The sequence below is a fragment of the Streptomyces sp. NPDC007346 genome, from assembly GCF_040703535.1.
Classification (GTDB): domain Bacteria; phylum Actinomycetota; class Actinomycetes; order Streptomycetales; family Streptomycetaceae; genus Streptomyces.
Window position 1 is genome coordinate 1 of sequence record NZ_JBEYKR010000017.1, and the last position, 55,148, is coordinate 55,148.

General features: G+C 72.1%; 55 protein-coding genes and 1 pseudogene (1 of these 56 running past the window's edge). 40 read left to right on the top strand and 16 right to left on the bottom strand.

Annotated features, from left to right (window positions below):
• Nucleotides 1-90: 90 nt before the first annotated feature.
• From map to truA, 8 genes are all read left to right on the top strand, one after another.
• A complete protein-coding gene (gene map / locus AB0917_RS07850; protein ID WP_366818616.1) occupies nucleotides 91-927 on the top strand; it encodes a type I methionyl aminopeptidase in 837 nt (278 codons plus the stop codon).
• 172 nt (nucleotides 928-1,099) lie between these two features.
• Nucleotides 1,100-1,321: a translation initiation factor IF-1 gene (infA, locus tag AB0917_RS07855; protein WP_003956442.1), complete on the top strand. Its 222-nt coding sequence runs from the start codon at nucleotides 1,100-1,102 to the stop codon at nucleotides 1,319-1,321.
• Nucleotides 1,322-1,381: 60 nt separating this feature from the next.
• Nucleotides 1,382-1,495, top strand: coding sequence for a 50S ribosomal protein L36 (gene rpmJ / locus AB0917_RS07860; protein ID WP_003956441.1), 114 nt, complete (start codon nucleotides 1,382-1,384; stop codon nucleotides 1,493-1,495).
• 195 nt (nucleotides 1,496-1,690) lie between these two features.
• Nucleotides 1,691-2,071 (top strand): 30S ribosomal protein S13, encoded by a 381-nt coding sequence (gene rpsM, locus AB0917_RS07865; RefSeq protein WP_018490826.1) that lies wholly within the window; start codon nucleotides 1,691-1,693, stop codon nucleotides 2,069-2,071.
• Between the two features lie 105 nt (nucleotides 2,072-2,176).
• Nucleotides 2,177-2,581 (top strand): 30S ribosomal protein S11, encoded by a 405-nt coding sequence (rpsK, locus tag AB0917_RS07870; RefSeq protein ID WP_003956432.1) that lies wholly within the window; start codon nucleotides 2,177-2,179, stop codon nucleotides 2,579-2,581.
• A 139-nt stretch (nucleotides 2,582-2,720) separates the two neighbouring features.
• Nucleotides 2,721-3,743, top strand: coding sequence for a DNA-directed RNA polymerase subunit alpha (locus tag AB0917_RS07875; protein ID WP_003966937.1), 1,023 nt, complete (start codon nucleotides 2,721-2,723; stop codon nucleotides 3,741-3,743).
• A 92-nt stretch (nucleotides 3,744-3,835) separates the two neighbouring features.
• Entirely contained in the window at nucleotides 3,836-4,351 is a 516-nt protein-coding gene (rplQ, locus tag AB0917_RS07880) for a 50S ribosomal protein L17 (protein ID WP_219611744.1), read from the top strand.
• A 92-nt stretch (nucleotides 4,352-4,443) separates the two neighbouring features.
• Entirely contained in the window at nucleotides 4,444-5,298 is an 855-nt protein-coding gene (gene truA, locus AB0917_RS07885; RefSeq protein ID WP_366818617.1) for a tRNA pseudouridine(38-40) synthase TruA, read from the top strand.
• A gap of 12 nt (nucleotides 5,299-5,310) precedes the next feature.
• Here truA and AB0917_RS07890 read toward each other — a convergent pair whose 3' ends face one another.
• Nucleotides 5,311-5,655: a hypothetical protein gene (locus tag AB0917_RS07890; RefSeq protein WP_366818618.1), complete on the bottom strand. Its 345-nt coding sequence runs from the start codon at nucleotides 5,653-5,655 to the stop codon at nucleotides 5,311-5,313.
• Nucleotides 5,656-5,789: 134 nt separating this feature from the next.
• The gene (locus AB0917_RS07895) at nucleotides 5,790-6,638 is read right to left on the bottom strand and encodes a hypothetical protein (protein WP_366818619.1); all 849 of its coding nucleotides are present in this window, start codon (nucleotides 6,636-6,638) and stop codon (nucleotides 5,790-5,792) included.
• Nucleotides 6,639-6,728: 90 nt separating this feature from the next.
• Between AB0917_RS07895 and AB0917_RS07900 the strand changes: the two genes are divergently transcribed.
• The 4 genes from AB0917_RS07900 (at nucleotide 6,729) to glmM (ending at nucleotide 11,233) form a co-directional block, all read left to right on the top strand.
• Nucleotides 6,729-8,348, top strand: coding sequence for an ATP-binding cassette domain-containing protein (locus tag AB0917_RS07900; RefSeq protein WP_366818620.1), 1,620 nt, complete (start codon nucleotides 6,729-6,731; stop codon nucleotides 8,346-8,348).
• A gap of 270 nt (nucleotides 8,349-8,618) precedes the next feature.
• The gene (rplM, locus tag AB0917_RS07905; protein WP_037688030.1) at nucleotides 8,619-9,062 is read left to right on the top strand and encodes a 50S ribosomal protein L13; all 444 of its coding nucleotides are present in this window, start codon (nucleotides 8,619-8,621) and stop codon (nucleotides 9,060-9,062) included.
• Nucleotides 9,063-9,106: 44 nt separating this feature from the next.
• A complete protein-coding gene (rpsI, locus tag AB0917_RS07910; RefSeq protein WP_109164095.1) occupies nucleotides 9,107-9,634 on the top strand; it encodes a 30S ribosomal protein S9 in 528 nt (175 codons plus the stop codon).
• Between the two features lie 240 nt (nucleotides 9,635-9,874).
• Nucleotides 9,875-11,233, top strand: a complete 1,359-nt coding sequence (gene glmM, locus AB0917_RS07915) for a phosphoglucosamine mutase (protein ID WP_366818621.1) — start codon at nucleotides 9,875-9,877, stop codon at nucleotides 11,231-11,233.
• A gap of 9 nt (nucleotides 11,234-11,242) precedes the next feature.
• Here glmM and AB0917_RS07920 read toward each other — a convergent pair whose 3' ends face one another.
• Together AB0917_RS07920 and coaA are read right to left on the bottom strand one after the other, a co-directional pair.
• The gene (locus AB0917_RS07920; protein WP_366818622.1) at nucleotides 11,243-12,208 is read right to left on the bottom strand and encodes a DUF389 domain-containing protein; all 966 of its coding nucleotides are present in this window, start codon (nucleotides 12,206-12,208) and stop codon (nucleotides 11,243-11,245) included.
• A gap of 27 nt (nucleotides 12,209-12,235) precedes the next feature.
• A complete protein-coding gene (coaA, locus tag AB0917_RS07925; protein WP_366818623.1) occupies nucleotides 12,236-13,231 on the bottom strand; it encodes a type I pantothenate kinase in 996 nt (331 codons plus the stop codon).
• A 1,141-nt stretch (nucleotides 13,232-14,372) separates the two neighbouring features.
• On the opposite strand from coaA, the gene AB0917_RS07930 reads away from it, so the two are divergent.
• Nucleotides 14,373-17,294 carry a LuxR C-terminal-related transcriptional regulator gene (locus AB0917_RS07930; RefSeq protein ID WP_366818668.1) on the top strand — a complete coding sequence of 974 codons (2,922 nt, stop codon included), beginning with the start codon at nucleotides 14,373-14,375 and terminating at the stop codon, nucleotides 17,292-17,294.
• Here the strand turns inward: AB0917_RS07930 and AB0917_RS07935 are convergent.
• Nucleotides 17,270-17,584 carry a hypothetical protein gene (locus AB0917_RS07935; RefSeq protein WP_366818624.1) on the bottom strand — a complete coding sequence of 105 codons (315 nt, stop codon included), beginning with the start codon at nucleotides 17,582-17,584 and terminating at the stop codon, nucleotides 17,270-17,272. The genes AB0917_RS07930 and AB0917_RS07935 overlap by 25 nt on opposite strands.
• Nucleotides 17,585-17,917: 333 nt before the next feature.
• Here AB0917_RS07935 and AB0917_RS07940 point away from each other — a divergent pair, with 333 nt between their 5' ends.
• The 3 genes from AB0917_RS07940 (at nucleotide 17,918) to AB0917_RS07950 (ending at nucleotide 21,238) form a co-directional block, all read left to right on the top strand.
• On the top strand, nucleotides 17,918-19,477 hold the full coding sequence (locus AB0917_RS07940; RefSeq protein ID WP_366818625.1) for an ABC transporter substrate-binding protein: 1,560 nt from the start codon (nucleotides 17,918-17,920) through the stop codon (nucleotides 19,475-19,477).
• A gap of 109 nt (nucleotides 19,478-19,586) precedes the next feature.
• Complete coding sequence (locus AB0917_RS07945) at nucleotides 19,587-19,937, top strand: YciI family protein (protein ID WP_366818626.1); 351 nt, start codon at nucleotides 19,587-19,589, stop codon at nucleotides 19,935-19,937.
• Between the two features lie 5 nt (nucleotides 19,938-19,942).
• Nucleotides 19,943-21,238 (top strand): DUF6596 domain-containing protein, encoded by a 1,296-nt coding sequence (locus AB0917_RS07950; protein ID WP_366818627.1) that lies wholly within the window; start codon nucleotides 19,943-19,945, stop codon nucleotides 21,236-21,238.
• A gap of 184 nt (nucleotides 21,239-21,422) precedes the next feature.
• Here the strand turns inward: AB0917_RS07950 and AB0917_RS07955 are convergent, their stop codons facing one another.
• Complete coding sequence (locus AB0917_RS07955; RefSeq protein ID WP_366818628.1) at nucleotides 21,423-21,884, bottom strand: DUF5707 domain-containing protein; 462 nt, start codon at nucleotides 21,882-21,884, stop codon at nucleotides 21,423-21,425.
• A gap of 202 nt (nucleotides 21,885-22,086) precedes the next feature.
• Nucleotides 22,087-22,473: a hypothetical protein gene (locus AB0917_RS07960; RefSeq protein WP_366818629.1), complete on the bottom strand. Its 387-nt coding sequence runs from the start codon at nucleotides 22,471-22,473 to the stop codon at nucleotides 22,087-22,089.
• Nucleotides 22,474-22,852: 379 nt separating this feature from the next.
• On the opposite strand from AB0917_RS07960, the gene AB0917_RS07965 reads away from it, so the two are divergent.
• The 4 genes from AB0917_RS07965 (at nucleotide 22,853) to AB0917_RS07980 (ending at nucleotide 27,746) form a co-directional block, all read left to right on the top strand.
• Nucleotides 22,853-23,722 carry a helix-turn-helix transcriptional regulator gene (locus AB0917_RS07965; RefSeq protein WP_366818630.1) on the top strand — a complete coding sequence of 290 codons (870 nt, stop codon included), beginning with the start codon at nucleotides 22,853-22,855 and terminating at the stop codon, nucleotides 23,720-23,722.
• Nucleotides 23,697-24,503: an SAM-dependent methyltransferase gene (locus tag AB0917_RS07970; protein WP_366818631.1), complete on the top strand. Its 807-nt coding sequence runs from the start codon at nucleotides 23,697-23,699 to the stop codon at nucleotides 24,501-24,503. Before AB0917_RS07965 ends, AB0917_RS07970 begins: the two co-directional genes overlap by 26 nt.
• A 74-nt stretch (nucleotides 24,504-24,577) precedes the next feature.
• Nucleotides 24,578-26,164, top strand: coding sequence for a helix-turn-helix domain-containing protein (locus tag AB0917_RS07975; protein WP_366818632.1), 1,587 nt, complete (start codon nucleotides 24,578-24,580; stop codon nucleotides 26,162-26,164).
• Between the two features lie 178 nt (nucleotides 26,165-26,342).
• On the top strand, nucleotides 26,343-27,746 hold the full coding sequence (locus AB0917_RS07980; protein ID WP_366818633.1) for a M14 family metallopeptidase: 1,404 nt from the start codon (nucleotides 26,343-26,345) through the stop codon (nucleotides 27,744-27,746).
• Between the two features lie 57 nt (nucleotides 27,747-27,803).
• Here AB0917_RS07980 and AB0917_RS07985 read toward each other — a convergent pair whose 3' ends face one another.
• Nucleotides 27,804-28,214 carry a PIN domain-containing protein gene (locus AB0917_RS07985; RefSeq protein ID WP_366818634.1) on the bottom strand — a complete coding sequence of 137 codons (411 nt, stop codon included), beginning with the start codon at nucleotides 28,212-28,214 and terminating at the stop codon, nucleotides 27,804-27,806.
• Nucleotides 28,211-28,432, bottom strand: a complete 222-nt coding sequence (locus AB0917_RS07990) for a type II toxin-antitoxin system VapB family antitoxin (protein ID WP_176725502.1) — start codon at nucleotides 28,430-28,432, stop codon at nucleotides 28,211-28,213. The genes AB0917_RS07985 and AB0917_RS07990 overlap by 4 nt, the downstream gene beginning before the upstream one ends.
• Nucleotides 28,433-28,531: 99 nt before the next feature.
• Here AB0917_RS07990 and glmS point away from each other — a divergent pair, with 99 nt between their 5' ends.
• From glmS to AB0917_RS08030, 8 genes are all read left to right on the top strand, one after another.
• Nucleotides 28,532-30,379: a glutamine--fructose-6-phosphate transaminase (isomerizing) gene (gene glmS / locus AB0917_RS07995; RefSeq protein ID WP_366818635.1), complete on the top strand. Its 1,848-nt coding sequence runs from the start codon at nucleotides 28,532-28,534 to the stop codon at nucleotides 30,377-30,379.
• A 45-nt stretch (nucleotides 30,380-30,424) separates the two neighbouring features.
• Nucleotides 30,425-30,793 (top strand): holo-ACP synthase, encoded by a 369-nt coding sequence (locus tag AB0917_RS08000; RefSeq protein WP_366818636.1) that lies wholly within the window; start codon nucleotides 30,425-30,427, stop codon nucleotides 30,791-30,793.
• Between the two features lie 125 nt (nucleotides 30,794-30,918).
• Nucleotides 30,919-32,373: an NAD(P)H-hydrate dehydratase gene (locus AB0917_RS08005; protein ID WP_366818637.1), complete on the top strand. Its 1,455-nt coding sequence runs from the start codon at nucleotides 30,919-30,921 to the stop codon at nucleotides 32,371-32,373.
• 51 nt (nucleotides 32,374-32,424) lie between these two features.
• Entirely contained in the window at nucleotides 32,425-32,805 is a 381-nt protein-coding gene (locus AB0917_RS08010; protein ID WP_366818638.1) for a DUF488 family protein, read from the top strand.
• Nucleotides 32,806-32,865: 60 nt separating this feature from the next.
• Nucleotides 32,866-34,179: an alanine racemase gene (gene alr, locus AB0917_RS08015; protein WP_366818639.1), complete on the top strand. Its 1,314-nt coding sequence runs from the start codon at nucleotides 32,866-32,868 to the stop codon at nucleotides 34,177-34,179.
• Nucleotides 34,176-35,534, top strand: a complete 1,359-nt coding sequence (locus tag AB0917_RS08020; protein WP_366818640.1) for an alpha/beta hydrolase — start codon at nucleotides 34,176-34,178, stop codon at nucleotides 35,532-35,534. The genes alr and AB0917_RS08020 overlap by 4 nt, the downstream gene beginning before the upstream one ends.
• The gene (gene tsaE / locus AB0917_RS08025) at nucleotides 35,503-36,102 is read left to right on the top strand and encodes a tRNA (adenosine(37)-N6)-threonylcarbamoyltransferase complex ATPase subunit type 1 TsaE (RefSeq protein ID WP_366818641.1); all 600 of its coding nucleotides are present in this window, start codon (nucleotides 35,503-35,505) and stop codon (nucleotides 36,100-36,102) included. The genes AB0917_RS08020 and tsaE overlap by 32 nt, the downstream gene beginning before the upstream one ends.
• 246 nt (nucleotides 36,103-36,348) lie before the next feature.
• Nucleotides 36,349-36,534, top strand: a complete 186-nt coding sequence (locus AB0917_RS08030) for a hypothetical protein (protein WP_366818642.1) — start codon at nucleotides 36,349-36,351, stop codon at nucleotides 36,532-36,534.
• A 24-nt stretch (nucleotides 36,535-36,558) separates the two neighbouring features.
• Here AB0917_RS08030 and AB0917_RS08035 read toward each other — a convergent pair whose 3' ends face one another.
• Nucleotides 36,559-37,113 (bottom strand): hypothetical protein, encoded by a 555-nt coding sequence (locus tag AB0917_RS08035; RefSeq protein WP_366818643.1) that lies wholly within the window; start codon nucleotides 37,111-37,113, stop codon nucleotides 36,559-36,561.
• Between the two features lie 189 nt (nucleotides 37,114-37,302).
• Here AB0917_RS08035 and tsaB point away from each other — a divergent pair, with 189 nt between their 5' ends.
• From tsaB to AB0917_RS08055, 4 genes are read left to right on the top strand one after another with little or no spacing between them, the layout of a single operon-like run.
• Nucleotides 37,303-37,950: a tRNA (adenosine(37)-N6)-threonylcarbamoyltransferase complex dimerization subunit type 1 TsaB gene (tsaB, locus tag AB0917_RS08040; protein WP_366818669.1), complete on the top strand. Its 648-nt coding sequence runs from the start codon at nucleotides 37,303-37,305 to the stop codon at nucleotides 37,948-37,950.
• A 47-nt stretch (nucleotides 37,951-37,997) separates the two neighbouring features.
• Nucleotides 37,998-38,483, top strand: coding sequence for a ribosomal protein S18-alanine N-acetyltransferase (gene rimI, locus AB0917_RS08045; RefSeq protein ID WP_366818670.1), 486 nt, complete (start codon nucleotides 37,998-38,000; stop codon nucleotides 38,481-38,483).
• Nucleotides 38,483-39,619 carry a tRNA (adenosine(37)-N6)-threonylcarbamoyltransferase complex transferase subunit TsaD gene (gene tsaD, locus AB0917_RS08050; protein WP_366818644.1) on the top strand — a complete coding sequence of 379 codons (1,137 nt, stop codon included), beginning with the start codon at nucleotides 38,483-38,485 and terminating at the stop codon, nucleotides 39,617-39,619. Before rimI ends, tsaD begins: the two co-directional genes overlap by 1 nt.
• A complete protein-coding gene (locus tag AB0917_RS08055) occupies nucleotides 39,616-39,885 on the top strand; it encodes a hypothetical protein (RefSeq protein WP_366818645.1) in 270 nt (89 codons plus the stop codon). Before tsaD ends, AB0917_RS08055 begins: the two co-directional genes overlap by 4 nt.
• A gap of 106 nt (nucleotides 39,886-39,991) precedes the next feature.
• On the opposite strand, the gene AB0917_RS08060 is transcribed toward AB0917_RS08055, so the two are convergent.
• Nucleotides 39,992-40,714, bottom strand: a complete 723-nt coding sequence (locus tag AB0917_RS08060; protein ID WP_366818646.1) for a TetR/AcrR family transcriptional regulator — start codon at nucleotides 40,712-40,714, stop codon at nucleotides 39,992-39,994.
• A gap of 108 nt (nucleotides 40,715-40,822) precedes the next feature.
• Here AB0917_RS08060 and AB0917_RS08065 point away from each other — a divergent pair, with 108 nt between their 5' ends.
• Nucleotides 40,823-42,400, top strand: a complete 1,578-nt coding sequence (locus AB0917_RS08065; RefSeq protein WP_366818647.1) for an MFS transporter — start codon at nucleotides 40,823-40,825, stop codon at nucleotides 42,398-42,400.
• Nucleotides 42,401-42,448: 48 nt separating this feature from the next.
• Here the strand turns inward: AB0917_RS08065 and AB0917_RS08070 are convergent, their stop codons facing one another.
• Both AB0917_RS08070 and AB0917_RS08075 read right to left on the bottom strand, forming a co-directional pair.
• A complete protein-coding gene (locus tag AB0917_RS08070) occupies nucleotides 42,449-44,446 on the bottom strand; it encodes a serine/threonine-protein kinase (protein WP_366818648.1) in 1,998 nt (665 codons plus the stop codon).
• Between the two features lie 262 nt (nucleotides 44,447-44,708).
• The gene (locus AB0917_RS08075) at nucleotides 44,709-45,932 is read right to left on the bottom strand and encodes a methyltransferase domain-containing protein (RefSeq protein WP_366818650.1); all 1,224 of its coding nucleotides are present in this window, start codon (nucleotides 45,930-45,932) and stop codon (nucleotides 44,709-44,711) included.
• A gap of 277 nt (nucleotides 45,933-46,209) precedes the next feature.
• Here AB0917_RS08075 and AB0917_RS08080 point away from each other — a divergent pair, with 277 nt between their 5' ends.
• From AB0917_RS08080 to groL, 3 genes are all read left to right on the top strand, one after another.
• The gene (locus AB0917_RS08080) at nucleotides 46,210-47,133 is read left to right on the top strand and encodes a polysaccharide deacetylase family protein (protein WP_366818651.1); all 924 of its coding nucleotides are present in this window, start codon (nucleotides 46,210-46,212) and stop codon (nucleotides 47,131-47,133) included.
• Between the two features lie 325 nt (nucleotides 47,134-47,458).
• Nucleotides 47,459-47,767: a co-chaperone GroES gene (gene groES, locus AB0917_RS08085; protein WP_030084405.1), complete on the top strand. Its 309-nt coding sequence runs from the start codon at nucleotides 47,459-47,461 to the stop codon at nucleotides 47,765-47,767.
• Between the two features lie 98 nt (nucleotides 47,768-47,865).
• Entirely contained in the window at nucleotides 47,866-49,491 is a 1,626-nt protein-coding gene (gene groL, locus AB0917_RS08090) for a chaperonin GroEL (protein ID WP_366818652.1), read from the top strand.
• A gap of 92 nt (nucleotides 49,492-49,583) precedes the next feature.
• Here the strand turns inward: groL and AB0917_RS08095 are convergent, their stop codons facing one another.
• On the bottom strand, nucleotides 49,584-50,156 hold the full coding sequence (locus tag AB0917_RS08095) for a dihydrofolate reductase family protein (RefSeq protein ID WP_366818653.1): 573 nt from the start codon (nucleotides 50,154-50,156) through the stop codon (nucleotides 49,584-49,586).
• A 205-nt stretch (nucleotides 50,157-50,361) separates the two neighbouring features.
• Here AB0917_RS08095 and AB0917_RS08100 point away from each other — a divergent pair, with 205 nt between their 5' ends.
• Nucleotides 50,362-50,832, top strand: coding sequence for a hypothetical protein (locus tag AB0917_RS08100; protein WP_366818671.1), 471 nt, complete (start codon nucleotides 50,362-50,364; stop codon nucleotides 50,830-50,832).
• A 101-nt stretch (nucleotides 50,833-50,933) separates the two neighbouring features.
• On the opposite strand, the pseudogene AB0917_RS08105 reads toward AB0917_RS08100, so the two are convergent.
• A pseudogene (locus tag AB0917_RS08105) lies at nucleotides 50,934-51,927 on the bottom strand (hypothetical protein).
• 381 nt (nucleotides 51,928-52,308) lie between these two features.
• Between AB0917_RS08105 and AB0917_RS08110 the strand changes: the two are divergent.
• From AB0917_RS08110 to AB0917_RS08120, 3 genes are all read left to right on the top strand, one after another.
• Nucleotides 52,309-53,220 (top strand): helix-turn-helix transcriptional regulator, encoded by a 912-nt coding sequence (locus tag AB0917_RS08110; protein WP_366818654.1) that lies wholly within the window; start codon nucleotides 52,309-52,311, stop codon nucleotides 53,218-53,220.
• Complete coding sequence (locus AB0917_RS08115) at nucleotides 53,217-53,423, top strand: DUF397 domain-containing protein (RefSeq protein ID WP_366818655.1); 207 nt, start codon at nucleotides 53,217-53,219, stop codon at nucleotides 53,421-53,423. The genes AB0917_RS08110 and AB0917_RS08115 overlap by 4 nt, the downstream gene beginning before the upstream one ends.
• A gap of 150 nt (nucleotides 53,424-53,573) precedes the next feature.
• Nucleotides 53,574-54,620, top strand: a complete 1,047-nt coding sequence (locus tag AB0917_RS08120) for a DUF5954 family protein (RefSeq protein ID WP_366818656.1) — start codon at nucleotides 53,574-53,576, stop codon at nucleotides 54,618-54,620.
• Between the two features lie 40 nt (nucleotides 54,621-54,660).
• Here AB0917_RS08120 and AB0917_RS08125 read toward each other — a convergent pair whose 3' ends face one another.
• Nucleotides 54,661-55,148, bottom strand: partial view of an LCP family protein gene (locus tag AB0917_RS08125; RefSeq protein ID WP_366818657.1) — the 3' end only. Its footprint extends 823 nt past the window's final position; only the last 488 of its 1,311 coding nucleotides appear in the window; the start codon falls outside the window, past its right edge — the gene reads right to left on this strand; the stop codon is at nucleotides 54,661-54,663.

The window sequence follows — 55,148 nt, forward strand, 5'->3', positions numbered from 1 at the left end:
GCCGCGGCCGACTGCTTGCGCCCGTATCGTTGGATGCGGGGGCCGGCGGACCCGTCACCCGTCACCGACGATGCAGAGAGGCGCCGAGCAATGGTGCAGATCAAGACCCCCGAGCAGATCGCGAAGATGCGCGAGGCGGGGCTGGTGGTCGCTGCCATTCACGCGGCCACCCGTGAGGCGGCCGTGCCCGGCGCCACCACGAAGGACCTGGACCAGGTCGCCCGCAAGGTGATCGCCGACCACGGCGCCACGTCGAACTTCCTCGGGTACGGCGGGTTCCCCGCGACCATCTGCACCTCGGTCAACGAGGTCGTGGTCCACGGCATCCCGGACGAGAAGACGGTCCTCAAGGACGGCGACATCATCTCGATCGACGCCGGCGCGATCGTGGACGGCTGGCACGGCGACGCCGCGTACACCGCCTTCGTGGGCACCGGTCACGCCCCGGAGCTGATCGAGCTCTCCCGGGTGACCGAGGAGTCCATGTGGGCCGGGATCGCCGCGATGAAGGTGAACAACCGCCTCGTCGACATCTCCCGGGCGATCGAGTCCTACATCCGCCGCCAGCCGCGCCCGGCCACCGGGAAGTACGGGATCATCGAGGACTTCGGCGGCCACGGCATCGGCTCCGAGATGCACATGGACCCGCACCTGCTGAACTACGTCTCCCGCAAGCGCGGCAAGGGCATCAAGCTGGTCCCGGGCGTCTGCCTGGCGATCGAGCCCATGGTCTCGCTCGGCACGGCGCGGACGGAGACCCTGGGCGACGACTGGACGGTCATCACGACGGACGGCACCTGGTCCTCGCACTGGGAGCACTCCATCGCCCTGACGGAGCAGGGACCGCTGGTCCTGACCGCCCCGGACTGCGGCAGGGCGAAGCTCGCGGAGTACGGGATCACGGCGGCCCCCGACCCCCTGGCCTGACACGACCCCTCCGGGAGGTCTAAGGATCACCGGCAGTGGGCAAACTTGACGGATTCGTCTTTTGGGGTCCGCTGACGTAGACTGACTCGTCGGCTCTGGTGCATCCGTGTGCCCGCAGGTAAGGCATGGGATCGCGAGAGCCGATCAAGGTAGCCGATTCGAAAGGCGAAGCGTGGCCAAGAAGCAAGGTGCCATCGAGATTGAGGGCACCGTGATCGAGTCCCTCCCGAACGCAATGTTCAAGGTGGAGCTCCAGAACGGTCACAAGGTCCTGGCGCACATCAGCGGCAAGATGCGGATGCACTACATCCGTATCCTCCCGGATGACCGGGTCGTGGTGGAGCTCTCTCCGTACGACCTGACGCGTGGCCGGATCGTCTACCGCTACAAGTAGATCTTGCCCGCACCCCGTTTCGGCGCGGTGATGGCACTGACCCGGAGAACCTGACATCCCATGAAGGTCAAGCCGAGCGTCAAGAAGATCTGCGACAAGTGCAAGGTGATCCGCCGTCACGGTCGGGTCATGGTCATCTGCGACAACCTGCGCCACAAGCAGCGCCAGGGCTGACGCACGACCGCCTGCATCTCGCAGTTCTTCGCGCGACGCACGTAATCACGTACATACGCAGAGCCCGTCCAAGCCACGGCTGACGACACCTCCGGCGGGGGCCGGGGACCCGGACGTACCACCACTCCCAGCGGGTGGTCGGCGGTCGGGAGCGGCACTGCGGAAGACCCCCGATCTAACAACTGGAGCCATTGAATGGCACGCGTTTCAGGTGTTGACATCCCGCGCGAAAAGCGCGTGGAGGTTGCCCTCACCTACGTCTTCGGTATCGGGCGCACCCGGTCCAAGGAGATCCTCGCCACCACCGGCGTGAACCCGAACACCCGCGTTCGTGACCTGGCCGAAGAGGACCTGGTCAAGATCCGCGAGTACGTGGACGCCAACCTCCGCACCGAGGGTGACCTCCGTCGCGAGATCCAGGCCGACATCCGCCGCAAGGTCGAGATCGGCTGCTACCAGGGCATCCGGCACCGTCGTGGTCTGCCGGTCCACGGTCAGCGCACCAGCACGAACGCGCGTACCCGCAAGGGCCCGCGTCGCGCCATCGCCGGTAAGAAGAAGCCGGGCAAGAAGTAGTCCTCAGCGGACGCACTGCGCGGTTCCGGTTCTCCGGAGCGGCGCAGCAACCAGCGGTCTTCGCTGTAGGACCGATCACCTCCCCTCTCCATCTGGAGTCAAGACATGCCCCCCAAGGGTCGTCAGGGCGCAGCCAAGAAGGTGCGTCGCAAGGAAAAGAAGAACGTCGCTCACGGCCACGCGCACATCAAGAGCACGTTCAACAACACCATCGTCTCGATCACGGACCCCTCGGGCAACGTGATCTCCTGGGCCTCCGCCGGCCACGTCGGCTTCAAGGGCTCGCGCAAGTCCACCCCCTTCGCCGCGCAGATGGCCGCCGAGTCGGCCGCCCGCCGCGCGCAGGAGCACGGCATGCGCAAGGTCGACGTCTTCGTCAAGGGTCCCGGCTCCGGCCGTGAGACCGCGATCCGCTCCCTCCAGGCCACGGGCCTCGAGGTCGGTTCGATCCAGGACGTCACCCCGACGCCGCACAACGGCTGCCGTCCGCCGAAGCGTCGCCGCGTCTGATCCGCCGCGGCCGGTGACGGCCGTGCGTCAGTAGCGTTCGGGTCCGGGCGGTACGCCTCATACGGGGCGTACCGCCCGTACCCTTGTCACACCTGTCGGGCATCAAATAGTGGGTGCCCACGACTGAAGGACTCTCCCCATGCTTATCGCTCAGCGTCCGTCGCTGACCGAAGAGGTCGTCGACGAATTCCGTTCCCGGTTCGTGATCGAGCCGCTGGAGCCGGGCTTCGGTTACACCCTCGGCAACTCCCTGCGCCGTACCCTCCTCTCTTCGATCCCCGGTGCCGCTGTCACCAGCATCCGGATCGACGGCGTCCTGCACGAGTTCACCACCGTGCCGGGTGTCAAGGAGGACGTCACCGACCTCATCCTCAACATCAAGCAGCTGGTCGTCTCCTCGGAGCACGACGAGCCCGTCGTGATGTACCTGCGCAAGCAGGGCCCGGGTCTGGTCACCGCCGCCGACATCGCGCCCCCGGCCGGTGTCGAGGTGCACAACCCCGACCTCGTCCTCGCCACGCTCAACGGCAAGGGCAAGCTGGAGATGGAGCTGACCGTCGAGCGCGGTCGCGGCTACGTCTCCGCCGTCCAGAACAAGCAGGTGGGCCAGGAGATCGGCCGGATCCCGGTCGACTCCATCTACTCGCCGGTGCTCAAGGTCACGTACAAGGTCGAGGCGACCCGTGTCGAGCAGCGCACCGACTTCGACAAGCTGATCGTCGACGTCGAGACCAAGCAGGCCATGCGTCCGCGTGACGCCATGGCGTCGGCCGGTAAGACCCTGGTCGAGCTGTTCGGTCTGGCGCGCGAGCTCAACATCGACGCCGAGGGCATCGACATGGGCCCGTCCCCGACGGACGCCGCGCTCGCCGCCGATCTGGCGCTGCCGATCGAGGAGCTGGAGCTCACGGTCCGTTCGTACAACTGCCTCAAGCGCGAGGGCATCCACTCCGTGGGTGAGCTCGTGGCCCGTTCCGAGGCGGACCTGCTCGACATCCGTAACTTCGGTGCCAAGTCGATCGACGAGGTCAAGGCGAAGCTGGCCGGTATGGGCCTCGCGCTGAAGGACTCGCCTCCCGGCTTCGACCCGACCGCCGCCGCCGACGCCTTCGGCGCCGACGACGACGCGGACGCCGGTTTCGTGGAGACCGAGCAGTACTGAGCACCACCCGCACGACTTCCGTGAGGCGTCCGCTTCACGGGAACTGACACCGGTACCTGATACGGCCGGTGCAGCACACAAGGAGAATCACCATGCCGCGTCCCGCAAAGGGTGCCCGTCTGGGCGGCAGCGCCGCGCACGAGCGTCTGCTCCTCGCCAACCTGGCGAAGTCGCTGTTCGAGCACGGCCGCATCACGACGACCGAGGCCAAGGCCCGCCGCCTGCGTCCGGTCGCCGAGCGCCTCGTCACCAAGGCGAAGAAGGGCGACATCCACAACCGTCGCCTGGTGCTGCAGACGATCACGGACAAGAGCATCGTGCACACGCTCTTCACCGAGATCGCCCCCCGTTACGAGAACCGCCCCGGTGGTTACACGCGTATCACCAAGATCGGCAACCGTCGTGGCGACAACGCCCCGATGGCGGTCATCGAGCTGGTCGAGGCGCTGACCGTGGCCCAGCAGGCCACCGGTGAGGCCGAGGCCGCCACGAAGCGCGCGGTCAAGGAGGACGCCCTCAAGAAGGACGAGGCCCCCGCGGCCGAGTCCGAGGCCGTCGAGGACGCCAAGCCGGTCGAGAAGGCCGACGAGGAGTCCAAGGACGCCTGAGCGTATCCAGGACCACGGACGGGCCCGCATCACCCTTCGGGGCGGTGCGGGCCCGTTTCGCTGACCAGGGGTGGAACGAGGGAGATGTACGGGTGAGTGACGAGGCGGAGCCCGGTTTCGTACGGGTGCGGCTGGACCTGTCCTACGACGGCAAGGACTTCTCCGGCTGGGCGAAGCAGACCAGCCGGCGCACGGTGCAGGGGGAGATCGAGGACGCGCTGCGGACCGTGACCCGGTCGGCCGTGACGTACGACCTGACGGTGGCGGGCCGCACGGACGCGGGGGTGCACGCGCGCGGCCAGGTCGCGCACGTGGACCTGCCCGAGGCGGTGTGGGCCGAGCACGAGGAGAAGCTGCTGCGACGGCTGGCGGGGCGGCTCCCGCCGGACGTACGGATCTGGCGCGCGGCTGCCGCCCCGCCCGGGTTCAACGCCCGCTTCTCCGCGCTCTGGAGGCGTTACGCCTACCGGGTCGGCGACCGGCCCGGCGGGGTGGACCCGCTGACGCGCGGTCATGTGCTGTGGCACGACCGGCCGTTGGACGTGGACGCGATGAACGAGGCGGCCGCGCTGATGGTGGGGGAGCACGACTTCGCCGCGTACTGCAAGAAGCGTGAGGGCGCGACGACCATCCGTACGCTCCAGAAGCTGCGTTGGGTACGGGATCCGGCCTCGGGTGTCCTCACCGCGACCGTGCAGGCGGACGCGTTCTGCCACAACATGGTGCGCGCGTTGATCGGCGCCGCCCTGTTCGTGGGCGACGGGCGCCGCCCGGCCGGCTGGCCCGCCGAGGTGCTGGCGGCGAAGGTGCGCGACCCCGCGGTGCACGTGGTGCGGCCGCACGGGCTGACGCTGGAGGAAGTGGCGTACCCCGCCGACGCGTTGCTGGCCGCGCGTGCCGAAGAGGCCCGGAACGTGCGGACGTTGCCGGGGGCCGGGTGCTGCTGAGGCCGGGGGCGGTCAACGGCCCCGGCTACGGACGCACTCGGCCTTGAAGTGGCGTACGAAGGTGATGACGCCCCACGCGATCAGCACGTTGACCAGCGCTCCGGCGCCGTGGAGCAGCGGGCCGAGGAGGCTGGGCCCGGCCTCCTCGGTGGCCGGGGCGGCGCCGGCCAGCAGGGCCAGTGGGTAGAGCACGAGGACCAGCAGCAGGGTGTCGCCCGGCCAGGCGGCCAGGAGCATCGCCGCCTCGCCGGACTCCGGCCGTCCGGCGATCTCGTGGGCCAGGGCGGCGAGGGTGACCAGGGCGACGTAACCGGCGGCGACGAGGCGGGACTTGCTCCGGGGGCCGGGGGTGCTCATGGGGGACGTCCTTCGCGCCGGCCCCTTCGAGGTGCGGAAGGACCGCGCCGGGGCAGGGCGGGGTCGAGCCCGCCCGTACGCCTATTTGAACATGTTCAGTTCTGTGGGGTGAGCCCTGCCCCCGGGCCGGCCGCCTACTGGGCCGGCTCCGCCGCCGCCTGCGAGGCCTGGACCTGGCCGCGCTGGCGGATCTGGCGGAAGACGAAGTTCGTCAGATCGTCGCCGACCGCGAAGACGGCCTTGTCCTGGGCGGTGACACGGGTGCCGTCGGTGAAGCCGCCGACGGTGAAGTAGGCGTAGCGGCCGTAGGAGTTGCTGGTGCGGCGGCAGACCGTACCGCCGCGGCAGAACGTGGACACGCCCGCCCCGCTGAGGGAGGCGAGGCCGCCCGAGGCCTGGTCGACCGCCTTCTGCGCCTGCGCCTCGGCGTCGAAGACCGCGATGCCGACGGTGACGGCCACCCCTTCCTTGCGGTACGTCGCGCGGATGAGCTGCTTGCAGCCGTTGTCCGTGAGGACCGGGCCGAGGGCCCCCTGTGTGCCGGTCGCGCAGTCGGTGGTGCTGCTCGTGGCGCCCTTGACGTGGATGCGGTCGCCCATGGCGAGCTTCTCGCCGGGGAAGAAGCCGTCGACGGTGATCGGCGCCTTGTCCTTGTCGGCGCTGGATATGTAGTCCTTCGGGTCCGGCGGAGGCGGCGGCGCCACCGACGAGAAGGACGGCTCCGGCACCGAGGTGTCCTCGGGCAGCTCGGCCGGTGCGGGCAGTTCGCTCGCGCTGCTGACCGGATCGCCCTTGCCGCCGCCCGTGGTGACCACGGCGGTGGCCACGATCGCGCCGACCACGGCGGTGGCCAGCACCCCGCCGCCGATCATCAGCCACCGCTTGCGGCGGGCGCGCGCGGCGGATTCCTCGGCGAGCGCGGCCCAGTCCGGAGTCCCGTTGTCCCCTGGCCCCCAGGAGGGCCCCCCTTGCCATGAACTCATGCGCGAATCCTAGAGCCTGCCGTTCGACCGCAGACCCCGCCTCCGTAAACCGGTTGGGCCATTGCTTCGCGGCCCGTGACAATGCTCCGTATGGGACATCTTGAAGCAGGCCACCTGGAGTACTACCTACCGGACGGGCGGGTGCTGCTCGGCGACGCCTCGTTCCGGGTGGCCGACGGAGCCGTCGTCGCCCTCGTCGGGGCCAACGGGGCGGGCAAGACGACCTTGCTGCGCCTCCTCGCCGGGGAGCTCCAGCCGCACGGCGGCACGGTCTCGGTGAGCGGCGGGCTCGGGGTGATGCCGCAGTTCGTGGGCTCGGTGCGGGACGAGCGGACCGTACGGGACCTGCTGGTCTCCGTCTCCCAGCCGCGCGTCCGGGACGCGGCGAAGGCGGTCGACGCCGCCGAGGAGAAGATCCTCACCGTCGACGACGAGGCCGCGCAGATGGCGTACGCGCAGGCGCTGAGCGACTGGGCCGAGGCGCGCGGGTACGAGGCCGAGACGGTCTGGGACATGTGCACGATGGCCGCGCTGGGCGTCCCGTACGAGAAGGCGCAGTGGCGCGAGGTGCGCACGCTCAGCGGCGGTGAGCAGAAGCGGCTGGTGCTGGAGGCGCTGCTGCGCGGCCCCGACGAGGTGCTGCTGCTGGACGAGCCGGACAACTATCTGGACGTGCCGGGCAAGCGGTGGCTGGAGGAGAGGCTCAAGGAGACCCGTAAGACGGTCCTGTTCGTCTCCCACGACCGGGAGCTGCTCTCCCGCGCCGCCGAGAAGATCGTCAGCGTCGAGCCGAGCGCGGCGGGCAGCGACGTGTGGGTGCACGGCGGCGGCTTCGCCACGTACCACCAGGCGCGCAAGGAGCGGTTCGCGCGGTTCGAGGAGCTGCTGCGGCGCTGGCAGGAGGAGCACGCCCGGCTGAAGGCGCTCGTCCTGCGGATGCGGCAGCAGGCGGCGAACAGCCCCGACATGGCCAACCGCTACCACGCGATGCAGACTCGCTTCAAGAAGTTCGAGGAGGCGGGCCCGCCCCCGGAGCCGCCGCGCGAGCAGGACATCCGGATGCGGCTGCGCGGCGGGCGGACCGGGGTGCGGGCGGTCACCTGCGAGGGGCTGGAGCTGACCGGGCTGATGAAACCGTTCGACCTGGAGATCTACTACGGGGAACGCGTCGCCGTCCTCGGCTCCAACGGGTCGGGCAAGTCGCACTTCCTGCGGCTGCTGGCCGGCGAGCCGGTGGCGCACACCGGGGAGTGGAAGCTCGGGGCGCGGGTCGTGCCGGGCCACTTCGCCCAGACGCACGCGCACCCGGAGCTGCTGGGGAAGACGCTGGTGGAGATCCTCTGGTCCGAGCACGCCAAGGACCGGGGCGGGGCGATGTCGGTGCTGCGGCGGTACGAGCTGGAGCGCCAGGGCGACCAGGCGTTCGAGCGGCTGTCGGGCGGGCAGCAGGCGCGGTTCCAGATCCTGCTGCTGGAGCTGGCGGGCACCACCGCGCTGCTCCTGGACGAGCCGACGGACAACCTGGACCTGGAGTCGGCGGAGGCGTTGCAGGACGGCCTGGAGGTGTACGACGGCACGGTGCTGGCCGTCACGCACGACCGGTGGTTCGCGAAGTCCTTCGACCGGTACCTGGTCTTCGGCTCGGACGGGGTCGTACGGGAGACGGCGGAGCCGGTGTGGGACGAGCGGAGGGTCCAGCGGGCGCGGTAGGGGCGGCGCGGAGGTGCGGCGGGGCGGCGCGGCGGTGCGGTGGGGCGGCGCGTTTTGACCCGTCCGGGGCGGGGCGGGTACTGTCGAGGTTTGTTACGCGTATTGGCCTCGTCGTTCTCGTACGAAGCGCCTCTGCGCAGGTTCTCTGGAGCAGTTACCAGTGGCTCGCATACGGGCAGTCCCCGGCATTGTGAGCCCCAGCTGCATGATCGCTTCAGGGGTGCCATGTGTTGTCTGGACCTCATCCACTGAAGAAGCGAAGGCTACGAAGTGCGTACGTACAGCCCCAAGCCCGGAGATGTGACGCGCCAGTGGCACATCATCGACGCTCAGGACATCGTCCTGGGCCGTCTGGCCACCACGGCTGCGAACCTCCTCCGAGGCAAGCACAAGGCGATCTACGCCCCCCACATGGACATGGGCGACTTCGTCATCATCATCAACGCCGAGAAGGTTCACCTCTCCGGCAACAAGAAGACCCAGAAGATGGCGTACCGCCACTCGGGCTTCCCGGGCGGTCTCCGTTCGGTGCGCTACGACGAGCTCCTCTCGAAGAACCCCGAGAAGGCCGTCGAGAAGGCCATCAAGGGCATGATCCCCAAGAACACCCTGGGCCGTCAGATGCTCTCGAAGCTCAAGGTCTACGCGGGCGACCAGCACCCGCACGCTGCTCAGCAGCCGGTCCCGTTCGAGATCACCCAGGTCGCGCAGTAGTTCCGGCCACCCCCTAAGACATACAGAAAGATCTGAGGAGCATCGTGGCCGAGACCACTGTTGAGAACCCTGTCGAGGGCACCGAGGGCGAGGAGACCTTCGCCGAGGTGACCACCTTCGAGTCGGAGGTTCCCGTCGAGGGTGAGTACACCTCCGAGTCGCTCGCGGGCCGCTTCGGCGACCCGCAGCCCGCGGCCGGCCTGGGCCGTCGCAAGAACGCCATCGCCCGCGTCCGGATCGTTCCGGGCACCGGCAAGTGGAAGATCAACGGTCGCACCCTTGAGGACTACTTCCCCAACAAGGTGCACCAGCAGGAAGTCAACGAGCCCTTCAAGGTGCTCGAGCTCGACGGCCGCTACGACGTGGTCGCCCGTATCTCGGGTGGCGGCGTCTCCGGTCAGGCCGGCGCCCTGCGCCTCGGCGTGGCCCGCGCGCTGAACGAGGCGGACGTGGACAACAACCGCGCCACGCTGAAGAAGGCCGGCTTCCTCTCCCGCGACGACCGTGCGGTCGAGCGCAAGAAGGCCGGTCTCAAGAAGGCCCGTAAGGCCCCGCAGTACAGCAAGCGCTAAATCGCCTGCTCGTCCGCATTACACGAACGCCCCGGCGGCACACTCCGTGCTGCTGGGGCGTTCGTCTATCGGGCTCCGCAGGCGTATAACGGCATAAGACGTTCATCGGCCCGCACGGGACGCGCGGGCCGATGCTCGGCGTTGCCGCCGCCCCCAGCCGTTTGCTGTTTTCGTGGTTGTGGTTGTTTAGTTTCGCTTTGTTTTAGCTTTTGTGGTTTCTGAGCACCTCGGAGGACACCAGTGGGACGACTCTTCGGTACGGACGGAGTGCGCGGTGTCGCCAACGCGGATCTGACAGCTGAGCTCGCGCTCGGGCTCTCGGTCGCGGCGGCGCACGTACTCGCCGAGGCGGGCACCTTCGCGGGCCATCGCCCGACCGCCGTGGTCGGCCGCGACCCCCGGGCCTCCGGAGAGTTCCTGGAAGCCGCCGTCGTGGCCGGTCTGGCCAGTGCGGGCGTGGACGTCCTGCGGGTCGGCGTGCTGCCGACGCCGGCCGTGGCGTACCTCACCGGTGCGCTCGGCGCCGACATCGGCGTCATGCTCTCGGCCAGCCACAACGCCATGCCGGACAACGGGGTCAAGTTCTTCGCGCGCGGCGGCCACAAGCTCGCCGACGAGCTGGAGGACCGGATCGAGACGGTCTACGAGCAGCACCGCACCGGTGAGCCGTGGAGCCGCCCGACCGGCGCGGGCGTCGGCCGCATCACCGACTACACGGAGGGCTTCGACCGTTACGTCGCCCACCTCATCGGCGTCCTCCCCAACCGGCTCGACGGGCTGAAGGTCGTCCTGGACGAGGCGCACGGCGCCGCCGCCCGGGTCTCGCCCGAGGCGTTCGCCCGCGCCGGTGCCGAGGTCATCACCATCGGCGCCGAGCCGGACGGCCTGAACATCAACGACGGCTGCGGCTCCACCCACCTGGAGCTGCTGCGCGCCGCCGTCGTCGAGCACGGCGCCGACCTCGGCATCGCCCACGACGGCGACGCCGACCGCTGCCTCGCCGTGGACGGGTCGGGCGAGGAGGTCGACGGCGACCAGATCCTCGCCGTGCTGGCCCTCGCCATGCGGGAGGCCGGGCAGCTGCGCAAGGACACCGTCGTCGGCACCGTGATGTCGAACCTCGGCTTCAAGATCGCCATGGAGCGCGAGGGCATCCAGCTCGTGCAGACGGCGGTCGGCGACCGTTACGTCCTGGAGTCGATGAAGGCCGAGGGCTTCGCGCTCGGCGGCGAGCAGTCCGGCCACGTCATTGTTCTGGACCACGCCACGACCGGCGACGGCACCCTGACCGGGCTGATGCTGGCGGCCCGGGTCGCCGCCACCGGCCGGAGCCTGGCGGAGCTGGCCGGGGTCATGCAGCGCCTGCCGCAGGTGCTCATCAACGTCCCGGACGTCGACAAGTCCCGGGTCAGCACCTCCTCCGAGCTGGCCACGGCGGTGATCGAGGCGGAGCGCGAGCTCGGCTCGACCGGGCGGGTGCTGCTGCGCCAGTCGGGTACGGAGCCGCTCGTACGGGTCATGGTCGAGGCGGCCGACATCGAGCAGGCGCGCGCGGTCGCGGGCCGGCTGGCCGATGTGGTGAAGTCCGCGCTGGGCTGAGCCGCCGCCTCATGGACGTACGGAAGCCCCCGGCGTGCTCGCCGGGGGCTTCCGCGTGCGCCTGAGCCTCCACAGCGCCTTCTCCAGCAGCAGCGTCAGCGTGCCCGCGAGGACGATCCCGCCGAGGTTGGCGAGCAGCTGCTGCCCGGAGCCGATGGTCTGCTGATAGTCGGAGTAGCTGAACGCGACGGCCGCGTTGGCGGCGGCCGGGACCGTCGTCACGGAGATCGCCACGCCGATCAGGGCCCCGGACTTCGCCGAGGTGAGGGAGAGCGTCCCGGCGATCCCCGCCAGGAACGCCACGATGAACGACATCCAGTCCGGCTGCCAGATGAACCCGGTGATGGGCCGCTCCGCCTCGATCATCGACTTCTCGAAGAGCCCCACGGCGTCCAGCAGCCAGGCGAACCCCGCGGTGATGGCCATCGCCAGGGCGAAGCCGCCGATCAGCGCCCACAGCGAGCGGGCCACCAGGTGCGGCGCGCGCTGCACCAGGGCCGTGGAGATCCCGGCCAGCGGACCGAACTCCGGGCCGACCGCCATCGCGCCCACGATCAGCACCGCGTTGTCGAGCATCACCCCGCAGGCGGCGAGCATGGTGGCCAGGGCGAGGAAGGAGACGTACGTGAGGGAGAACGCCGACTCCTCGTGGGTGGCCTCCGTCAGCTCCTCCCACAGCACCGCGTCCGCGCTGTCGCCCGGCGCCTCGCGCTCGGCCTTGTCGGCGTGCGAGGAGAGCGTCAGGTCCATGTGCTCGACGCTGATCGCCCCGGACCGGTCGACACCGAGGCGGCGCAGGCCGCCGATCAGCTCGTCACCCGCCTCGCGCGCCACGTCGCACATCACCACGTCCCCGGCCGGGGAGCGGGCGGCCCCGGGCAGGACCACCAGGTGGGCGGTGCCGACGGTGGACTCCAGGAGGGCGACGACCTCGTCGGTCGCGTCGGCGGGCACGATGAGACGCAGGTGCAGCACGCGGCCGGCCCTCCCGGGGCTGAGCGGTCAGAGCTTGCGCAGGGAGAGCTTCTGGACCTTGTGGTCCGGCCCCTTGCGGAGCACCAGAGTGGCACGGCCGCGCGTCGGAGCCACGTTCTCCAGGAGGTTCGGCTTGTTGATGGTCCGCCACATGGTGCGCGCGTAGTCCAGGGCCTCCTCCTCGGAGACCTGGGTGTACTTGCGGAAGTACGAGGACGGGTCCTGGAACGCCGTGTCGCGCAGCTTGCGGAAGCGGCTGAGGTACCAGGTCTCGATGTCCTCGGCGCGCGCGTCCACGTACACGCTGAAGTCGAAGTAGTCGGCGAGCCCGACCCGCGTCCGTCCGTCCTTGCCGGGCAGCGCGGGCTGGAGGACGTTGAGCCCCTCCACGATGAGGATGTCCGGGCGGCGCACGGTGAGCCGCTCGCCGGGGACGATGTCGTAGATCAGGTGCGAGTAGACGGGCGCGGTCACCTCGTCCTTGCCCGCCTTGATGTCCGCGACGAACCGGGTCAGCGCCCGCCGGTCGTAGGACTCCGGGAACCCTTTGCGCGAGGTCAGCCCGCGCGAGCGGAGCTCTTTCATCGGCAGCAGGAACCCGTCCGTGGTCACCAGCTCGACGCGTGGGTGCTCGGGCCAGCGGGCGAGCAGGGCCTGGAGGATACGGGCGCTGGTGGACTTGCCGACGGCGACACTGCCCGCGACCCCTATGACGAAGGGGGTGCCGCGCTGCTCCCCGTGCCCGTTGCCGGCGTCCCCGAGGAAGGTGTTCAGCGCGCCGCGCAGGCCGGAGGTGGCCTGGACGTACAGGTTGAGGAGGCGGGAGAGCGGCAGGTAGACGTCCCGGACCTCGTCGAGGTCGATGACGTCCCCGAGCCCCCGCAGCCGCTCCACCTCGTCGGCGGTCAGCGGCAGCGGCGTCTTGTCCCGCAGGGCGCTCCACTCGTCGCGCGAGAGGTCGACGTAGGGGGTCTGCGCGTGCTCGGTGCGGCGCTGGGGGCTCCGTGCGGGCGAGGTGATCACATGTTCATTGTTGCGGGAGTTTTAACGGAGTGGGGGGTGGGGTCGGTCACGTGGGTGTCGGGCCTGTGTTCCTGGGCCTGTGTTCCCGGGCCCGTGCTGGAGGGGCTGGGCGCAGGTGGCTCTCACCGGCATGTGACTGCCGCGGCCTGGTGGAGCGGGGCGGCCTCCGGCCACCCGGCCCCCCGGCCGGGTGGCCGCCGTACTCCGCGGGTCGGAGCCGGCGCGCGGAGTGGCGCGGTCGCTCAGCTGCTCAGCTGCTCAGTTCTCGGATTCCGGTGCCATCCGTTCCTCGGTGGGGTGTGGAGACGGATGGCACCGGTGATGCGCACGACGAGCGGTGTGGTCTGTGAGACGGAAGCCCGTGGTGGTACGGCAGATCGCTGTGGGGTGCGAGCGATCGGCCGGTCGGTAGAACCCTAAGGACGCGGGCGCCTGGACGACCATCCGGGGGCCCGTGTTTACGGACCCCTATTTAATGCGCCGACCCTCTGCTCTCCCGTTGCCCTCACTGGGTGCTGAACGCGGCCGCTGGGCGTCAGCGTCGATGTCCGGGAGCCGACCCGTTCGGTGCCGGGTGCGGCGCCTGCGGACGGTGTATGAGTGCTGATTGCACGTACGTGCCCGCTTTGCTGGAGAAGGGGCCAACCGCCATACGCCAGGCCGCCTTTGAAAGTTGATTGCGTATCCGTGAACCCGCTCTCCGGATGTTGCCGGGCACATGAGGGACGTAGCTTCGGATGCTGGCCGACCGGACTTGCAGAACGTGCAGGTGGGATGCGCGGCAACTGCGTAGCCTCGGGCGGTCGGTACGGGCACGGGTGTGCGGAACGAGCTGTGCGCGCCGCTTTCGGCAGTCCCAGCCGAAGGCCATTGCGCCCTGCTTCTCGAGCAGTCGGCCGAGCGTGCTCCGCGGCACGTCGTCTCGGCGAGAGCTCTTCCGCGCGCCCGTGTAAGTGCGTGCCCCGACGCCGGCCGAAGGCGAGTGCGGCGGCTGCTCACGAGAGGTGTTCGGTCCGTTGTTGCTCATGGGGAACAAGTGATCTACTTGTTCCTCCAGGAGGCATGAAGGAAATCTCGTGGCGTGTCCGGGCCACCAGAACGCATCCGGGCCACCTGGGCCGAGGAGAGCGAGGGTGGCGACGTGATCACGACGTGCGGTTCCGCCCTGCGGTCCCTGGAGCGTGCCCTGTCCGGCCGGCACGCCGGGCCGGTGCTGATGTTCGTCGAGGGCGCCGCCGGCGAGGGGAAGAGCCACCTGCTCCAGGAGCTGGCCGATACGCCCGGGACACCGGACCTGGCCCGCCTGTGGTGGCGGTGCGGAGCCGACGGCGGGCCGCCGGAGGAGGACGAGCACCGGCGCGAGGCGACCCTGTGGCTGGTGGACGATGTCCACCGGGCGGACGAGGACGAGCTGCGGTGGCTGCGCCGGACGCTGGCGGGGCTGGAGCCGGGCTCGGCGGCAGCGGTGACCTACCGCCCCGAGGAGCTGCCCGTGCCCGGTCTGCCCCTGGGCAGCGCGCCGATGACGTATCCGGACCGGCTGACGGTGCTCAGGAACCGGCTGGCGCCCTGGGACGAGGAACGCGTCGGCCGGGCCGCCGCTGAGGCGCTGGGCGAGCGCGGCTGTACGGCGGAGGCCGTGGGCAGGCTGTACGAGCGCACCGGCGGAGTGCCCCGGGTCGTCGTCGACCTGCTGGCCATGGTGCGGGAGCAGTGGCCGGCCTTCAGCGGCACGGCCGCCGAGGTGGACGCGGCCGGTGTGCCGACCCGTCTGGCGGAGCTGGTGCTGAGCCGTACGCACGCCTTGCCCTCGGCGTACAGGCCGGTGGTCTGGGCGGCTGCCGTCCTCGACGGGCCCGTCGGCCGGGACGAGCTGCTCGCGGTGGCCGGGCTCGGAGCCGCGACGGGGGGCAGCGCACTGCTGCGGGCCCTGGAGGGCGCGGCCCTGGCGGAGCTGGACGAAGGCCGCTACGGCTTCGCCGTCCCGCTGGCCGCGTCGGCCGTACGCGCCACCGTGCCCGGCCCCGTCCGGCAGGACCTGCACGAGCGGGCGGCGCAGGTGCTGAGCCGCGGACAGCCCGTGGCATGGGCCGCCGTGGCCGAGCACCACAGGGCGTCCGGCGAGAGCCGCAGATGGCTCAGGGCGGTGGAGAAGGCGGCCGAGGCGGCGGAGACGTCCGGCCGGCACCAGCAGGCCATCACGCTGCTGGAGCAGACGCTGGCCACGCCCGGCCTTCCTCCGCAGGCCCGCGCCCGGCTGGCGCAGCTGCTGGCCCGCAACGCGGTGACCGGACTGCGCTCGGACCAGACCGTGGAGGTGCTCGCGCAGATCGTGCGGGACGCGGCCCTCCCGCCGGCCGTACGGGGAGAGCTGCGGCTCGACCTGGGGCTGATGCTCTGCAACCAGATGGGCCGCTCCGGCGACGGCTGGCGGGTGCTGGAGATCGCCGCCACCGAACTGCGCGACGCCCGGTCCGTCCTGACCGCACGCGCCATGGCGGCACTGGTCACCCCCTACTGGCCGGGCGTTTCCATCGACGTCCACCGGGGATGGCTGATCAAGGCCGCGGCCGCCGCTGACGACAGCGGGGACGAGGCCATGCGTACGGCGGTCCTGGCCAACCACGTGGGGCTCGCCATGAGCTGCGCCGACCCCGAGGCGTGGGAGCTGGTGGAGAAGCTGCCGGTGACGGGCACGGACCCCGCATGCGCCCGGCAGGCGGCGCGCGGGCTGTGCAACGCCGCGGACTCCGCGGTCTGGCTCGGCTTCTACGAGCGGGCGGAAGACCTGCTGGCGGAGGGGCGCGACCTCTCCGTGCAGAGCGGCGCCGCCTACACCGAGCACAGCGCGTTGGGGACGCGGCTGCTCCAGCAGTGGTGGACGGGCCAGTGGCTGGGCCTGGCCAAGCGGTGCGAGGACTTCGTCGCCACCACCGCCGACATGCCGTTCCTCGCCTCGGACGCGTACGTCGTGCGGGGCCTGCTCGCCGTCGCCCAGGGGGACTGGGGCGAGGCGATGTCCTGGCTGTCCCAGCGGGGGACGTTCGGGACGGAGAAGCTGCCGGTGCCCCTGGGCGCGGCAGCGGCCGGCGCCGCGATCCGCCTGGCTCTGGCCCGCCAGGAAGTGGCGGCCGCGGCGGAGCAGGCGCGGTCAGCCTGGAAGGTGGTGGCCGACAAGGGCGTATGGCCGTGGGCCGCGGAGCTCGCGCCGTGGGCCGTGGAGGCGCTGGTGCGCGCGGGCGACAGCACCGCGGCTCACACCATGGTCCGGAACTTCGCCCAGGGCCTGGGCCGACGTGACGCGCCCGCCGCGAGGGCGGCGCTGGTATGGAGCCGGGCCGTGCTCACCGAGACGGAGGCGCTGGCCCAGGAGCGGTGGGGCGGACTGCTGGAGGCCGCGGAGCTGTACGGGAAGGCCGCGGAGGCCTACGCGGAGCTGCCGTGCCCCTACTCGCAGGCACTGACGGCGGAGGGCGCCGCACGCTGCGTACTGGCGGCGGACGCCAAGGGGACTTCGGGCCCGGCCTCGGAGGCCGAGGGGGCCTCCGGTCCGGCCTCGGGCACCGAGGGGGCCTCCGGCCCGCATCCGGACGCTGGCGGGGCCTCTGGCCCGCTCCCGGACGACCAGGGGGCCTCCGGCCCGGCCTCGGGCACCGAGGGGACTTCTGGCCCGGCCCCGGACACCGAGGACTCCGCCGCCTCGCCGGCCCCCGTACCCGACGAAGCCGCCACCCTGTCGGCCCTCGCCGAGCTGGAGTCCTGCGCCCAGCGCTTCACCGACCTGGGGGCCGTCTGGGACGCCGCTCGGGCCCGAGCCCTGCTGCGTACACGACAGCCGGCCAGGAAGGGCCGCCCGCCAGGACGCCCCTCCCACACCGACCAGCTGTCCCCCCGGGAGGCGGAGGTGGCGCAGCTCGCGGTCTCCGGCCTGACCAACCGGGAGATCGCCGCGACCCTGCACCTCTCCCCGCGCACGGTGGAGCAGCACATCGCCGGCGCGATGCGCAAGACCGGCGCGCTCTCCCGCCGCGATCTCGCTCACCGGCTGGGCCCGACTTCCTGAGCCCGGAAGGCCCGGAAGGTTCTGTCGTGCTCCCAGACGGCCACGGTCGCGGCCGCCCAGTCGAGCACCCAGCCGGAACGCACCCCGCGCGCTCCCCAGCCGTCCGGCCGTCGGCGCGGGATCGCGCAGCCCGCCTCGCGTGCGGCGACCGCCGCGTCACAGGCTTCGCGCGCTATGCGGAGGGCTTCCATCTCGGTTTCGGCGGCCCCGGTGAACACATGTGTGCCGCACCGTTCCGGCTGCACAGCGTTCCTGGTGGGGACATTGACCTGGAAGTAGAGCTTGGTCATGGCGCCATCTCCTCGGGGTCGCGGTCTCCTGCCCGACCGGCGCGGACTGAGACGGACTCGCGCTGGTGGGGCTGCGTTCCCTCGCGTCGGATCGACCGCTGGCAGGTCATACCAACGTACGAAGCGCATCCGGCCCTGAATATCCGGAGCGGGCCAATCACCTATACGTATCCCGGTGGCCGCAGGCGGGATCAGTGCCGCGGCGGGCCGAGCGCTGCGGTGATGCCGTATCCGTGATTCCGCCCTACGGATGGAAACCCCCGTGCGCCGCCGTTAGGTTCCAGCGACCGATGGCACAGCACCGGCATTGCCATGCCCATGGACCAAGGGAGCATGAGCACTTTCATGAAACTCACCCGTCTCGGAATCGCGGCAGGGGCCTCTGTGTTTCTGTTCGCCAGTGGGTGTCAGCTGCCGCAGACCGAGACCACGAACGAAAACCCGATCGTCATCGGGACGTCCAGCCGTCTGACCGGACTCGACCCCGCCGGGGTGTACGACAACGGGTCCTGGGCGGTGTTCAACAATATTTACCAGAGTCTCCTCAGCTTCGAGCCGGGATCGCCTGTACCCAAACCCGATGCGGCCGAGTCCTGCAAATTCACCGGCCCCACACTCACCACTTATCAATGCAAAATACGTGACGGTATCAAGTTCTCCAACGGAAACCGCCTCACGGCCAGGGCGGTGAAGTGGTCGTTCGACCGTATTCTGCGTATCCGCGACCCGCTGGGGCCGGCGCCACTGTTCGCCAACCTCGTCTCCGTGGAGGCCCAGGGTTCCCTCGTGACGTTCCACCTCGCGACCGCCGATGCCACGTGGCCGTCGAAGATCGCCACGGGAGCGGGTTCCATCGTCGACCCCGCGGAGTTTCCGCCGAACCGGCTGCGGGCGGAGAAGAGCACCTCGGGATCGGGCCCCTACGTCCTGTCGTCCTACAAGGAGGGGCACTCCATCACCCTCGAACCGAACACCGCGTACAAGGGAGCCGTGTCCACGAGGGGAGTCGCGGTCGAGGTCCGCTACTTCGACACCTCGCAGGGTGTCGAGGAGGCGTGGGACGCCCGGACGGTCGACATCGCCTACGCGGGGCTTCCGGCCGCCACCCTCGCGGAGATCGGCCCCGGCGACGAGGACGTGCGCCTTTCCGTCGGGGGCAGCGCCGAGACGCACTATCTCGTACTCAATCTGAAATCCCCGGACAATCCCCTGGGGAATGTCGCGGCACGAAGAGCCGTCGCCGCCCTCGTCGACCGTGGACATCTGGCGGGCGAGGTTTTCAAGCACACGGTGACGCCGCTGTACTCCATCGTTCCGCAAGGTGTTGCCGGACACAGCACGGCGTTCTTCGACCGATACCCGGAGGCGGACCCCGCATACGCGAAGCGGCGTCTGCGATCCGCCGGTATCACCACACCGGTGCGCATCAAGCTGGGCCACCAGGGCGGTATCGCCGCTGTAGAGGCGAGCGAGCTCAAGCAGCAGTTCGAGAAGGACGGTCTGTTCCGGGTCGAGATCGTCGAGGAGAGCGACTTCACCACTTACCAGAAACGCTGTCTGAAAGGCGAGTTCGACATCCACCTCTACCAGTGGGTACCTGACTTCCCTGACGCGGACACCTTTGTCCAGCCGTTGGTGGGGGCCGGGAACGTTCTCGGTAACGGCTACACGTCGACCGAGGTCGACCACGTCATCAGGGACACCCAGCGGTTCACCGACCGCGGAAAGGCGATGAAGCCGTTCCGGTCGATCCAGGACACCATCGCGAAGGACGCCCCACTGATCCCCGTCTGGCACAAGCAGCGCCAGGTGGTGACGCGCTCGGCGGTCCTGGGCGGGCACCGGCTCGCGGAGGACGCCGTCTGGCGTCTGTGGGAGCTGCGCTGGCTCTGAGTCCGGAAGAACTTCGGGCGGCGTGTCGATCGGGCCCCGGCCCGTTCGTCGTCATCGTGTAAGGCGGCCCGTACGGCGGGCGCGACGCACAGGTGACAGGAGTCGGACCATGAAGTACATGCTGCTGATCCACAGCGGGGACGTCGACGAGCAGGGCGGCGCGCCGCAGTGCACCGTCGAGGACTGGATGGCCTACGACAAGGACGTCCGCGACGCGGGGATCCACGTCTCCGGGGAGTCGCTGGCCGATCTGGTGACCGCGACCACCGTGCGGGTGTCGCCGGCCGGGGAGCGGACCGTGACGGACGGGCCGTTCGCGGAGACGCGGGAGCTGCTGGGCGGGTTCCTCGTCATCGACGTGCCGGACCTCGACACCGCCCTCGACTGGGCCGCCCGCTGTCCCGGTGCGCGGGACGGCGGCTCGGTCGTCGTGCGGCCGGTCGCGGACTTCGGGGGCTGAGAGCGGTGGCGGGCGAGGGCGCGTTTGCGGGGGAGGGGCGTGGCGTCGGGGACGCCCAGGTCGCCGTCGAGGCGGTGTTCCGGGAGGAGCGGGGCCTGTTGCTGGCCTCCCTCGTACGCCGGTTCGGTGATCTCGACCTGGCCGAGGAGGTGACGTCCGAGGCCGTCGAGGCGGCCCTGCGCCACTGGCCGGCCGAGGGCGTCCCCGCCCGGCCCGGGGCCTGGCTGCTGACGACCGCGCGGCGCAGGGCCGTGGACCGGTTGCGGCGGGACCGGGCGTACGCGGCGCGGCTCGCCGTCCTCCAGGCCGACGCGGAACGGGCCGAGGCCGCCGCCCCGGCCGCTGACACGACCGGGATCGGGCAACTGCCGGACGAACGGCTCCAGTTGTTCTTCACCTGCGCCCACCCCGCCCTCGCCGCCGAGGACCGTACCGCCCTCACCCTGCGCTGCCTCGCCGGGCTCACCACCCCTGAGGTGGCGCGGGCCTTCCTCGTACCGACCGCGACCATGGCCCAGCGCATCGTGCGGGCCAAGAAGAAGATCCGCGAGGCCCGGATCCCGTTCCGGGTGCCCGGCCCCGACGAGCTGCCGGAGCGGCTGCCCGGGGTGCTCCAGGTCGTCTACTCGGTCTTCACCGAGGGGTACGCGGCCAGCTCGGGGCCCTGCCTCCAGCGGCTCGACCTGGCCGAGGAGGCGGTCCGGCTGGCCCGGATACTGCGCCGCCTGCTCCCCGCCGAACGGGAGAGCGCCGGGCTCCTCGCCCTGCTGCTCCTCGTCCACGCCCGGCGCGGCGCGCGGACCGGCCCGGAGGGCGAGCCGGTGCTCCTGGAGGACCAGGACCGGGGGCTCTGGGACGGGGCGATGATCGAGGAGGGGCGGGCCCTGGTGGTCCAGGCGCTGACCGGGGGGCCGGCCGGGCCGTACGGGGTGCAGGCCGCCGTCGCCGCCCTGCACGACGAGGCGGCGGACGTGGAGTCCACGGACTGGGCGCAGATCGTGGCCCTGTACGACGTGCTGCTCACCCTCACCCCGTCCCCCGTGGTCGCGGTGAACCGCGCCGTGGCGGTCGCGATGCGGGACGGGCCGGGGGCGGGGCTGGCCCTGCTCGACGCGCTGGGCGGGGAGCCGAGGCTGCGCACGTACCAGCCGTACGCGGTGGCGCGCGGGGACCTGCTGAGCCGCCTGGGGCGGGGCGGGGAGGCGGCTGCGGCGTACCGGGAGGCGCTGGACCTGTCGGGCACGGAGCCGGAGCGGGCCGCGCTGCGGCGGAAGCTGGGGGAGGGGCGGGAAGGCGGGTGACCCTCCCCCAGGGGGCTACGTCACGTCGACATGGTCTCCGGCGGAGGCGACCGCCGGGCTGGTGGACGTGCCGGCGAAGGAGTAGCGGAAGTAGCCGTCCACCGTGGCCTTCGTCGTGGTCCTCACCGTCACCGTAAGCCGTGGGCGTGGCCCACGTGCCGCGCCTTCGTAGCCCCCGCGTCCGTCAGTCCTTGATCGTGAAGCCGGCCGCCTTCGGTGCGAACGTCCTGCCGCCGTCCTTCGCGGAGGCCAGGACCGCCACGTTCCAGGGGCCCTTCGGCGACTCGGCGGCCTCCGCGCCGGTGACCTTCACCTTGTACGTGCAGAGCGCGGCCTTGTCGCCCGAGGGTGCCGGCGGCTCGCAGGTGGCGGACTCCACGTGGACCATGTCCTCCGCGTCCGGGGCGGGCGTCATGCTCTCGGGCCAGGCCAGCACCTTCAGGTTCCGGACGCCGGAGCCGTCCGACACCCGGGCGGTGAAGGTGAGCGAGCCGTCCTTGTCCGCGCGCGGGGCGACGTACTCGACGGAGGCCTCCGTCACCTCGGGCCCGGTGCTCCCGGTCTCCCCGGCGAACGCGTAGGCGCCCGCTCCGGCCAGCAGGGCGGCACCGGCGAGGGCGGAGATGGTGACGACGCGCTTGGACATGAGGGCTCCTCGGTGACGTGATGGCCGGTGAGGTCATCGGTTGATCGTCGTGCTGTGCCCATGGTGGAGCGGCCGGGGTGCCCGGGGCGTGAGTGCGCGTGCTCATTCCTCGTACTCAGTTCCTCGTACCTGAGTGGCGCGAAGGAACCTCCCCTCGCCGTCCTGCCCGCCCTCGGCCTCGCCGCCCCGGCGGGCGGGCGCGTCAGCTCTTCGGGTCGGGGGCGTAGGACAGCTCCAGGGAGACGGGCTCGGTCTGCTGGTCCGAGGCGGTGACATGGGTGGTGTGGCGGGTGAGGCGCAGGCCCATCGCGGCGAGTTCGCCGGGTTCGTGGAGGGCGCAGAGGAGGGCGGCCGCCGCCGGGAGGGTGAGGGGGGTGGTGGAGCTGTGTCCGAGGACGGCGGCGGTGTCGGGGGCGGTGAGGACGGCCTGGTTGGCGTGGGCGAGGACCTTGCCGGGGTCGTCGACGATGAGCTCCTCGACCTGGATGCGCCGGGTGCGGACGCGGAGGTCCGGGGGGCGTCGGTGGAGCTGCCTCGGCGGGGCGAGGGCGGGACGGGGGTCCGGGTCGGTCAGCTTCGGGTGGTTCATGGCGTGGGCTCCGGAGTGCGGGCGTACGGGACCGTCGAGGTCGGGGCGAGGGAGGGGGCCGCGGAGGCCCGGGGACGAGGGCGGAGGCGGCGGGCGGGGAGGGCGCCGGCCGGTCAACTGCGGCCCCAGGGACAGGCGATGATGGTGCGGCGGGCGAGGAGGAAGCTGATCCGGGCGCGTGGGCGAGCGGGGATCGAGGTGGCCAAAAGGGCTCCGCGAGGGGTGCGAGAGGAGGTGGCGACGCTCCGCCGTACTGCGGTCGGTGGAGTCGGACATACTCACCATGAGAGCGGCGCGCGATCGTCGCAAGGTGCGCTGTGTGCACTGTGCGCAGGATGCGTGAAGTGTCGGATGCCGAACTGGAGCAGGAGGAGAAGCCGTGGCACGTGAGCGGTCGGGCCGGACAGTGCAGCACCTGGTCCTGGTGGCGCGTCTGCGGCACCTGCGGGAAGGGGCCGGCCTGTCCGTACCCCAGGCCGCCAAGCGGCTCGGCTGGCACCCCTCGACGCTGCGGAGGCTGGAGCAGGCGCAGACGTCCCTGGACGTGGGGCAGGTGTCCGCTCTGCTCGACCAGTACGGGGCGGGTGTGTCCGAGACCGACGACATCATGGGCCGGTTGAACGCGGCCAACATGCCCGGCTGGTGGCATCCGTGGCGCGATGCGATGGACTCCTGGCTCATGGACCTGATGAGCGTGGAGTCCGCCGCGAGCATCGTGCGCACCTGGGACCCGGCGCTCGTGCCGTTGCTGCTGCGGACCCCGGCCTACGCCATGGCCGTGGACGCCGCCATGCGGCCCGAGCTGGACCCCGCGGTCCGGCGGCGGCGCGCGGATCTGCTGGTGATGCGTCAGCGGCGGCTGCGTGAGCAGCAGGCGCGGGTGTGGGCGGTCCTGCCGGTCACCGCACTGCGCTGCCAGGTCGGCGACGACGAGGTGATGCGCGAACAGCTCGCCGCACTCCAAGTGGCCGCGGAGCGGCGGGATGTGATGCTGCAACTGCATGCCGAGAGCTCACCGCCCCACCCGCTGACCGGAGTTCCGGCGCTGAGTCTGTACCGCGTGGAGATCCGGGAGATCGCGGATCACGTGGTGCGCGAGGGCGGGTTGGCGGGAACGGCGGAGGTGTGGGACAGCGACCCGCCCGTACAGGAATATCAGGCGATGCTGGACGTGTCGTGCGTGATGGCGCTGCGTCCGGACCGAACGAGGGAGGTCTTGCAGGATGAGTACGACAGGGAACGGGGCTGAACTGCCCGCGCAGATCGACACGAGCGTCGCGCACTCCGCGCGCGTGTGGAACTACTGGCTCGGCGGAAAGGACAACTTTCCGGCGGACCGGGCCGCGGGCGACGCCTACCGGGAGAAGTACCCGCTGATCGAGACGTTCGCGAAGGAGTCGCGCGACTTCCTGCGCCGTACGGTGACCTATCTCGCCCGGGATGCCGGGATCAGGCAGTTCCTGGACGTCGGCGCGGGCCTGCCGACGGCGAACAACACCCACGAGGTCGCGCAGCGGATAGCCCCGGAGTCGAAGATCGTCTACGTCGACCACGACCCGCTGGTGCTGCTGCACGTCCACGCGCTGCTGACCAGCAGCGCCGAGGGCGCGACCGCCTACGTGGAGGCGGACATGCGCGACACGGAGGCCGTCCTGGAAGGCGCGGCCCGGACCCTGGACCTGACCCGGCCCGTCGCCCTCGTGATCTCCGACGTGCTGGGGCACATCGTGGACTGGGACGACGCCCTGTCCCTGGTGCGGCGGCTGGTGGAGCGTCTGCCCTCGGGCAGCTACCTCTCCCTGTCCCACTCCACCGCATCGGACGAGGCCCACCGGGCCGTCCAGGACGAGTACAACAGCAGCGGGGCGATCCCGTACATCTTCCGCGAGCCGGAGACCACCATCGCCTTCTTCGACGGGCTGGAGATGGTGGAGCCGGGGATGGTGTCCTGGCCGAACTGGCGGCCCGACGCGAACACCGGCACCACCACCGGCCGGGCCGGGTGGGGGGCCGTCGCCCGCATTCCCTGACCCGTGCCCGTAACTACCGCGCCGCGCACCCGGACCGCAGGTGCGCGGCGCTTCGTCCGCCGAGGGGGCGCGGTATGAGCACCACGCACACGACGGGCTCCGACGCCGCCGGCCCGGGGGACTCCCGCACGGTGCGGGAAGCGGTGGCGGACCGGCTGCTGCGGGCCGCGACGCGCTCCGGTGCGCAGTTGGTCAGCGAGGCCGCCGTTCTCGTCCAGGGGGCGGCGGTGCTGGCCGACCCGATCGCCGGGGCCGTCTACAGCACGCCTGCCACCGCGGCCGCCGACGGCGTACACGCCGCAGCCCATCCGCAGGACCGCCCGCACCACGTGCAGCGCCCGGCGGCCGGGGCCGTCCTCGTCCTGCACCCGGCACCCACCGTGCCCGCCGAACACGTCGGGCTCGTCGCCGCCACCACGGCGGCCCTCCTGGAGGTGCGCGGGCAGCGCGCCGCCGAGCTGCGCGCCGAGCAGATGCGGCTGCACACCACTCTGCTGCGGCTGCTGCTGGCCGGCCACACCACCTCCGTCACGGGCACCATGAGCGCCGGCGGGCTCACGCACGTCACGGTCTACCGGCTCAGCGGCCCCGACGTCCCCACCGCCCACCAGGTCCTCTGGCGGGCCGCGCGCCCGTCCCTGGCCGGGCACGGCGGCGCCTGCGCCCTGATCGGTGAGGTGGACGGCGAACTCCTGGTCGCCGAACTCCACCACGGCAGGGACGACGGGCGGATCCTGCGCCTGGTGTCCCGGGTGAGCGAACGCCACGGCCTCCTCGCGGGCCTGGCCGGACCGCTGCCCCTGGCCGAGATGCCCACCGCTCACGCCGACGCGGCCGCGGCCCGGCACAGCGCCACCCCCGCCCACCGCATCGTGCCCGCCGACGCCGTCGGCACCACCCGGCTCGCCCGCCTGCTCCCTCCCGGCCCGTACACCGCCTGGGCGCGATCCGTGCTGAGCCCGCTGACCCGGGAACACCGGCACCTGCTCCTGGTCCGGCTCCGCACCGGCAGCGCCCCCCGTGCCGCCGCCGCGCTCGGGCTCTCACCCGGCACCGTCCGCACCCGGCTCCGCGGCCTCGCCGCCCTCCTCGGCGCGGACCTGGACGACATCACCGTGCAGGCCCACCTGCTGCTCGCGCTCCGCGCCCCCACTCGGGGCGACGACCATGGCCGGGACCACAGCGACGACGAGGGCCGGAAGGGGAACGGGGGCGGCCGGGAGGAGAGTTGCGGCGGCCAGGGGGTGGGCAGCGGTCAGGAGGGGAGCAGCGGGCACGAGATGAGCACCGGCCAAGAGGTGCGCAGCGGCCAGGACGGTGGCCGGGCCCGTCTGGAGACGCTGCCCGGCGGGATCCTGGACACCGACGCGGCCCGCACCTGGGCCGTCGGACTGGTCGGGGGGCTCGAACCCCACCTGCGGATCGCGCTCGCCTGCTGGCTGCGCCACCACGCCAGAACCGCTCCCGCCGCGACCGAACTGCACGTCCACCGCACCACCCTGACGATCTGGCTCACCCAGTGCGCCGAGCGCCTCGGGCAGAACCTCACCGACGCCACCGTCCGCGCCGAACTCCACCTCGCCCTGGAGGCCACCGCGAAGGACGGGGACGACCCGAGGGCTCTCCCTCGGCGGGGCGGCCGCACCTACCGCCCTGCGTGAGCACCCGCACCGCGCGCCACCGCGAGCAGCTCCAAGGCCGGCCGGCCAGGTCGCTGTCCGTCCTCGGGGGAGAGTGGCCGGAACCTGTGTCTTGACCCGGTCATGACATGGATCCATCCTGTGCCCGTCGCACAGCTCCACCCCCCCACACCCCCCACGGACTCAGGAGACTGCCAGCATGCGACTTGCCAACGCACGGACCCCCCGGCCGGAACCCCGGCCGAAGCGGGCCAGGGCACAGGCCGGGACGAAGGCCGGGACGAAAGCCGTACGGAACGCCACCCTCGCCGTCCTGCTCGCCCTCACCCTCGCCGCCCCGGCCACCGCCGTCGCCACCGCCGAGACCTCCGCCCCGGACGCGGCCGTCGCCGCGGACGAGCGGACGCTCCAGTACGAGATCACCGGGCGCACCACCCCCGCCGCCCGCACCGAGATCGCCCGCGCGGGCGTCTCGATCGACGAGGTGCACGGACACGGCATCGTGATCACCGCGGACGCCGCCCAGGCCAGGAAGCTCCGGGCCGGGGGCCACGTCCTGGAGGCGCTGCCCGCCCCCGACACCCCTGCGCACGGGCCGGACGGCGTCGGTGCGCGCGACTTCCCGCCGGCCGACTCCGACTACCACAACTACGCCGAGATGACCGAGGCGATCGACGCGTACATCGCGGCCAACCCCTCGATCATGAGCAAGCGTGTCATCGGGAAGAGCTACGAGGGCCGGGACATCGTCGCGATCAAGGTCAGCGACAACGTCGGCACCGACGAGGCGGAGCCCGAGGTCCTGTTCACCGCCCACCAGCACGCCCGCGAGCACCTGACCGTCGAGATGGCGCTCTACCTGCTCCGCGAGTTCGCCGACGGGTACGGGAGCGACCCCCGGATCACCCAGGCGGTCGACGGCCGCGAGCTGTGGATCGTCCCGGACATGAACCCGGACGGCGGTGAGTACGACATCGCCACCGGCTCGTACCGCAGCTGGCGCAAGAACCGGCAGCCCAACTCCGGCTCCAGCGCCGTGGGCACCGACCTCAACCGCAACTGGGACTACCAGTGGGGCTGCTGCGGCGGCTCCTCCTCCAGCCCCTCGTCGGAGACCTACCGTGGCGCGGCCGCCGAGTCCGCGCCCGAGACGAAGGTCGTGGCGGACTTCGTGCGCAGCCGGGTGGTCGGCGGCAAGCAGCAGATCACGGCCGCCATCGACTTCCACACGTACGGCGAGCTGGTGCTCTGGCCGTACGGCTACACCTACGACGACACGGCCCCCGGCCTGACGGCCGACGACCGCGACGCGTTCGCCGCGGTGGGCCGCGAGATGGCGGCGAGCAACGGGTACACCGCCCAGCAGTCCAGCGACCTCTACATCACCGACGGCTCGATCGACGACTGGCTGTGGGGCTCGCAGAAGATCTTCGGCTACACCTTCGAGATGTACCCGCGCTCGTCCTCGGGCGGCGGCTTCTACCCGCCCGACGAGATCATCGAGCGCGAGACCTCCCGCAACCGGGAGGCGGTGCTCCAGCTGATCGAGAACGCGGACTGCATGTACCGGTCGATCGGCAAGGAGGAGCAGTACTGCTCCTGACGGGCTGAGACCGACCCCGCTCCGGTGCGGGCCCCGGGCCGCGCCCGCACCGGAGTGTCAGGCCACGTCGTGAACGCTGTGCTCGCCGAGGTCCGGGGCGTGCCGGGCGACCGTGCGGTAGTCGAGGTCGTCATGGAGCACCGTCAGGCCGTGGTGGGCCGCCGTGGCGGCGATGACGAGGTCCACGGCGGAGGCGCTGCGGTGCTGCCCGGCGCGGGCCATGCGGTGCTGGACCGAGGTGATCCACCGTCCCGCGCTCTTCGGTACGGAGACGTCCGGGTAGAGGTCGGTGAACATCTCCACGATCTCGTCGTACTCGCGCGCGTTCCGGGCGCCGTACAGGAATTCCGCCCGCTGCGGGTAGCAGGAGGCGACCGCTCCGGCCTCGATCGCATCGGACCACGCCGATTGCAGGGCGGTGTCCGAGAGCAGCCGTACGAGCCCCGACGTGTCGAGCAGGTAGATCACCGACCGTCCTTCTCCGCCCGGTGCCGCCGCTCGGCGTCCTCGACCGCGCCCCAGTCGCGCGCGCGCTCGAAGTGGCGGCTGATCCGCGCCGCGCGCTCCTGCTGCTCCGCGTAGAAGCGGAGGGCGAGGTTCACGGTCTCCTTCTTCGTCCGGGCCTTGGAGAGGGCCATCGCCCGCTCCAGGGCTTCGTCGTCTATGTCGATCTGGGTCACCGACATGCCCGGCCGCCTTTCGTGTGAGTCATGTGGGTCATGTACAGAGAATTGTATGCGACCAACATTCCTCCCGCGAGGCGCTCGCGGCCTTATGGTGCCGCTATGTGCGGAATCGTGGGTTATGTCGGTGGGCAGTCGGCGCAGGACGTCGTCGTCGCAGGACTCAAGCGCCTCGAATACCGGGGCTACGACTCGGCGGGTGTCGCCGTTCTCGCGGACGGCGGGCTCGCCGCCGCGAAGAAGGCGGGCAAGCTCGTCAATCTGGAGAAGGAGCTGGGGGCCCGGCCGCTGCCGGCCGGGCGGACCGGGATCGGGCACACGCGGTGGGCGACGCACGGGGCGCCCAACGACGTGAACGCCCACCCCCACCTGGACAACGCGGGCCGGGTCGCCGTCGTGCACAACGGGATCATCGAGAACTTCGCGGCCCTGCGGCGCGAGCTGACCGGGCGCGGGCACGCCCTGGAGTCGGAGACGGACACCGAGGTCGTCGCCCACCTGCTGGCCGAGGCGTTCTCGGCGGGCGGGGACCTCGCGGACGCCATGCGGCAGGTGTGCCGGCGACTGGAAGGGGCGTTCACCCTGGTGGCCGTGCACGCGGACCAGCCGGGCGTGGTGGTCGGCGCCCGGCGCAACTCGCCGCTCGTCGTGGGCGTCGGCCAGGACGAGTGGTTCCTCGCCTCCGACGTCGCCGCCTTCATCGCCCACACCCGCTCCGCCATCGAGCTGGGCCAGGACCAGGTCGTCGAGCTGAGCCGCGAGGGCGTCACCGTCACCGGGTTCGACGGGGACCTCGCCGAGGTGCGCGAGTACCACGTCGACTGGGACGCCTCCGCCGCGGAGAAGGGCGGGTACGCCTCCTTCATGCTCAAGGAGATCGCCGACCAGCCCCAGGCCGTCGCCGACACCCTCCTCGGCCGGATCGACGGCGAGGGCTCCCTCCACCTCGACGAGGTGCGCATCCCGGACGCCGAGCTGCGCGAGGTCGACAAGGTCGTCATCGTCGCCTGCGGGACCGCCTTCCACGCCGGGATGATCGCCAAGTACGCCATCGAGCACTGGACCCGGCTGCCCTGCGAGACCGAGCTGGCCAGCGAGTTCCGCTACCGGGACCCGATCCTGGACCAGCGCACCCTCGTCGTCGCCATCTCCCAGTCCGGCGAGACCATGGACACCCTGATGGCCCTGCGGCACGCCCGCGAACAGGGCGCCAAGGTGCTCGCCATCTGCAACACCAACGGCTCGACCATCCCCCGCGAATCCGACGCCGTGCTCTACACCCACGCCGGACCCGAGGTCGCCGTCGCCTCCACCAAGGCCTTCCTCACCCAGCTCGTCGCCTGCTACCTCGTCGCCCTGTACCTGGGCCAGTTGCGGGGCACCAAGTGGGGCGACGAGATCCGTACGGTGGTGCGCCAGCTCTCCGCGATCTCCGGCGAGGTCGAACGCGTCCTGACGACCATGGAGCCCGTCCGCGAGCTGGCCCGCTCCCTCGCCCACCACGACACCGTGCTCTTCCTCGGGCGCCACGTCGGCTACCCGGTCGCCCTCGAAGGCGCGCTCAAGCTCAAGGAGCTCGCCTACATGCACGCCGAGGGGTTCGCGGCCGGGGAGCTCAAGCACGGGCCGATCGCGCTGATCGACGAGGGGCTGCCGGTCGTCGTCATCGTGCCGTCCCCGCGCGGCCGTTCCGTGCTCCACGACAAGATCGTGTCGAACATCCAGGAGATCCGGGCCCGGGGCGCACGCACCATCGTCGTCGCCGAGGAGGGCGACGAGGCCGTCGTCCCGTACGCGGACCATCTCATCACCGTCCCCGCAACGCCTACGCTGCTTCAGCCGCTGGTCGCCACCGTGCCGCTCCAGGTCTTCGCCTGCGAGCTGGCGACGGCCCGTGGCAACGAAGTGGACCAGCCGCGCAATCTGGCGAAGTCCGTGACCGTGGAGTGAGCCGGGGCGCGCGTCCCGGGTGATGGGGATGGCGAGGGTGGGTTCGTGATCATCGGGGTCGGGATCGACGTGGCCGAGATCGAGCGGTTCGGCGCCGCGCTGGAGCGTACGCCCCAGCTGGCCGACCGTCTCTTCGTCGAGAGTGAGCTGACACTGCCCAGCGGCGAGCGGCGCGGTATCGCCTCGCTCGCCGCCCGGTTCGCCGCGAAGGAGGCCCTGGCCAAGGCGCTCGGGGCGCCGAGCGGGCTGCTGTGGAGCGACGCGGAGGTCTGGGTGGAGGAGAGCGGACAGCCTCGCCTGCGCGTACGCGGCACGGTCGCCGCCCGCGCGGCCGCACTGGGCGTGCGCGGCTGGCACGTCTCGCTCAGCCATGACGCGGGGGTGGCGTCGGCGGTGGTGATCGCGGAGGGGTAGGGGCGAGGCCTGGCCCCTCGGTGAGAGGGGCGGGGGCGGCCTCCGCCGGCGTGAGCGGGGGAGGCGCCCCCCACCCGCTCCACCGGGGGTGGCGTCCCCCGGCGTGATCGCGGAGGGTTGGTCCCATGCGACGTGCCTACAGCGTGGAGACCGTACGGGCCGCAGAGGCCGCCCTCATGAAGCGGGTGCCCGAAGGCGCCCTGATGCAGCGTGCCGCCGCCGGCCTCGCCGTGGCCTGCGGCGATCTGCTGCGGCGCAACGGCCGGGTGTACGGGTCCCGGGTCCTGCTCCTGGTCGGCGGCGGCGACAACGGCGGCGACGCCCTGTACGCCGGCGCGCGCCTCGCCCGCCGGGGCGCCTCAGTGCGCGCCCTCCTCCTTACGCCCGACCGGGCGCACGCGGGCGGCCTCGCCGTGTTCCTGGCCGCCGGGGGGCGGGTGGCCGAAGGCCCTGACGGGCTCGGCGCCCTGGACCTCGTCGTGGACGGCATCACCGGGATCGGCGGGCGCGGCGGGCTGCGCGAGGACGCCGTCGCGCTGCTGCGGGCGGTGACCCGGGACCGGGACCGTACGCCCGTCGTCGCCGTCGACCTGCCCAGCGGGGTCGAGGCCGACAGCGGGGAGGTGCACGGCGAGGCCGTACGTGCCGATGCGACCGTCACCTTCGGCACGTACAAGCCGGGCCTCCTCGTCGACCCGGCCGCCGAACACGCGGGCGCCCTGCGGCTGGTGGACATCGGGCTCGGCCCGGAGCTGCCGGACCCGCCGGACCTGGAGGCGCTCCAGTACGCGGACGTGTCGGCGCTGCTGCCGGTGCCCGGGGCTTCGAGCGACAAGTACAGCCGGGGGGTCGTCGGCGTCGCCGCCGGTTCCGAGCGCTACCCGGGCGCGGCGGTCCTCGCGGTCGCGGGCGCCCTGCGCGGCGGGGCGGGGGCCGTGCGGTACGTCGGGCCCGGCGCGGACGCGGTGATCGCCCGCTTCCCGGAGACCCTGGTGCACGCCGGACCGCCGTCGAAGGCCGGACGCGTCCAGGCCTGGGTGATCGGGCCCGGCCTCGGGGACGGCAGGTGGGCGGAGGAGGCCGTCGCCGACGTGCTCGGCGCCGACGTCCCCGTACTGGTCGACGCGGACGGGCTGCGGCTGCTGGAGCCGGAGACCGTACGGACCCGGACCGCCGCCACCGTCCTGACCCCGCACGCGGGGGAGGCCGCCGCCCTGCTGGGCGTGGCGCGCGAGGAGGTGGAGGCCGGGCGGCTCGCCGCCGTACGGGAGCTGGCCGCCCGCTACCGCGCCACCGTGCTCCTCAAGGGCTCCACGACCCTGGTCGCGGAGGCCCGGGACACCCCCGTACGGGTCAACCCGACCGGCACGGGCTGGCTGGCCACGGCGGGCAGCGGCGATGTGCTGTCCGGGCTGACCGGGTCGCTGCTGGCGGCCGGGCTCGCCCCGCGCGACGCCGCGTCCGTCGGCGCGTACCTGCACGGGCTCGCCGCCCGGCACGGCTCCGGCGGGGCCCCGGTCTCCGCGCAGGACGTCGCGGACGCCGTCCCGGCGGTCTGGCGCGACGTGCGGGCGGGCTGAACCGGGGAGAGGGTGGGGGCCCGGTCCGTACAAGGGAAGGCGGTCGACACGGTGAGCGAACCCGTACGCGTACGCAGGGTCTACGACCCGCCCGAGGACGGCGACGGCACCCGCGTCCTCGTCGACCGGCTCTGGCCGCGCGGCGTCTCCAAGGAGCGGGCCGCGATCGACGTGTGGCTGAAAGACGTCACCCCGTCGGACGAACTGCGCTCCTGGTACCACCAGGACCGCTCCGGCGCCCGGCACGACACCTTCGTCGACCGCTACCGCACCGAACTCGACGACCCGGCCCACACCGAGGCCGTCGACCGGCTGGTCGGGCTGGTGCGCGAGGGCGGTCCCGTCACGCTGATCACCGCCGTCAAGGATGTGGCCGACAGCCATGTGCCGGTCCTGGTCGACCACCTCGACCATGTGATGAAACGTACATAGGTGTGGATACCGGTGTGCACTGCCGGGGAGGTGGCGGGCGCCTCTGAGAGACTGGGCGCGATGAACGAGACAGCGTCCCTGAGAGCCCGTGCCGAGATCGACCTCGCCGCGCTGCGCGCCAACGTGCGTGTTCTGCGCGAGCGTGCGGCCGGGGCGCAGCTCATGGCCGTGGTGAAGTCCGACGGGTACGGGCACGGGGCCGTGCCCTGCGCGCGGGCCGCGCGGGAGGCCGGGGCCACCTGGCTCGGCACCGCGACCCCGCACGAGGCGCTCGCCCTGCGGGCCGCCGGGCTCGACGGCCGGATCATGTGCTGGCTCTGGACGCCGGGCGGCCCCTGGCGCGAGGCGATCGAGGCCGACATCGACGTGTCGGTCAGTGCCCTGTGGGCGCTGCGCGAGGTCGTCGCGGCAGCCGCCGGCGCCGACCGCCCGGCCCGCGTCCAGCTCAAGGCCGACACCGGCCTCGGCCGCAACGGCTGCCAGCCCGCCGACTGGCCCGAACTCGTCGCCGAGGCCCGCGCCGCCGAGCGGACGGGGGTCCTCCGGATCGCCGGCCTCTGGTCCCACTTCGCCTGCGCCGACGAGCCCGGCCACCCCTCGATCGCCGCCCAGCTCTCCGCCTTCCGGGACATGGTCGCGTACGCCGAGAAGGAGGGCGTCGAGCCCGAGGTGCGCCACCTGGCCAACTCCCCGGCCACGCTCACGATCCCCGAGGCCCACTTCGACCTCGTACGGACCGGCATCGCGATGTACGGCATCTCGCCCGCCCCCGAGCTGGGCACCCCCGCCGAGCTGGGGCTGCGCCCGGTGATGACGCTCGCCGCCGCCGTCGCCCTGGTCAAGGACGTCCCGGCCGGACACGGCGTCAGCTACGGCCACCACTACGCCACCCCCGCCGGGACGACGCTCGGCCTGATCCCCGTCGGCTACGCGGACGGCATCCCGCGCCACGCCTCGGGCAGGGGGCCCGTCCTGGTCGGCGGCGCGGTGCGTACGGCGGCGGGCCGCGTCGCGATGGACCAGTTCGTCGTCGACCTCGGCGGCGACCGGCCCGAACCGGGCGCGGAGGCCGTGCTGTTCGGTCCGGGCGACCGGGGCGAGCCGAGCGTGGAGGACTGGGCGGTGGCCGCCGGCACGATCGGGTACGAGATCGTCACCCGGATCGGGAGCCGGGTACCGAGGGTGTACGTGAACGAGACGGCGGGGCCGGGCGATCCGGCGGGTCCGAGTGCGGCGGCGGGCCCCGCCGGTCCGGGGGCTCCGGCAGGTGCGGCCGACCCGGGCGCTCCGGCGGGTCCGAGTGCGCCGGCAGGCGCGGCCGGTCCGGGGGCTTCGGCGGGTGCGGCCGGTCCGAGCGGGGGCGCGGCACGGTGAGCGAGAGCGGTGCGGGGGCGGGGGACGTCGTGGCGGCCGCCGCGACGACGGCGGCGGGCTGGCGCCGGGCGGGCGTCGCCGGGGCCGCGATAGGAGTGCTCGCCGCGGGCGCGGCGGCCGGGGTCGCCGTCGAGCGGCTCACCGTCGGGCGCGGCATGCGCAAGAAGGCCCGCCTCGCGCTGGACGCGACCGGCCCCTACGGCTCGCTGCGCGGGACACCGGGCCGGGCGGTCGCCGACGACGGGACCGAGCTGTACTACGAGGTCGACGAGGTCGACGAGTTCGAGCCGGGACAGCCCGGGAATCCGGGCCAGCCGGACCAGGCCGGGCAATCCGGCCAGCCGAACCAGCCAGGCCAGCCGGCGGACGGGCCCGAGTCCCCGGGAGACGCCACCGCCCGGACGTCGCCCGCCGGAGCCGATGCCCCCGCCCCCCGCCGCCGCCGGCTCTTCGGGCGCAAGCCCCCCGCCCCCGTCACCGTCGTCTTCAGCCACGGCTACTGCCTCGGCCAGGACTCCTGGCACTTCCAGCGCGCCGCTCTGCGCGGCCTCGTACGCACCGTCCACTGGGACCAGCGCAGCCACGGCCGCTCCGAGCGCGGGCGGGCCCAGGCGGACGGGGTGGCCCTCGGTATCGACCAGCTCGGGCGCGACCTCAAGGCCGTCATCGACGCGGCGGCCCCCGAGGGGCGGATCGTGCTCGTCGGCCACTCCATGGGCGGCATGACGATGATGGCGCTGGCCGACCAGTACCCGGACCTGATCCGCGACCGGGTCGTGGCCGTGGCGTTCGTCGGCACCTCCAGCGGCAAGCTCGGCGAGGTCAACTTCGGGCTGCCGGTGGCCGGCGTCAGGGCGGTGCGCCGGGTGCTGCCGGGGGTGCTGAGGGCGCTGGGTACGCAGGCGGAGCTGGTGGAGAAGGGGCGCCGGGCCACGGCGGACCTCTTCGCCGGGCTCATCAAGCGGTACTCGTTCAGCTCGCGGGACGTGGACCCGGCCGTCGCCCGGTTCGCGGAGCGGCTGATCGAGTCGACCCCGATCGACGTGGTCGCCGAGTTCTACCCGGCCTTCACCGAGCACGACGAGAGCGGCGCGCTGCCCGCCTTCCGGGACGTGCCCGTGCTGATCCTGGCCGGGGAGAAGGATCTGGTCACCCCCAGCTCGCACAGCGAGGCCATCGCCGACGTACTGCCGGAGGCGGAGCTGACCCTGGTGCCGGACGCCGGGCACCTGGTGATGCTGGAGCACCCGGAGACGGTCACCGACCGGCTGGCCGACCTGCTCGTACGCGGTGGAGCGGTGGCTGCCGCTAACGTTGGCGAGCATGGAAGCACCGCACAGCAGCCCGGCCGCTGAGACCACGCAGGGACCCTCCGGAGGCACCCCCGAGGGCATCCCCGAGGCCGCCACCGGCACCCCCGAGGCCGCCACCGGCCTCCCCGAAGCCGTCACCGTGACGATCACCGTCGAGTCGCCCGAACAGATGCAGGACCTGGGCCGACGCCTCGCGCGAGTCCTCGCCCCCGGCGACCTGGTCATGCTCACGGGTGAGCTGGGCGCCGGGAAGACGACGCTGACCCGGGGGCTCGGCGAGGGTCTCGGGGTGCGCGGCGCGGTCACCTCGCCCACCTTCGTCATCGCCCGCGTCCACCCGCCGCTGGGCGCCGGTCCCGCCCTGGTCCACGTCGACGCGTACCGCCTGGGCGGCGGGCTCGACAAGATGGAGGACCTGGACCTCGACGTGTCGCTGCCGGAGTCGGTGGTGGTCGTGGAGTGGGGCGACGGCAAGGTGGAGGAGCTCTCCGAGGACCGGCTGCGGGTGCTCATCGACCGCGCGACCGGCGACACGGACGACGACCGGCGCGAGGTGACCCTGGTGGGCATCGGCCCGCGCTGGGCGGGGCTGCGGGCGGACCTGGCGTAACCGGAGGCGTGAAGCGGAGGCGTGAAGCGGGGGTGTGACACGGGGGCGTGGCACGGGGCGTGACATGGAGGGGCGACGCAGAGGGGCGACGCAGAGGCGTGACACGGACGTGTGACGCGGAGGTCGCTTTCCCGACGGGCTGTCGGTAAATTGTTGCGCACGGGACGGTGGTCGTGGTCACATGGGTACGAGACCTGGTTAGGTCTGCCTAACCCGGACCTCCACCAGAACCCCCAGGAGGCATCCATGCCGACGCCCGAGCGTGCGGAGCAGCCACGGCAGCAGCCGACGCCGTCCGACCTGTCGATGAAGGACCTGCTGGCCGCGGGCGCGGCGGCCACCGCGGTCTCCACCCCACCGAGCGAGCCGGAAGCGGCCGAGGCGGACGAGGAGACCGGGCGCGAGAGCGTCGAGCGGCGCCGAGCAGCGTAAGAACTAACGACGGGCTCGGCCCGGCTACGGGACGACGACCACCTTGGCGCCGACCGTCGCGAAGGTCCACATCGCGTTGCCGTCCGCCCGCTTCATCCGCACGCCGCCGGTCCTCGACTGCGGGTCCGGGGCCTCCATCGAGCCGTCCTGTGCCGCGCTGAAGCCCACCGCGACCTCGTCGACGTTGGCGAAGCGCACCACGTGCTCGATGGGGATGCCGTCCGAGCCCTGGACCGTGCCCGAGCGCGAGGTGACCTGGTAGACGTCGGGCGGCGGGCTGACGGGGCTCGGCATCACCGTGAAGGTACGGAGCGCCGTCCCGTTCGCGTCCACCAGCCACACCCGCCGGTCCTTCAGCGCGTAGACGACGCGCTCGCCCGTGCCCGAGTCGGCCGGGACCGCGTGGACGTCCTCGGTGGGCTTCGGCTTCGCGTCGGGCTGAGTGGGGGCGGGGGCCGGGGCCGATGCCTTCGGGGTGGCCGAGGAGGAGGACGCCACCGAATCGGGCGCGTTCGCCGATGCCTGGTAGGCGAGGACGCCGACCACGACGACCGCCGCCGCAGTGAGCCCGGCCACCATTCCCGAGCTTCCCCTTGCCACCGTGAACTCCCCTTTCGGCTGCTTTCTGCCGCATGTCGTACAAGCGTTTACGTCGTACCCGCGGATATCCGGTGACGGTAGCAGCAGGGGGCGGGCAGGCAGGGACGCCGTACGGACGCCGTACCGCCGTCGGCGGAGCCGTAGGCTGTTTGCGTGCTCTTGCTCGCCATGGATACCGCCACGCCCGCCGTCACCGTCGCCCTGCACGACGGTACGTCCGTCATCGCCGCCTCGGGTCAGGTCGACGCCCGCAGGCACGGTGAACTGCTGCTGCCCGCCGTCGACCGGGTCCTCGCCGAGGCCGGGGTGGGGCTCGACGCCGTGACGGGCGTGGTCGTGGGCGTCGGCCCCGGCCCGTACACCGGGCTGCGCGTCGGCCTGGTCACCGCGGCGACCTTCGGCTCCGCCCTCTCCGTACCGGTGCACGGCCTGTGCACCCTGGACGGCCTCGCGTACGCCGCCGGGCGGGACGGCCTGGAGGGGCCGTTCGCCGTGGCGACGGACGCGCGCCGCAAGGAGGTCTACTGGGCACGGTACGAGGACGCCCGCACCCGTGCGGGCGATCCCGCCGTCGACCGGCCCGCCGACATCGCCGCCGAGCTGGCCGGGCTCCCCGTGGCCGGCGCGGGCGCGCTGCTCTACCCGGACGCCTTCCCGGACGCGCGCGGCCCCGAGCACGTGGCCGCCGGGGCGCTCGCCGCGCTCGCCGCCGAACGGCTCGCCGCCGGGCAGGAGCTGCTGGAGCCCCGGCCGCTCTACCTGCGCCGGCCCGACGCCCAGGTGCCGAAGAACTACAAGGTGGTCACCCCGAAGTGAGCGCTGTGGACACGGCGAACACGGCGCCCCCGGCCGTACTGCGCGAGATGCGCTGGTGGGACATCGATCCGGTGCTGGAGCTGGAGCACGCGCTCTTCCCGGACGACGCCTGGTCGCCCGGCATGTTCTGGTCCGAGCTGGCCCACGCCCGCGGCCCCGGCGCCACCCGCCACTACGTCGTCGCGGAGGACCCGGCCACCGGCCGGATCGTCGGGTACGCCGGGCTCGCCGCCCTCGGCGACCTCTCCGACGTCCAGACCATCGCGGTCAGCCGCGAGGCGTGGGGCACCGGCCTCGGCTCCGAACTCCTCACCGACCTGCTGAAGGCCGCGACCGCCTTCGAGTGCGCCACCGTGCTCCTCGAGGTGCGGGTCGACAACGCCCGCGCGCAGAAGCTGTACGAGCGGTTCGGCTTCGAGCCCATCGGCTTCCGGCGCGGCTACTACCAGCCGGGGAACATCGACGCCCTGGTCATGCGCCTCACCATGCACGAGCACGAACCAGAGAACGCACCAGAGACCGGGACTGAATGATGGCTGCCGACGAACCCCTCGTACTCGGCATCGAGACCTCCTGCGACGAGACCGGCGTCGGCGTCGTGCGCGGGACCACCCTGCTCGCCGACGCCGTCGCCTCCAGCGTCGACACCCACGCCCGCTACGGCGGAGTCGTCCCGGAGATCGCCTCCCGCGCCCACCTGGAGGCGATGGTCCCGACGATCGAGCGGGCCCTGAAGGAGGCCGGGGTGAGCGCCCGCGACCTCGACGGGATCGCGGTCACCTCGGGCCCCGGCCTCGCGGGCGCCCTGCTCGTCGGCGTCTCGGCCGCGAAGGCGTACGCGTACGCCCTGAACAAGCCGCTCTACGGGGTCAACCACCTCGCCTCGCACATCTGCGTCGACCAGCTGGAGCACGGCCCGCTGCCCGAGCCGACCATGGCGCTCCTGGTCAGCGGCGGCCACTCCTCGCTGCTGCTGGCCCCCGACATCACCAGCGACGTCCGGCCGCTCGGCGCGACCATCGACGACGCGGCGGGCGAGGCGTTCGACAAGATCGCCCGGGTGCTGAACCTCGGCTTCCCCGGCGGCCCGGTCATCGACCGGCTCGCGAAGGAGGGCGACCCGGCGGCCATCGCGTTCCCGCGCGGCCTCACGGGCCCGCGCGACGCCCCGTACGACTTCTCCTTCTCCGGCCTGAAGACCTCGGTCGCCCGCTGGATCGAGGCGAAGCGGGCGGCGGGCGAGGAGGTGCCGGTACGGGATGTGGCGGCGTCCTTCCAGGAGGCCGTGGTGGACGTGCTCACGCGAAAGGCGGTGCGGGCCTGCAAGGACGAGGGCGTCGACCACCTGATGATCGGCGGCGGGGTGGCGGCCAACTCCCGGCTCCGCGCGCTGGCCGAGGAGCGGTGCGAGCGGGCGGGCATCCGGCTGCGGGTGCCGCGCCCCGGGCTCTGCACGGACAACGGCGCGATGGTCGCGGCGCTCGGCGCGGAGATGGTGGCCCGCAACCGGCGCCCCTCCGACCTGGAGCTGTCGGCGGACTCGTCGCTGCCGGTGACGGAGCCGCACGTGCCGGGGGCCGAGCACGCCCATGGCCATGGGCACTCCCACTCACACTCCCACGACCACGATCACGTGCACGAGATCAGCAAGGACAACCTGTACTCATGAGCGCCGCGACCGTCGTCCTGATGTGGGAGGCCCGCGCCGTGGAGGGCCGGGGCGGCGAACTCCTGGAGTGGGCGCGGGCGCGCTCCGCCGAGCTGGCCCGCGAGCCGGCCCGCCGCGAACTGCTGCGCGCCCCGCAGGACCGGGTGCTGGTCATGACGTGGTGGGAGGAGGCGTCGTACGCCGACGACCTCCCCGAACTCCCCGAGCCCGACGCCGCCCTGATCACCCGGCCGGTGCACCGGTGGCGGTTCGAGGCGGTGGGCTGAGGGACTGAGGGGCTGCGGGACTGAGGGGGCTGAGGGGGCCTCTGCGGGGCGGGGCCCGTCAGCCCTGCGTGCCCTGGTTGGCCGACCGCGCGTCCTCCGGTGCCGATCAGCCCCGCGTCCCCCGGCCGATCAGCCCCTCCACGATCGCGTCCAGCTCGGCGGCGATCTCGTAATCGGCGGCGTACTCCCGCCAGTGCCCCTTCACCTCGGTCAGCCGGGGCAGCTCCGCCGCGTCCTCCTCGGTGATCATCTCGGGGAAGAACTCCCGCCGGGAGGGCTGCTCCGCCCGGCGGGCCGCCGCCCTGCGGAAGACCAGGTCGCCGTAGACGTAACTCCAGATCGTCCGGTACGCGCGCACCGAGCGGGCGGGGGAGAGGCCGCAGGCCAGGGCGGAGTCGATGATCTCCTCCACCATCCACAGGGCGTTGCGGTCGGTCAGCTCGCCCAGCGCCAGGATGTCCAGCACCCAGGGGATGCGGCCGATGATGTCGTGCATGTGCACGGCCACCGCCACCAGCCGCTCGCGCGGGTCCTCGGGCAGCTCCGGGCGCGGGAAGGCGGCCGCGGTGCCGGAGAGGGTGAGCATCAGCAGCTCGTCCTTGTCCTGGACGTAGTGGTAGAGCGCCATCGGCGTGCTGCCCAGCTCCTTGGCCACCCGCCGCATGGACAGGGCCGCCACGCCCTCCTCCTCGACGATGCGGCGCGCGGTGGCGACCATCACGTCCGGGTCCAGCCGGCGCGGGCGCCCCACGGGCCGGCCCGCCGTCGCCGGTTTGCCGCCCGTCGTCTTCTTGTTCTGGTCGCTCGTCTTCTTCTCGCTGCCTGACACCTGGGCATTCTCTCCCCACGGGGCCCTCTCGACGTCTCCGCACCTATTTTCTATACGTGTATGGTAATTCTCGCCGAGGGTCGGCGGACGGGAAAGGGGAGGGGCGTCATGGGCGGTACGGCGGACAGCGGTACGACGGACAGCGCGGCGGCGGGAGGCGGGCCGACGGGCGCCGGGCCGACGGAAAGCGGCCCGGCAGGTGGCGGGCCGACGGGAAGCGGCCCGGCAGGCGGCGGGTCGGCGGCGGGGGCGCGGCATGCGCGGTGGCTGCTGGTGGTGGCGCTCACCGTGCAGTTCCTGGTGTCGCTGGACATGTCCGTGGTGAACGTCGCGCTGCCCGACATCCGCAGCGACCTCGGCTTCGGCCCGGACGGGCTGCTCTGGGTCGTCAACGCGTACGCCCTCGCCTTCGGCGGGCTCCTCATGCTCGGCGGCCGGCTCGCCGACCTGGCCGGCCCCCGCCGCGTCCTCACGGGCGGCCTGGCCCTCTTCGGCCTCGCGAGCCTGGCCGGCGGCCTCGCCTGGTCGCCCGGGTCGCTGGTGGCGGCGCGGGCCGTCCAGGGCGTCGGCGCGGCGGCCCTCGCCCCGGTGGCGTTCGCCCTGATCACCCTGGCGTTCCCGGCCGGGCCCGCCCGCTCCCGGGCGCTCGGGCTCTGGGGCATGGCGGGCGCGGCGGGCGGCGCGGTCGGGGTGCTGGCGGGCGGTGTGCTCACCGACGCGGCGGGCTGGCGGTCGGTGATGCTGGTCAACGTGCCGATCGTGGTCTTCGCCCTGGCCGCCGCCGCGCGCACCGGACCGGTCGGCGGGCAGCGGCGGAGCGGCGCGCGGCTGGACCTCGCCGGGGCGCTCCTCGCGACGGGCGGGACCACACTCCTGGTCCTCGGCCTGGTGCGGGCCTCGGACGACGGCTGGGGCTCGGCCGTCACGGTGACCGCCCTGGGCGCGGCGGTGATCCTGCTGGCCGCGTTCGTCGCCGTCGAGCTCCGTACGGCATCGCCCCTGCTCCGCCCCGGCCTGCTGCGCGGCCGGCCGGTGCTCACCGCCAACCTGTTCTGCCTGCTGCTGGCCTCGGCCCAGTTCGGCGCGTTCTACTTCGTCTCGCTCTACATGCAACTGGTCCTCGGCTACGGGCCGACCGCCGCCGGCTTCGCGTTCCTGCCGTTCTGCGTGGGCATCGTCGCGGGCTCCGTCCTGGCCACCCGCGCGGTCGCGGCGCTGGGCATCCGGCGGCTGATGACCGTGGGCGGCACGCTGGCGGCGCTCGGGATGGCGTGGTTCGCGGCGACCGCCACGGTCGACGGCTCCTTCCTCACCTCGATCCTCGGCCCGTCGCTGCTCTGCTCCCTCGGTATCGGCCTCTGCTTCGTCCCGCTCGGCACGGCGGCCACCACCGACGTGGTGCCCGGCGAGACGGGCATGGCGTCCGGGCTGCTCAACAGCTCCCGCCAGGTGGGGGGTTCGCTCGGCCTCGCCATCCTGGTCACCGTCGCCGCCCAGGTCACCGGCGGCGCCACCGGGCGCACGGCTCTCTCCTCGGGGTACGCGGCCGCGTTCTGGGTCGCGGCCGGGCTCCTGGCGGCCGCCGCGCTGGCGGCGTACGTCCTGCTGCCCGGGGAGCGGGGGGCCGGCCCGGTGGCCGTCGAGCGCGTCGCGAAGGAGCGTGAGGAGGAGGCCCCGGGCCGGTGAGTACGGGCGCGGGGGCGCCGCTACCGGCCCCCGCGCCGCCCGCGGCTCCTACGACTCGTCGACCGCGATGGCGTTGCGCCACACGGTCACGTCCAGCGTCATGTAGTTGGCCGCCGCGTTCGCCGCGGGCAGGGCCCGTACGACGACGAGGCCCAGGTGCCCGTTGTCCGTACGGACGCAGATCTGCGTGCCCCGCACCAGCCGGTCCAGCGCCAGCTTCGTGGAGAACCGGGTCTCGGACCGGCAGGTCTGGAGGTCGCCCTGCTGCCCCGGGTTCAGCAGCACCATCGACCCGTTCGTCCGCACCACACTGCTGATGGAGCTGTACGCGAAGTCGCCGCTGCTGCCGTTGCGCGGGCTGTCCGTGCTGTCGGCGAGCGACAGGTGGTAGCCGGCGGTCAGGTCGATGGACTTGTACGCGACGGGCTCGGGGTCCGGCAGCGGTGCGGCGCCGCTTCCCTCGTCGTCTCCCGTGTCATCGTCGTCGTCCGTCACGTCGGTGCCGGCCGAGGGGGTGCTCGCGGCGGGCTCCTTCTGCTGGGGCTTGGCGGTGTCGCCGCCCGCCTGGTTCTGCTCCTGCTTCTGGTCCTTCCCGCCGTCCGTGTCGCCCTTGGGGCCGTACACCGCGTACCCGCCGCCGGCCCCGGCGGCGAGGGCCGCGACGACGGCGATCGTGACGAACAGGCCGGTGCGCTTCTTCTTCGGCTTCTCCGGCGCGGGCGGCTGGGGCGCTTGGGGCTGCTGCGGCTGCTGGCCGGCGGACGGGTACGCCGGCGGGTAGCCGCCGGCGTAGCCCCCGGAGGGCGAGCCGGTCTGCGGGTAGCCGTACGGGCCGGGCTGCTGCGCGGGGCCCGCGTGCGAGGGGTAGCCGTACGCGCCCTGCGGCTGCGTCGGGTACCCGTACGCGCCCGGCGCCGGGTTCGCCGTCACGCCCGGCTGCTGGTGGGCCCCGGGCGGGGCGGCGGGCGTGGACGGGGCGGGAGCGGTCGGCGCGGGCACGGTCGGAGGCTGCTGGGCCACCGTCACCGGGGCCGTCACCGGGGCGGTCGGCGGGGGCGTCGCGGGCACGGTGAGCGGGGCCGTGGGCGGGGTCGGCGGGGTGCTCGGAGGCGGCGGGGTGCGGTCGGGGGCGGGCGCGGCCACCCGTACGGTGATGTCGGCGGCCACCGCGCCCGGCAGCCAGTCCTCCGGGCGGCGCAGCTGGGTCTCGCTGTTGGCGTTGCGGCACAGGTCGATGACCTCGGCCACCGAGGGGCGGTCCTCGGGGGACTTGGCCAGGCAGCGGGTGACCAGCTCCCGCAGCTCCTCGGGGACCCCCGTCAGATCCGGCTCCTCGTGCACGACCCGGTACAGCACCCCGTGCGAGGTCCCCTCGCCGAAGGCGGGCGCGCCGGTCGCGGCGAAGGCGGCGACCTGCCCGAGCGCGAAGATGTCGGTCGCCGCCGTCACGGACCTGCCCGCCGCCTGCTCCGGCGCCATGAACGCCGGGGTCCCGACGGTGACCCCGCTGCCGGTGAGCGAGGTCGCGTCGGCGGCCCGCGCGATGCCGAAGTCGATCACCCTCGGCCCGTCGGCCGCCAGCAGCACGTTGGACGGCTTGAGGTCGCGGTGGACGATGCCCGCCCCGTGGATGACGTGGAGCGCCTCGGCCATGCCCGCGATGAGCAGCAGGATCGCGGGGACCGGCAGCGGCCCGTGCTCGCCGACCGCCGTGGCGAGCGACGGGCCCGGCACGTAGGCGGTGGCCAGCCACTGCTGCGCGCTCTCCGTGTCACTGTCGATGACGGGCGCGGTGTACAGGCCCTGGACCCGCTGGGCGGCCTGGACCTCCTGCTGGAAGCGGCGGCGGAACTCGGCGTCCTCGCTGAAGTCGGGCCGGATCACCTTGATGGCGACGGGCCGCCCGCCGGGGGTGTACGAGAGGTAGACCTTGCCCATCCCGCCGGAGCCGAGCTTCGCGGTCAGCCGGTAACCGGCCACCGTCCGCGGGTCGCTCTCCTCCAACGGCTGGAAAACCCCGTCGTTGCCCTGCTGCTGACTGGTCATCGTGCTGCTTCCCCCGACGGCGCCTGTTGTCCCGAAACGAGCCGTACTGTATCCGGAAGAGGAGACATGCGGCAGGGAGCTGCCGGTTGCACCGGACGACCGCCTTTCCCCTCGCCCTTCGACCAGGGACTTTCGAACGGACGGCGCTGACCGGCCGAGCCTCGTTCAGGCCGGGCCGGCGGAGGGCTGGATCAGGCCGGCCGAGGGCTGGTCGGCCTGGCCCGGCTCGGGCCCGGTTCAGCCTGGCCCGACTCGGCCCGGCTCAGCCCAGCGGGTGGCCGATCAGCATCGTCGGGGCCCCGGCCACCCGGGTCAGGAACACCGTGGCCGCGTTCGGGCCGGCGAGCTTCATCCGGCGGCGCAGCTCCTCGGGTTCGACCGCCGAACCGCGCTTCTTGACGGTCAGCACGCCCACCTGACGCTCCCGCAGCAGCGCCTTCAGCTTCTTCACGCCGAACGGCAGCCGGTCGGTGATCTCGTACCCGGAGACGTACGGGGAGGAGTAGGGCACATCGCTCGTGACGTACGCGATCGTCTCGTCCACCAGCCGCCCGCCGCACCGCTCCACGATGTCGGCGACCAGGTGCGCCCGGATCACCGCGCCGTCCGGCTCGTACAGATAGCGCCCGACCGGGCCGACCGGCGGGGCGGGCAGCGGGGCCGGGGCGGTGAGGGTCGCCCCGGACGGCAGCAGGGTGGCCCGGAACGAACCGGGCGCGAAGCCTTCCCCGTACCAGAGCACCGCCTCCTTGACGTCACCCCCGTCCGAGATCCACTCGGCCTCCGCCTCCGGGCCGATCGCCTCGTGCGGGATGCCGGGCGCGATCTTCAGCGCCGCGCGAGGAGCCTTCAGCGCGGCGGCCGTCGCCCAGGACAGCGGCGGTGAGTAGGCCTCCGGATCGAAGATCCTGCCGCGTCCGCCGCGCCGGGCCGGGTCCACGAAGACCGCGTCGTACGCGGAGGTGTCGATCTCCGTCACATCGGCGCACCGCACCTCGATCAGCGCGCCCAGGCCGAGCGCCTCGGCGTTGGCGCGGGCCACCTCGGCGGTGAGCGGGTCGCGGTCCACGGCGAGGACGGAGATCCCGGCGCGGGCGAGCGCGACGGCGTCGCCGCCGATGCCGCAGCACAGGTCCGCCACGCTCCGCACGCCGAGCCCGGCGAACCGGGCGGCGCGGTGGGTGGCTACCGAGGTCCGGGTGGCCTGCTCGACACCGTTGGGCGTGAAGTACATCCGGTACGCGTCCTCGGCCCCGAACTTCGCCACCGCCCGCTGCCGCAGCCGGGCCTGGCCCAGGGCGGCCGACACCAGCTCCGCCGGGTGCGTGCGGCGCAACCGGGTCGCGGTGGCCAGCTCCTGGGCGGGGTCGTGGTCGCGCAGCTCGGCCAGCAGGCGCTCGCCCTCGGGGGTGCGCAGGGCGGCGAAGGCGGCACGGGCGGGGTCGTCGGCCGGAGTGGCGGGGGTCGTTGCGTTCACCTGGTCCATTGTGGCCGGTGCGTGGACGGGGGGCCTTACGGGTCGACGCAGGCCTTACGGGGCGACGCGGGCTCTCTAGAGCGACGCGGCCCCTATACGCCGACGCGGGCCCTATAGAGCGACGCAGGACCTATAGAGCGACGCGGGCCCCTGTGCGCCGACGCGGATTCCTATGGGCCGGCCGGGGGACGGGTGCGGGCCGCTCGCGGTGTCGGGGCGGGAGGCGGGTGGACGGCTGGCAGGATGCGGCGCCATGCAACTAGTACGACAAAAAGGAAAATCACCCATGAAGCGGCACCGGCCGGCCACTGTCGTGCTGGCGGCCCTCCTGGCCGCCACCGTCACCTCCGCCTGCGCGGCGGAGGTGGGCGGCGGCGGCACGGGGGCCCCGGACGGAGCGGCGAAGCCCGCCGCCGGGCAGCAGGGTGAGGCCGCCCAGCAGGCCGGGCCCGCCCGCGCCCTGGACACGTACGCCGAGGAGCTGAGGCGCAAACAGGCCGCACGGGCCGTCGCCGCGAAGAAGTGGGGGCTGGCCAAGACCCCGCTCGCCGCCCCCGAACCGCCCGAGGTGAAGCCGAGCATCACCACGCGCAAGGGGTTCGAGGTCCGGGACGACCAGGGGCTGCCGCCCGTCTTCACCACCGTCCCCACCAAGGAGAAGATCGTCTTCCTCACCATGGACGACGGGGCGGAGAAGGACCCCGAGCTGCTGCGGATGATGACCGAACTGGACATCCCCTACAGCGCCTTCCTGAGTGACTACGTCACCAATGACAACTACGGGTACTTCAAGCAGATGCAGAAGCGCGGGGTGGTCATCAGCAACCACACGCTCAACCACCGCTATCTGCCCGGCCTCTCCTACGCCGAGCAGAAGCGGGAGATCTGCGGCCAGCAGGAGAAGATCCTCAAGACCTACGGGAAGCGGCCCACCCTCTTCCGCCCGCCCTACGGCAACTACAACCGGGACACCCTCGTCGTCGCCAAGTCCTGCGGCATCACCGCCGTTCCCCTGTGGGCGGCCGAGGCCTTCGCCGACCACATGGAGTGGCGGGAGTGGGACCGCGATCTGCACCCCGGCGACATCGTCCTCACCCACTTCCGGGGCAAGGGCGACTGGAAGGGCACGATGCCCGACATGATCCGCCTGGTCATGAAGACCATCACGGACAAGGGGTACGCGGTGGCGAAGCTGGAGGACTACGTCTGACCCGCACCGCCTTCCTCCCGTACGGCCCGGCGCGTACGGCCCGGCGTGGCCGGCTCGACGCGTACGGCCCGATGCATGCGGCCTCCATGCGTACGGCTCCCGACGCGTACGGCCCCGATCGAGGCGGCGCGAGGGTGGTGAATTGGCACTCCGCTTGACCGAGTGCTAATCGCGGTCATAGTCTCAGGTCTGGCACTCCCCCCTGGAGAGTGCCAGCACCACACTGTGCGACAGGGCAGGTCCGGCACCCGCGACGACGGATCGGTCTGGTCGCCGCCCACTGACTGCTAAACCCCGTGAGATCTCCGAAGGGGGAGACCGGATCGTGTCGACCACCAGCTCCAAGGTTGCGATCAAGCCGCTCGAGGACCGCATTGTGGTCCAGCCGCTCGACGCCGAGCAGACCACGGCTTCCGGCCTGGTCATTCCGGACACCGCGAAGGAGAAGCCCCAGGAGGGCGTCGTCCTCGCCGTGGGTCCGGGCCGCTTCGAGAACGGCGAGCGTCTTCCGCTCGACGTCAAGACCGGCGACGTCGTCCTGTACAGCAAGTACGGCGGCACCGAGGTGAAGTACAGCGGCGAGGAGTACCTCGTCCTCTCGGCCCGCGACGTCCTCGCGATCGTCGAGAAGTAATTCACCCACGTTTGCTTGTGTTCTGCGCCCCTGGCCCCCTGCGAAATAACTAGCCGGGTGGCGAGGGGCGCAGTTCGTTCGAGAGGGAAGTACAGCCCATGGCGAAGATTCTGAAGTTCGACGAGGACGCCCGTCGCGCCCTTGAGCGCGGCGTCAACAAGCTTGCCGACACGGTCAAGGTGACGATCGGCCCCAAGGGCCGCAACGTCGTCATCGACAAGAAGTTCGGCGCGCCCACCATCACCAACGACGGCGTCACCATCGCGCGCGAGGTCGAGCTCGACGACCCGTACGAGAACCTCGGTGCCCAGCTCGTCAAGGAGGTGGCGACCAAGACCAACGACGTAGCGGGTGACGGCACCACCACCGCGACCGTCCTGGCCCAGGCGCTCGTCCGCGAGGGTCTGCGCAACGTCGCCGCGGGTGCCTCCCCGGCCGCCCTGAAGAAGGGCATCGACGCCGCCGTCAAGGCCGTGTCCGAGGAGCTTCTCTCCACGGCCCGCCCGATCGACGACAAGTCCGACATCGCCGCCGTGGCCGCGCTCTCCGCGCAGGACACCCAGGTCGGCGAGCTCATCGCGGACGCGATGGACAAGGTCGGCAAGGACGGTGTCATCACCGTCGAGGAGTCCAACACCTTCGGTCTGGACCTGGAGTTCACCGAGGGCATGGCCTTCGACAAGGGCTACCTGTCCCCGTACATGGTGACCGACCAGGAGCGTATGGAGGCCGTCCTCGACGACCCGTACATCCTGATCCACCAGGGCAAGATCGGCTCCATCCAGGAGCTGCTCCCGCTCCTGGAGAAGGTCATCCAGGCCGGTGGCTCCAAGCCGCTCCTGATCATCGCCGAGGACGTCGAGGGCGAGGCGCTCTCCACCCTCGTCGTCAACAAGATCCGTGGCACCTTCAACGCCGTCGCGGTGAAGGCCCCGGGCTTCGGTGACCGCCGCAAGGCCATGCTCGGCGACATCGCCACCCTCACGGGTGCGACCGTCATCGCCGAAGAGGTCGGCCTCAAGCTCGACCAGGCCGGTCTGGACGTGCTCGGCACCGCCCGCCGCGTCACCGTCTCCAAGGACGACACGACCATCGTCGACGGCGGCGGCAACTCCGACGACGTCAAGGGCCGCGTCAACCAGATCAAGGCTGAGATCGAGTCCACGGACTCCGACTGGGACCGCGAGAAGCTCCAGGAGCGCCTCGCGAAGCTGGCCGGCGGCGTGTGCGTCATCCGCGTCGGTGCCGCCACCGAGGTGGAGCTCAAGGAGAAGAAGCACCGTCTCGAGGACGCGATCTCCGCGACCCGCGCCGCGGTCGAGGAGGGCATCGTCTCCGGCGGTGGCTCCTCCCTCGTCCACGCCGTGAAGGTCCTGGAGGGCAACCTCGGCAAGACCGGCGACGAGGCCACCGGTGTCGCGGTCGTCCGCCGCGCCGCCGTCGAGCCGCTGCGCTGGATCGCCGAGAACGCCGGCCTGGAGGGTTACGTCATCACCTCCAAGGTCGCCGAGCTCGACAAGGGCCAGGGCTTCAACGCCGCCACTGGCGAGTACGGCGACCTGGTCAAGGCCGGCGTCATCGACCCGGTCAAGGTCACCCGCTCCGCCCTGGAGAACGCCGCGTCCATCGCGTCGCTGCTGCTCACGACCGAGACCCTGGTCGTCGAGAAGCCGGCCGAGGAAGAGGCCGACGCCGGTCACGGCGGCCACGGCCACTCCCACTAGGAGAACGCGCGGTACCTCTTGGTACGCCTGAGGCCCGGTACCCCCGTCGCGGGGGCACCGGGCCTCGGTGCGTCCGGGCCGTCTGCGGCGTATCAGCGCACGACGTCGAACACGTTCTTCTGGATGCCGTTCGCGTAGGCCTCGTGCTCGACCAGCCTCAGCTTCCGGGCGTCCTTGTCCGCCGTGCTGAACAGCCGCTTGCCCGCACCGAGCAGGAGCGGGAAGACGAGCAGGTGGTAGCGGTCGATCAGGCCGGCGTCCGACAGGCCGCGGTTCAGGGTGGCGCTGCCGTGGACGATGACCGGTCCGCCCTCGGTCTCCTTCAGGGCGGCGACCTCGTCGAGCGAGCGCAGGATCGTGGTGTCGCCCCAGTCGGAGACCAGGTCGCTCTCCCCGAGCGTGGTGGAGACGACGTACTTGGGCATCACCTTGTACCCGGCGAACTCCTCCATCCCCGGCCACACCGGACTGAACGCCTCGTAGCTGGTCCGGCCCAGCATCAGGGCGGCGGCCTCCTCCTGTTCCCGGCCCTTGATCTCGTAGGCCTCCGGAAGGAACTCCACGTCCTTGAAGGTCCACCCCGAGTTCCGGTAACCGGGCTCACCGCCGGGGGCCTCCACGACGCCGTCGAGGGAGACGAAGGCGGTGCTGATCAGGGTGCGCATCAGTGGCTCCTGTTATCTCGTACGGGTATCCCGTGGCGGGCGGCCCGGGGGCGGGCGCCCTTGGCGGGAGCGGCCCTTGGCGGGGACGGCCCGTGGGGCATCAACTCTTACGGATGTACTGACCGCGCACCCCGCCGAAACTCATCGGTCCGGCCAGGCCCATCCGTCCGGACCACGGCCGGTACCCTCCCTCCCCATGACCGGGATGACCGAACTCGACAGGCTCACCACCCTCTTCCGCGCCCTCGGGGCGGACGGCGAAGCCCCGGACTGGGCCGAATCCGAGGCCGAGGAGGGGCTCCCGCAGCTCGCCCGCTACCGCTTCCTGCGGACGGTGTGGCAGGACGTCGACGCCTGGGCGGCGGAGGCGCCCCGGTGGGTGGCCGCGTACCGCACCGACGGCGTGGCCGCCGGGGCCGTCGACCGCGCCCTCGCGGCCGGGCTCACCCCCGAGGACCTCGGCGAGCTGGCCCGCGAGGTGGCCCGGGAGACCGCGTTCGGGGTGCTGTACGCCCTGGCCGACCCGGCGGACGGCTCACTGCCCGCCGAGATCGAGGACCAGCTGCCGAGCTGGCGGCTGGCGGAGCTGAACGCGGCGGGCGAACCGACGGGCCGCCATCTCGACGCCCTGCACGAGGACTTCGCCGCCCTCGAACCGAAGGGGACCGTGACGTGACGCGGGGGCGGGGCGTCAGGCGTAACGCGGGAGGCCGTCCGTCGAGATCGTCCACTCGGCGATCGTGACGTCCTCGCCGTAAAAGGGTCGTCCCCTTCATGCTAGGCCGCCTCCGCCAGCTCGCCCCGGCAGCCACGGCAGTAGTCGGCCGAGGTGGAGCGGAACGCGTGGTCGCAGCGGTCGCAGTTCCGGAGGGGGATGACGAGGGTACGGCGGGCCGGGACCAGCTCCGAGGTGCCGGGGAGCGGCGGTGGCAGGAGCGCGGTGAGCCGGTGCTTGATGAGCTTCGCCGGGTACCTGAGGGGCTGCGGGAGGTCCGTCGTCAGGGCGTGGCGGATGGTGTCCGGCCGCGCGTCGCGCTCCAGCCAGGCAGCCATGGCGGGGGTCAGGCGCTCGACGTCGTTCTCGGAGAGCACCAGCTCGGGCGCGTGCCGCCGCAGGTCGGCGAGGAGCGCGGCGGCGGTCCGGTGCAGCTCCGGGGTCAGCTCGCGGGGCTGGGGGAGCGGCCGGGGCGGCGGCTTGGGCCCGGTGCGCGGCGGTACGTGGACCGGGGCGGGGGCCGGGGGGGTGCGCTTCTTCCGGTACGGGGATGGGTGCGGGGGCCGGTACGGGCGCGGGCGCGGGTTCTGGCACCGCAGGCGCCACCACCTGCGGCACCACCACCGGCGGCACCACCACCGGCGCAGGCGCCACCAGCTGCGGCGCCACCACCGCCCCGCCCAGCAGCAGCGCCGACGGCTGGTTGCAGAACACCGTGCGGGTGACGATCTTGCCGTTCGCCAGCCTCGTACGCGTCCGGCGCAGGTAGCCGTGGGCCTCCAGCTCGCGCAGGGCGGAGGCGATCACCGTCTCGCCCTCGGCGAAGCGGGCCGTGAGCGCCTTGATGCCGACCCGGGAACCGGCGGGCAGCGACTGGATGTGCACGCCGATCCCGATCGCGGTGAGCGACAACTCGGCGTGCTGGGCGAGGTGGTTGCCGACGACCGTGAACCGGCTGGTGTGCGGGATGGCGACGTGGATGACGCCGAAGGAGGGGAGCGGCCCGGGAAGCTCCGTCAGGGCGCGGGTGAGGGCGTTATTGTGCTGGGTAGCCATGGGGAAGCCTTTTCTTCCTTGGTGGTCAGGCCCTCGTTCGGGATTGCCGTCCCGGCGGGGGCCGTCTCATGTCTGGGGTGCTGGTCAGCGTGAGCATATGCCTGGCAACCCGTCCGAAATCCAGCCCAGTTGGTGAATCTCACCCATGTGGGTGACCGGCCCCTCCCGCAGCTGACCACCGGGATCAGGCGGGGTGGGGTTGGGTATTTTCTCTTGGTTCTTTAAGCACTTGATGTCGGGGCCCACCAAGTCGCGGTGAGCCACGACCCGGTGGGCCCTTACCGAGTCGTGACGCGCCACGACCCGGTGTGAGCAGCGATTTCGGGTGGATTTCCGGAGATCCGCCACTTGGTGCGGCCTGCCTTCCCTACGCTGCCCACCATGGCTGACGAAGACGGCAGGCGCGGCGCGGCGGTGCACAAGGCAGGAGCAGGAGCAGGGGCGGAGAAGCCCGTATCCGACCCGGATCTCAACCAGGATCTCGATCCGGCGGACGATTCGAGCGCGGTCATGGCTGCCGTCGGGCGGCAGATCAGACTCTGGCGGGAGTCGGCGGGACTCCGAGCCGTCGAACTGGGCACGGCGATCGGATACAGCGAGAGCCTCGTCTACGAGGTCGAGGCCGGACGGCGCATCCCCAAGCCGGAGTTCCTGGACGGGACGGACGCGGCTGTGGGCGCGGGCGGCAAGGTCTCCGCGATGAAGAAGGACGTGGCGGAGGCCCGATACCCGAAGAAGGTGAAAGACCTCGCCAAGCTCGAACGGGAGGCGGTCGAGCTGGGCGCGTACGGAAACCACAACATGCACGGCTTGCTCCAGACCGCCGAATACGCCCGTGCGCTCTACGAGATGCGGCGTCCGTCCTTCGGGCCCGACGAAGTCGAGCGGTATGTCGCGGCCCGGATGGCGCGCCAGGAGATCTTCCGGCGGAAGCCGCTGACCATGCTCACTTTCATCCAGGAGGAGGTGACTCTCAGGCGGCCGATCGGCGGCCGTGCTGTGCTCCGCCGCCAGCTCGAACACCTGCTGGAGCTAGGCCAGTTGCGGAACGTCGAGATCCAGGTGATGCCGACCGACCGGGAGGACCACGCCGGGATGGGCGGTCAGCTCCAGCTTCTCAAGTTCGAGGACGGGAGGGCGGTGGGACACTGGGAAGGACAGTTGTTCAACCGCCTGACCTCCGACCCCAAAGAGGTACGGATCCTGGAGCAGCGGCTCGGTCTCGTCCGGGCCCAGGGCCTCACTCCACGGGAATCACGAACCTTCATCGAGAAAGTGCTGGGAGAGACATGACACGCAAGTCCTCGGGTGGAGACGGCTCCGCTCTGGAGTGGTTCAAGAGCAGCTACAGCAGCAACGACGGCCCCGAGTGCGTGGAGGTCGCCGCTGCCCGCAGCAGCGTGTACGTCCGTGACTCCAAGCATCTGGCCGGGCCGCAGCTCGGCTTCGCCTCCGCCGCCTGGGCGGACTTCGTCCCGTACGCCTCCGGCAGCTGAGAGCGCCGCACCGCACCACCCCGCACGTCCTGAGCGCGCTCGGCCGGCCCTGACGGGCGGCTGGGCGCGCTCGTGTGTGTCGGTTCTCAACTGGTCGCCCTTTATGGCGGAAACCCTGACACCGGCAGCCCCCTTCGGCACACTGGGTGCATGAACGATCACGCGGGGAAGTCGCCCCACCACCTCACGATCAACGTCACGCGCCACGACGACCCGGTCTCCGAGGTCACCGAGGCGGACGCGTTCGCCTCGGTCCGCAGGTATCCGAACATCGTGGTCCGCGGGCCGCTGTTCGGGCTCGCCGAGCAGCGGCGCGGGGACCGGCCGCGCTGGCGGCTGCTGGGTGAACTCGACACCGGGTTCCCGCAGATGGCCCGGGACGAGCTGAACTCGCACCTCTGGTTCAAGGCCAAGGACCACACCGAGGACCGGGCCGAGCGGCGGTCGCTGCTGGAGGCCGTGGCCCGGCTGGAGACCGAGCCGGTCAACGAGGTGACGGCGGCCGGTGTCCGCTACCGCATCGTGCGGGCCGACGAGTTCGCCCGGATCGGCGACGGGCGCCTGGAGCCGCCCCGGGCCACCGATCCGGACGACGACAGCTGGGCCCTGGACGCACCCGAACCCTCCCGCACCAAGGGGTTCGTGGTCGACCACGCGGCGGCCGTCGGGCTGACCGAGGGGATCGACCGGGTCGGGCTGCTGCACCTCTCCTACACCGCCGACCGCTTCCCCGACGACGTACGGGCCGACTCCCAGCGGGCGTTGACCACCCACCCGGGCGTCGTGCTCCTCCCGACGACGTTCCGGGTGGTGGAGCGGAAGGAGCTGTCCTGGTCGATGGTGACCGGGCAGTACGCGACCCCGCAGGGCGCCCGACGCGCCCTCGTCCACCACCTCACCAAGCCCGTGCCGCAGCTCCCGGACCTGCCGGACATGCCGGAGCTGCCCGCGTGGATGAAGGTGGACGAGAAGGAGGCGGCCCTCCACGCGCGGGCCGCCGAGAAGTTCACCGCGCGCCGCAGGCCCAACGAACTCGTGGTGCGGGGACGGCGGTACGACGTCGTGCGGGTCGAGCGGGTGATGCGCATCGGGCCCGACGGGCCGGAGAAGCCGCGCCCGTCCGACGTGGACGACTACGGCCCCTCCCAGATCCATCCCCCCATGGACGAGCACGGGAACATCAACTACGGCACGTAGCCCCTCGCGCGAACGCTCCGCAAGGGGCGGGCGCCGGGCCTCAGTCGCCCGTGACCGTGACCTTCTCGTCGTTCCTCAGCTGTTCCATCAACTGCTTGACCTTCGCCTTGTCCCAGACCAGGTTGCCGCCGACGCTGCCCGAGAGCGGGATGTTCATCGACGTACCGTCGCCGCCCGTGACGCCCTTCATGGCGAAGAACATCTGGCTCAGCGACCAGAGCGACATGTCCTTGTCCACGATCAGGGTGTCCAGGCCCGCGCCCATCGTCGGGTACAGCTTGAACGGGTTGAGGACCGTGGACGGGGTCGCCGTCTGGCTCGCCAGCGCCGCGAGGAACTTCTGCTGGTTCTTCGTACGGTCCAGGTCGCTGCCCGCGAAGGCGTACCGGGTGCGGACGAAGGCCAGGGACTGCTCCCCGTTCAGCGTCTGCTTCCCGGCCTGGAAGTCGGCGCCGGACTTCTTGTCCTTGAACGCCTTGGGGATGTCCATCTCGACCCCGCCGATCGCGTCCACGATCTGCGCGAAGC

Excerpts from the sequence above, each read along its gene's own strand:
- map (WP_366818616.1), top strand. The coding sequence starts at position 91 with ATGGTGCAGATCAAGACCCCCGAGCAGATCGCGAAGATGCGCGAGGCG.
- rpmJ (WP_003956441.1), top strand. The coding sequence starts at position 1,382 with ATGAAGGTCAAGCCGAGCGTCAAGAAGATCTGCGACAAGTGCAAGGTG.
- rpsM (WP_018490826.1), top strand. The coding sequence starts at position 1,691 with ATGGCACGCGTTTCAGGTGTTGACATCCCGCGCGAAAAGCGCGTGGAG.
- rpsK (WP_003956432.1), top strand. The coding sequence starts at position 2,177 with ATGCCCCCCAAGGGTCGTCAGGGCGCAGCCAAGAAGGTGCGTCGCAAG.
- AB0917_RS07875 (WP_003966937.1), top strand. The coding sequence starts at position 2,721 with ATGCTTATCGCTCAGCGTCCGTCGCTGACCGAAGAGGTCGTCGACGAA.
- rplQ (WP_219611744.1), top strand. The coding sequence starts at position 3,836 with ATGCCGCGTCCCGCAAAGGGTGCCCGTCTGGGCGGCAGCGCCGCGCAC.
- AB0917_RS07890 (WP_366818618.1), bottom strand. The coding sequence starts at position 5,655 with ATGAGCACCCCCGGCCCCCGGAGCAAGTCCCGCCTCGTCGCCGCCGGT.
- AB0917_RS07895 (WP_366818619.1), bottom strand. The coding sequence starts at position 6,638 with ATGAGTTCATGGCAAGGGGGGCCCTCCTGGGGGCCAGGGGACAACGGG.
- AB0917_RS07900 (WP_366818620.1), top strand. The coding sequence starts at position 6,729 with ATGGGACATCTTGAAGCAGGCCACCTGGAGTACTACCTACCGGACGGG.
- AB0917_RS07935 (WP_366818624.1), bottom strand. The coding sequence starts at position 17,584 with ATGACCAAGCTCTACTTCCAGGTCAATGTCCCCACCAGGAACGCTGTG.
- AB0917_RS07940 (WP_366818625.1), top strand. The coding sequence starts at position 17,918 with ATGAGCACTTTCATGAAACTCACCCGTCTCGGAATCGCGGCAGGGGCC.
- AB0917_RS07945 (WP_366818626.1), top strand. The coding sequence starts at position 19,587 with ATGAAGTACATGCTGCTGATCCACAGCGGGGACGTCGACGAGCAGGGC.
- AB0917_RS07955 (WP_366818628.1), bottom strand. The coding sequence starts at position 21,884 with ATGTCCAAGCGCGTCGTCACCATCTCCGCCCTCGCCGGTGCCGCCCTG.
- AB0917_RS07960 (WP_366818629.1), bottom strand. The coding sequence starts at position 22,473 with ATGAACCACCCGAAGCTGACCGACCCGGACCCCCGTCCCGCCCTCGCC.
- AB0917_RS07970 (WP_366818631.1), top strand. The coding sequence starts at position 23,697 with ATGAGTACGACAGGGAACGGGGCTGAACTGCCCGCGCAGATCGACACG.
- AB0917_RS07975 (WP_366818632.1), top strand. The coding sequence starts at position 24,578 with ATGAGCACCACGCACACGACGGGCTCCGACGCCGCCGGCCCGGGGGAC.
- AB0917_RS07980 (WP_366818633.1), top strand. The coding sequence starts at position 26,343 with ATGCGACTTGCCAACGCACGGACCCCCCGGCCGGAACCCCGGCCGAAG.
- AB0917_RS07990 (WP_176725502.1), bottom strand. The coding sequence starts at position 28,432 with ATGTCGGTGACCCAGATCGACATAGACGACGAAGCCCTGGAGCGGGCG.
- glmS (WP_366818635.1), top strand. The coding sequence starts at position 28,532 with ATGTGCGGAATCGTGGGTTATGTCGGTGGGCAGTCGGCGCAGGACGTC.
- AB0917_RS08005 (WP_366818637.1), top strand. The coding sequence starts at position 30,919 with ATGCGACGTGCCTACAGCGTGGAGACCGTACGGGCCGCAGAGGCCGCC.
- alr (WP_366818639.1), top strand. The coding sequence starts at position 32,866 with ATGAACGAGACAGCGTCCCTGAGAGCCCGTGCCGAGATCGACCTCGCC.
- tsaE (WP_366818641.1), top strand. The coding sequence starts at position 35,503 with ATGGAAGCACCGCACAGCAGCCCGGCCGCTGAGACCACGCAGGGACCC.
- AB0917_RS08030 (WP_366818642.1), top strand. The coding sequence starts at position 36,349 with ATGCCGACGCCCGAGCGTGCGGAGCAGCCACGGCAGCAGCCGACGCCG.
- AB0917_RS08035 (WP_366818643.1), bottom strand. The coding sequence starts at position 37,113 with ATGGTGGCCGGGCTCACTGCGGCGGCGGTCGTCGTGGTCGGCGTCCTC.
- tsaB (WP_366818669.1), top strand. The coding sequence starts at position 37,303 with ATGGATACCGCCACGCCCGCCGTCACCGTCGCCCTGCACGACGGTACG.
- rimI (WP_366818670.1), top strand. The coding sequence starts at position 37,998 with ATGCGCTGGTGGGACATCGATCCGGTGCTGGAGCTGGAGCACGCGCTC.
- tsaD (WP_366818644.1), top strand. The coding sequence starts at position 38,483 with ATGGCTGCCGACGAACCCCTCGTACTCGGCATCGAGACCTCCTGCGAC.
- AB0917_RS08055 (WP_366818645.1), top strand. The coding sequence starts at position 39,616 with ATGAGCGCCGCGACCGTCGTCCTGATGTGGGAGGCCCGCGCCGTGGAG.
- AB0917_RS08065 (WP_366818647.1), top strand. The coding sequence starts at position 40,823 with ATGGGCGGTACGGCGGACAGCGGTACGACGGACAGCGCGGCGGCGGGA.
- AB0917_RS08070 (WP_366818648.1), bottom strand. The coding sequence starts at position 44,446 with ATGACCAGTCAGCAGCAGGGCAACGACGGGGTTTTCCAGCCGTTGGAG.
- AB0917_RS08075 (WP_366818650.1), bottom strand. The coding sequence starts at position 45,932 with ATGGACCAGGTGAACGCAACGACCCCCGCCACTCCGGCCGACGACCCC.
- AB0917_RS08080 (WP_366818651.1), top strand. The coding sequence starts at position 46,210 with ATGAAGCGGCACCGGCCGGCCACTGTCGTGCTGGCGGCCCTCCTGGCC.
- groL (WP_366818652.1), top strand. The coding sequence starts at position 47,866 with ATGGCGAAGATTCTGAAGTTCGACGAGGACGCCCGTCGCGCCCTTGAG.
- AB0917_RS08095 (WP_366818653.1), bottom strand. The coding sequence starts at position 50,156 with ATGCGCACCCTGATCAGCACCGCCTTCGTCTCCCTCGACGGCGTCGTG.
- AB0917_RS08100 (WP_366818671.1), top strand. The coding sequence starts at position 50,362 with ATGACCGAACTCGACAGGCTCACCACCCTCTTCCGCGCCCTCGGGGCG.
- AB0917_RS08110 (WP_366818654.1), top strand. The coding sequence starts at position 52,309 with ATGGCTGACGAAGACGGCAGGCGCGGCGCGGCGGTGCACAAGGCAGGA.
- AB0917_RS08115 (WP_366818655.1), top strand. The coding sequence starts at position 53,217 with ATGACACGCAAGTCCTCGGGTGGAGACGGCTCCGCTCTGGAGTGGTTC.
- AB0917_RS08120 (WP_366818656.1), top strand. The coding sequence starts at position 53,574 with ATGAACGATCACGCGGGGAAGTCGCCCCACCACCTCACGATCAACGTC.